Consider the following 52,602-nt stretch of genomic DNA (forward strand, 5'->3'; position numbering starts at 1 on the left):
ATGAAAAAAAGTAGTGAACTTTCACTAATAAAAAATAGGGACTATAAAAAATCCAACGAACTTATAAATGCCAAGGGAAAGGGTACTATACTAAGTCAAAAACTCTTTGCACTTGGAATGCTTCATGTTACCGTTGATGAAACCCATAGTGTTGTTGCTACGATAGCAGGCAAGGAACTAAGAGCAGCTTTTAAATCTGATTCTGGCAGTCTATATACACATATAGAAGAAGCTTGTGATAAAAGCATGTCCAGCACTGGGGCTACAATCTTTGATTGGCAAATCCTAGAAAAAGATCCGGATAAAGACTCACTTGTTGCAAGACAGGTAGTAACCGATGCAGAGTTTAAAGACGGAACGCTAAAGCTTAGATATAACAACAAACTTACAGATAAAATCATAGACTTAAAAACCAACTATACAATACTGAGCCTTTCCGAAACGATGTCTATTAAATCGGTTCATACATTAAAGCTTCATGAGATCTTAAAGAGTGCTTATGACCTTGAGTGCGCACGCACCAAAGACAATGGGGAACATCTATTTTACTTTCATAATATGGACTTAAAGCTAAGGCTTGGAATTGTAACGGCAAGGGGTGACAGGGTAGTTGCAAAAGAATTAGCCAAGGAATATCCGGATTATGAGATGATCACAGAAAGGTTAAATAAAAGCGGCGATAACAAGTATGTTGAATACAAGGACTTTAATAAGTCTGTAATCAAGAAGGCTGTTGATGAGCTAAACAAAAAGACAAACCTTAGGGTAAAATACGAAGGACATAAGGTGGGCAGGCTTAAAGTTGGAATAAACTTTTGGGTTTCAAAAGCAGATAATAAGCCTACTGGTAAAGAATCGGTAAAACCAGTCTTATCCGATAAGGACAAGGATGCTATCCTAGATGATTTATATGAAGTAATGCATTGTGATTTTAAATTGGCAGAGATTCGTGAAATATGCAAACATGCGGACTTTGATAAAACTAAGATTCTTAACGCATATGAATATATGCATAGCTACAACAGCAGCATTGATATCCCTATTGCTTTTATGAAGTCTGCAATATCAAATGAATATAGCGTAGAATCGCTTAAGAAAATAACAAAAGTACCTAAAAATGCATTTAACAGGTTTGAACAAAATACAAATGAAAATTTCGAGCTTCTTGAAAAACAGCTATTGGATAATTAGTACCTTATTAACGGAGGACTTATGAATAAGATTTATAACTGTTCGGAATGCGATTACTGCTATTCCAACGAGACTATGGGATGCAATTATCTGTGTGTGAATATGGAGTCGGAATATTTTGGAGAACTTGTTGATGGGCTTGGAATTGCAGAAGAAAATAAGGAATGCGTGGTAGTAAGAGGTAAGAATTTTGATGAGCTCATCCTGGAAGACCAGTTTTCTTAAAACTCCGGGCATTTTAGCAATTAGTAGTGAATGAGAGAGTATAATGTTTATGATCCGGTATACTTCTGAACTGGTTATTAATTTTATATCCTGCGCAATAGAAGCAGAAGAGTGCCGATTTATTATTTTGTAATGGAGTATTTTATGGCAGATACTTTTATTTTAGGAACAACAGGAAACGGAATTGGAACATTGAGCAAATTTCTGTTAAAGGGTATATTAAATGACCAGAAAACTCGTTATAAAGATGATGTGTCAATAGTTTTTGACTGTTCGGGTGTGTATGAAGATATTATTCCAGATGGCGCAACCATATTTTCCATACAGAAGGGAAAACCTGGGCTTACATGCAGCAAAGCAAGAGAAGATGGCACTTTCTTGCCGGGCGATGTTTTTTATATAAAGACGGGGTTTGAACCTAATATAAAAATTGATGAGGTACTCTCTGATATGGAGCAGGTCATCTCTAATTTTTGGGCTGATAAGTTTTCAACGGGCCATGACGGGTTTATCAGTTTAATCGTTAATGCTCCGCAGTTTTATAAAACACTTGGCAGAATAATAGCACTTCATAACTTAAGAAATAATATCTGGACATTTCAATCATCAGAGCAGCTTGAATCCATATGGAAACAGCGAGACCTTCCATGTTGTTATGACAATATTGTTGCGACGTCTATTTGTGATATGCAGACCGCTACTTTCATTGCAGAGCTTACAGGAAGAACAACTGAAAATATTTTATCTTGCTGCACAGCTGGTGAGAGAGTGCTGCTTGTAGAAAATGGACATCTGCATCTTTACAACAAAGAGGACTGTTTCTCTTATATTTTATGAGATGTGTGTCAAAGTGTTTCTGCCATTGCAAGATCACTATCTATACCATCCATAATAAATTCAAGGTATGTCCTAGCCAGGACTTCATCAAGTTCTTCCGCATCTATTAGTTCTTCATCCGTTACAATTCCGGTGTGGAGCTTCCCTTTATATCTTACATGATATTTGAGTCCGATATCTACTTCGTCATATGCGTTCGGTTCAAGGATCCATTTAAGCAAAATATTTGTTCGCTGCCTTTTGTACGTGTAGTCAAACTGCATATCAGGAAGATTTTCTACAGACAAAAGCATCTTTTTAAATGCAAGAGCATCTTCTTCATCAGTTCCCATGAGAACGTCCTGATAGGTATTTTCAATCCTTTTCTTCATTTCCTTTGACAGTTTGAACATAGACCGCCTCCTTTAATCGCTTTCTTCAGTATCTCTGTAACTTGATAAAAGAATATTTCTTCCTTCTTTTTTCTGTTTATCTGAGACTTCGGCATAAATAGTAGTTGTCGCTATTGATTTATGTCCCATGGCCTTGCTGGTTCGATAAATATCTCCGGTAGCGCTGTACAGATCTGTTGCAAATGTTGCGCGCAGTCTATGCGGAGTAAGACCATTGGGGTGGGAGGGTAATCCTGCTTGCTGGTACTTTTTTATTAGTTTTTCAACAGCACGTACGCCTATTCTTTGTTTTTTTCTTGAAATAAAAAGAGCGGTTTCATCGTCAGTAAGTTCCATCTCTTCACGTTCGGCCAGATATTCCCTAAGAATCAGATCTGTTTCATCATCTAAATATACGCGTTCAATATTACCGCCTTTTCTTACAACTCTGAGGCTGTGTTCTCGCAGATTTACATCACTTATATCAAGGCCGACAAGCTCTGAAACTCGAATCCCTGTAAATAAAAAGACCCTGGCGATTGTATAATCCCTAAGCCATTGGCGTTCATGATATGGAAGCTGCCTTTTGGTAAGACCGGTGCCATTCATAACAGCCGATAAGAACTGGCTCTTTTCGCCTTCGTATAATCTGTTTACCTCTTTTCTTTTGACCGCTGGCCTTCTTACTGCAGATACAGGATTATCTGCAAGCTTCCTTCTTTTAACATAAAAGGTAAATAAGGAAGATAGGGTGGAGAGGAAACGGTTTATAGTCCTGGGCTTTCTAAATACATCCTTATCCGGATGTTTATACCATTTCATGCATTCGTCCATGTCCTCACAGGAAAGCTGCATCATATCAACCAATGTATATTCGGGTATTGGTTTGTCTTTATATTTCTCAATACGAGAAGAAAGGAAAGTAAAAAAGTCCACAAAATCGTATGTATACTGTAAAAGCGTTGATACGCTAAGATAATCACGGCTTGATTCAATATAATCTTGGACAAATTTAGGTAGTCTTATTATTTGTGACTCAAGCTGTTCTAAAAATACAGCTTCTTGTTCATCCTTAAATGAAAAGTTCCCCATACAAACTCCTTTCTTCATTACGTATATTGTAGCACCAGAAGGGTATCCTTTGGGTGCAAAAAGTAGTTTGTTTTTTATATTATAATAAAGTAGTTCGCTAAATACAACATTTAGCGAACTACTTTCACTATATAGAAAACCCACAAAGGCATTTTTATCAAGGCATAGTCTTTTGCTGTAACTGTTTTACTTTTTTCTAAAATAAAAGCGCCCTCTTTTATCAGAGAACGCTCAAATTTTATATATGACATCAAATAAAGCTTAATCGGACACTTTGATCACGTTTAAAGAAAACACCTTATTTACAAATGCACATTCATATATATTCATTTTGTGCTTTGGATTTGCAACAAGCTCTACGATAATTCCCTGGTAATCAGGAATATTTTCAAGTAAGAAATCCTTCTTATATGTAGTAAATACTGCTTTAGCCCCAGTATGGAGCTTTCTTTGCATGAATTCCATATCTTCTTTTGCTTCAATTTCATCTATGCAAGAATACTGCAGTTCTGATTCCGAGCACATTTTCATCATGAGCATCAAAAGCGTTGATTTACCTGAAGATAGATCTCCGGTTATTACAATATTCTTGCCTTCATTTACAGCATTTTTTAATACACGTAAATACTTGCCATTCCAGACCGGCTTTTTGCCTATTTCGTCTATAGAAAGAGTTCTTAGAGCTTTTTTCTCTTCGGTTCTCTTCTTTTCTCCTGTGACAGTCTTTTTTATTGAGCCATCTGGGGCAGCTTGTTCCCTAAGATATCTTTTTATGCTTCCAGCTCCATTCTGATAATGGACTTCTGTTAACTGGCAACCCTTTTTAAGAATTTTTCCTAAGAGTTCCTGTACTAGAACTTTATTAGCACCAATACCACTAAGACCTTTTTTAAGTCCTAGCGCCATGGCAGAAACCAGATAAACCTGTGATGGTTTGTTTATGCATCCGATACATTCGGTAACACCAAGGATAGCAACCTGGTTGGCTGTATATGTTCCAGCATCTCCCGTCACCACCTTCAGGTGCCCATGGAATTCGATTCCACATTTATAATGACTGTTACCAGAGGGACTGGCTCCGGATCCAGTTGTCCATATAATGATCCCATCTTTCAGATCTTCTTTAAGCTTATTTATTGTGACTGTATTTCCATTGTAAACTCTTGTTTGAAAGTTAATATCTTCTGCCTGAATTTCCGACATAGCAAACCTCCTGTATTTGGTCTTTTCCAGCTGTTAGCGCATACATACCATCTTAAATATTTTTAATAAGAAACTTGGAGCAGCGGGAGCATTATAAAATTTTGGCTCAATTACGCTATATTCTCTGCTGTTATCTAGGGGAATATTGATCCCGCATTTTATATTTGAATCGTATTTATCCAGCCATTTTGACAGTATCTCGGAGTTCTTGCAATATCCCCATGAATCAGGATTATGTTGGATACTAACAATAAGAGCGAGCGCGTCTGCAGGCTCTCCATCTATAAGGATATCCTCATCCTCGCTGCTTATAATATAATCAAGCTGCTTACAGGTGCCAAGATATGTGCATTTTAATACAGCTTCTTCAAAAGACCAGGCCATGTTCTTCTCTATAAGAAGCTGCGAAATATCCTCATGGGATAATTCAAGGTTATCGTGTAAAAGAAGCATAGCATCTCTTACGCTTGATTCAGTGATGCAGGCGTTCATCTTGTTACCTCCGGCTGAAGAGTGTCCCTCTGTAATTGCATTTTTGGCTGCATGTGCTTTGCGATAATAATATTGGATATGATCATGGTTTCAGCACACAATATGAAAAGCCATCGGTACTGATATAATCCGATGAAAAGTGTTGTCATAACTGCATCTACCCCTGTCGCAGAATAGTGTGCAAACTGTACTCCGCCAATACCGGTATAGAAAGAAACCAGAAAAAGCACTGCAAAAGGGAGCATAGTAAATACTCTCACTCCCTTAAGCATTTTTATTGCATTGTCTGGATTTTTAATATAATGAACGAACCTCATAATCATCTTCCTCGTCTCTATCATAAGACACTTCGTCATATGGCTTATTTCCCTGTTCAACCTTTACTTCGCACGTATGCTCCTCTGTTTTCTCCTCGTAAGTGTGGCGGTCGATATCTGTGGTCACCCCTTTTTCGAGTGCCTCTGTGGTTTCTCCTTCAAGAGCATATCTGTCAAGAACATCCGGGACATCCTTTAACTGGAATGTCTCCCTGGTTTCAGAATCCATTATCATAAGCTCACCACCCAGCTCAGTAACTTCATATGGGCCGATATTGACAGCCTTTCGCTCGCTCTCGCGGACTGCATTGAGAAGCTTTTGCATCATCCATTCTTCATTGTAGTCATAAGCGACATCTGCGATATCTTCATAATGTGCTTTCTCAAAAAGGCTTTCTCTAAACTCATCCTTATCAAGTGGTTCGAGCCTGCCATCTTTTTTGATAAGCCACTGAAGTGGATTTTCTCCATCAGGATCTCTTGTGAGTTCAACACTGCCAATCTGAAGCTGAGTTAAAACCGGATGAGCCATAAAATCATGAACTCCATTGATTTTTTCTTCTATCTTCTCAGGTGTGGCTGTATGGAATACAAACTGTTTTGTGTAGTCCTGCTCTGAAATCTCTTTGAGTTCCTTGAGTACTGGATTATCAATAAGACTCTTTTCATCAATGTTTACCATGCTTGTCCTGTCGCCTTTTTCATCAACGGTCTTTGCAACAAGACCATCTTTGTTGCAGGAAATGTGAGCTATGGTCTTGTTATCTGCTGAGGCAAGAAACATATCTTTTCCAGCTTCTAATGCCAAAATAGTCTTTTCTATCTCACTAAGTTCTCTTTGTGGAGATGCCTTTACTTCCTCTTTTTTAACAGGAGCTTCTTTTTCTTCCTTCTTAAGCTCCTCTAAATCAAACCCATGCGCCTGGTCAGGATTAAGCTTATCGAAGGTTCTCTTTGGACTGAAGAATTGTTTTATAGCTTCCTTGATCTGTTTTATCATTTCAAAGAAACCAGCAAGAGGCCCTCTTCTTCTAATCTCTTCTTTTAAGAGCTTATTTTCTTCCTTGATCTCAGCATTATATTTCTTGAATTGTTCGTTTGTCTTTTTTGTTGCCATCTGGGCACCTCCTTTAAGCAGATTATGTTGAATTTGGGCCAAAATAAAACGACATCAACAGATGCCGCCTCAACATATTCTTAATCGGATATCGGAGTGCACAGTACTCCGTATGGGTCCGCTTTGTCATAAAGAATTGTTGTCTGAAAATTATCTGCATTAAGGTCTGCTAAAATCTGAACATTGTCACTTGTAAGTTCAGTGAGCTGTCTTTTACTCTTTGCAATATAGAAACTGAAATTTTCATCTACAGGATTAACTACAGCTTCCTCAATTGCCTGACATGTCACCGTTGTATTGTTGTATTGATTTAGAGCTCTCCAATTCTTGGTTGTTATATTTCTTATTGTGACTCTGCTGGCCAAGCCAAAGCAGCATGTAAATGCCAGAAGTATCGCTATGCTCCTATATATGGAACTTATATATGATTCTTTTTTCATCTTCCGCCCTTTTCTTTAATTCAATGTTTTAACTATCTGTTTGCGATACACATATTATGGAGTAAATAAAAAATTTATAATTATTTATTACTTACATAATAATTTCATGAAATTAATGACTGTATACTTGGAGGATAAAAATGAATAGATTTAATAGAAAAAGGACTAAAAATACCGGCATTAAAACTCCGGTTATATATGTAGATAATAAGGCTCTGCTGCCTGACGCTGCCATAGACTCAATGGTAGAAAAAGTAAAGCATGACATGGAGATTATTTATTTGAAAAAAGCTGCTGTATTCGGGATTCTGGGAGCTTTTGTAAGATTTGTAGCATATGTACTTGCATTTGTCGCATGTGCTCTTTATGCAGAAAATTCTCCTGTTGTGATCCTGGGGCTAATGGTGCTTTTGTTAACCTCTGCCTTTGAAATGTCCAAAGCAAGTAACATCAATGCATTTAAAAAATTTCTGCACCATCTTTTAAAGCACGAGATATATTTATCAGCTCCTCTTTGCTCATCGCTTCTTGGCGTATTAGGGTTTATATATTTTCTTATATCTATGCCTGAAGTTTATGTAAACTATCTCGACCTTTCTGTTTTTATGAACTGGATCAGAGCATTATATCCAATTCTTTTGATGATTCCTGTTTATATTAGCAACAAGATGGTCAATACCGAGTGGGAATCCATTACAAATGCAAAGCTTGTTAAAAAGCTTATAGCTGATGATTTTGAGATTACGGATGATAAAGAATACGTATCTAAGCTGTAAATACAAATAGCCGGTTTTGCCGGCTATTTTTTTGCAATGAAATAAGCGGCAGCATTTCTGCTAACCGCCTATTTCTCACATGAAGTTACTTTCGTTATAACAATATTATATAACAGGTTATAATATTTAGTCATCTAGTCTCTTTTACTTTATCAGTTTGTTATATGCACTTGATAATGGCCCTTCGTCATATTCATGGAAAAATTGAGCGAATGGACTGTTCTTATCAGCGCCCCCAACATCTTCTAAATATTGGTTTATTGCACGCTTTAGTGCCTCTTTCTCCATGCTGGTCAAATAGACAATAGAGCCTCTAAAGCTTTTATTTTCATTGTTTACTTTTCTGCTCAATCTATGTTCTCCTATACATTCTTATGCTAAACATAAATACACATTCAAGCGGCCATCTTAAGCTCTTTTGCGTCAAAGTTCACCTTTTCTTTAGCATATTCTGACATTTTCTTCATGTCATAGCTGCAGTTTTCTTTAACCTTCTGCATCTTCTGGACGAGTTTTGCAATATCTTCGTCATTCCAGCCTTCCATACGGTGAAGTGTAAGCCCTATTGCAGCCGTAAACATAGCTCCTAGCCACTGTTTCTGGTTTTGCCGCATCTGAAGCCACTGAGGTGCGGTATACTCCCATTTTTCTTTCTCTATATTAAGATATCCAAAGTCCTTATATGATACACCCTCTCTGTTTGTAAGCTCGATATCGCACTCGTTATCAAACATACTGATCAGGGACAGGTTATGATCCTTGGAGCATTCTTTTAATAATTCTTCTTCCTTATCGAAAAGCTCTTTAATCTTCTCTTTGGTCCATCCAAAGGATTCTATAAGAACTATGGCTCCCGAAAGATTAATAAGAGCCATTTGTTTTACTCCTTCTGCATTGAGCTCATTCTCAGCCTTCATGATCATCTGTGCCATGTGCTTTGAACACCTTATTTTTGTTTGTGATATGTTTGGTCTTTGCATCATTTTACTCCTCATTTCCATCATATACTTCTATTTCTGGTTCTATGGTATATACCGGCTCGTTTTCTTCAGAAAGAAACTCTTTTAATGAATAGGCATTATCTATTTCAATTTTTTCGAGAGCAGGCTGATCCATTGCCCACTTTGGGATATCCCAGTCTGTATCTACAATATGTAAGCTGCCATCTTCATTTTCTCTAAAAAACAGTGCAAATGTGACCGTGCTTCTTGCCCACTCGTCTGGCTCATATTTGGTGCGCACGGCAGCAGAAATGCGTCCCATAAGAACATTTTCAATATCGTCATTCCTACATGCTCCAAACTTTACATCCATCCCCCAGTCTCCTGAACTGTCGTATTTGCTTTCATTTGCAAAACACTCAAAGTCAAAAAATGAATAGCGGCATTCATCAAGCAAATTATGCATAAGATTTCTTACATATTCTCTGGGAGAAATGCTGATGTCTTTCCCTCTTTCCTGGATAAATAGTTCAACAAGGTTCTTTTTTAAGTTGTAAACATCATTGATCTGTATGCCATCGAATGTTAAAATTCTTGGCTCTGCTTCATCATTTAATCTTTCGCAGGCGGGGGTTCTGCCTGCTGCGATAAGAAGCTCTTTTAATGTCACATTTTTATCTGCAGTTTTCTCGCTTATGTTCTCAAGCATTTTATTTGATGGAATGATGTCTGAACCATTTTTCAGGATTCTGTTAAGATATTCCTTGCTCATATCTATATCAGCGGCAAACTGCACCTGTGTCCTTATTCCCATCGCTCGCTTGATAAGCGATTTAAGTTCGCTGTAGTGGCTTTCCTTTAGTTTTTCCACATAAGCTTCATGATCAAACCACTTTTCTTCCCCATTTTCTTCATATTTGCATTTTTGTAATCCCATTTTCTGCTCCTCCGTAAATTGACTTATAATTGATGTTTTTCAATTTTATATCAACACTATATCAATCGCAAGCTTTGACGTCAATATTTTTTCAATCAAATATCAATTTTATCATTAGAATCAGTTAATGCGCAGTGGTATTATCTTTCCAAAATGCAAACTAAAAGAGCCATTTTGTGATTATACAAAACGACTCTCCTAATATTAAAGACGCGTACTACTCGACAAGCGCATTTAAGAAGAACATGCTGACTATGATATTTGACGGCGGGTGGATGGTGACAATGAGACTCCATTTAGGAGCTGCCCAAAGAGCGGACAAACCTGTACTTCTCAAGTATGATGTATCACTCAAGGGGATTCCGTATCATATGGATAGCGAGATTATTCCCCTATAAGATGAACAACAAAAAAGCGCTCACTGTGTGAACGCTTTTGTACTGAATACAGTTTTGTCATTAATCTGGAAGGCTATCAAGGAACTCTTGTGCTGTCATAAGCTTGAGATCATTTGCTTCAAAATCACTCTTGTTATTGGTGATAATAACATCAACAGCATTGTCTTTGGCAACAACATATTGTAGAGCATCCTCTGTGTCATGCCACTTTAGTTTAAAAGCATTATGCACATGTTCTTCTGATACGTTTAATATGTGCATAATTGAAAGAAAACTCTCAACACTATCCCTTGCCTGTTCTTCGACATCTTTTCGTGGACGACGCTTATCTTCGGGTTGTTCTTTGTTCTTGATTACCAGTGCTTTTGTCACTAAGTATAATACGTCTGTTACAGACGAACTTGTGAGGCATTCATATTGACTATTGTCTTCCGCAAGCTTAAAGAGCTCCTTGGCAGCTTCGCCACCAGCTCTTCCCTCGAAGTAGTCAAGAATCACGTTTGTATCAACCAAGAGCTTCATCTGTTATGTAGCCTTTCTGCACGGATGTCATCCAAAGACATATCTAAGTTAGAAGCAATGCCATATAACTCATCCACAATGCTTTTCCTTGCTTCAGTGATAGTCACATCAACCTTTTTCCCTTTCAGAGAAAAAGGAATACTTATAATTGGTGACAAGAGATCGGCATCCACTGTTGTTCTTAAAACTTCCATAGTGATTCCTCCGTTCATCTGGCTATTCCTCCTTTCTTAATAATATTTATATCAAAATAGGGAAGGAATAACCTCGCCCTACTTGATAACTGATTAGTTACTTTCAGGCGATCAACCTGTATCCATTTGTTTCTCCGTTACTATCTCACATGAAAAGTATACATTATAAGTATGACTAAAACGTACCAAGATAAAAACGGAACGGTTCTTTTCTTTTAAACCTGCCAATCTGACACCTAAAAGATGAAACCCGTATTCTTCGCCCAGGTTAGAATCGTCATTCGACTATCTACTGTCGCTACACGCATAAACGAAGTTGCTTACGGTAATCCCGGATCGCTAAAATACAAAATCAAAAAAAGATATGAGTATTATAGCAGATTAAGCGGACTTGGCAAGTTTATCTTATTTGAAGTTAGTGTTACGAAAAGCCCTAGTCAGATACACTGTTGTCTATCTTACTACGGCTTTGTTTTTACAAGTTTTTGTTTTACATTTTTCCAATTATAGAGTAGCACAAGTTGGCCTCGTTTTCAATGGGTTTTAGCGGTTTATGGGTAGGTACTACAGATTGAGTACAACCACCCATCATATTGACAACAAATATAGAAGCATTGTTATTTATACAGATATTATAAATGGAATTTAGGAATTTCCAAATTATACAAAAAACGTTCACTACTTATAGTTCTTCAATTCCAGTGCAAAACTTGTCTTGTTGCAATGGATTTGAAGAATGTCTTCGACTGCTCATTTTCGAGCTGCCGGATCAGATTCGTGATTTTCTCATAAATCAGCGCATTCCGCACGGTTTCTCACTTGCAGCGCAACAGGCTTGTTGCACTGGACTCGAAAATTTAGCTCGCCGTATTTTTGGTAACCTTTAAGCCATTTGGTATATTCGTCCACGGCTTCCTTAAAGAGCACCTTCAAACGCCCTTTGGTGTGTATATCAAGTGCCTTGATCATATCTTTTATAACGGTATCTTTCATCTCTTCGTCGGCTGAAGTATTATCGCTCCCAAAAGATAAGAGAATGACCTTTTCATTTTCCGGATGAAGAGCTATCGCAGTGCGTATATACTCCCGATGTTCTTTGATGCTTTGTATTCTTTCAGGAGTATCGCTTATTGGAATCTTTTGCATATCCCCAATAATAAGATATGTCTTATCTCCTTCTTCAACGATACCATGAAATGCTACAGGAGAAATGCCATAGTTTCTCTTATTATTATTTGCTATATGCATGCAGACGTCACTAAGGGTCCAGTTCTTCCATTCGTCCATTAAGGCTGCTGCCGCAGTTTCATCTAAAATGTCCTGAATATTATTCCCCTTGATATAATCGAAGGTTTCCTGATATGTCATATTCGAATCCTCTTATGCCATCTTTTTGTTCTTCAGTTTAAGAGTCTTGAGCTGCAGATTTCTAATAAGGCTGGCAAAGTCTTTCTGTTCAACCTTGGTTCCGATTCCAATAAGAACATCAGACTCATCACGTTTTACGATTCTTGCGATCTTGCCAGGAAGTGCTTCCACATGTCCGTCAGGAGACATAATGTTAACCTTAACAGGCTGGCCTGCCTCAAGCTTTACATCAGTTTCCTTACAGATAAATGCTACTCCGGCATAAGATACATTTTCGCATGAACCAATCAGTCTTATACCAGTATCTCCAATATCAACGGTCATAGGACAATTACATCCAAACCTGTAAGCTTTTCTCTTGTTCTCTACTCTTGCTTTCTGACTCGACATGAACGTAATGTTTTCGCGGATATAATCATGATCCATATCATCGATATCAAAATAATAGTCCCTGTTATCAACGCCTCGATATTTGATTTCCACCTCAAAGCCTGAAAAATTGACTTTCCTGCCGTCTAAATATACCAAAGGAGTAACGATGCCACCATCAATCCTTTTTGTGACCTGGGATGCAAAATCCACTATGAAGTTTTTGTTTTTATATACCCGTATTCTGATATGACCTTCAGCGGGAATATCATCAATATATGTTATAAGATTCATACTTATTCCTTTGCTGCTGTGGTGACGAATAACATATTATGCTGCACGTAGTGATCCGTGATCACATACTCCTTTTTAAGAGCGTTGACAATCTCCATAATCTTCTCAAATTTATTATGGTATATTTCTGGTGCTTTTCCATTTGTGTATGCAATATGAAGACCTGCACGAGCAAGAACTTCTGTATCCACCCAGAATTTTACGGGCTGATAAAATTCCTGCTTTTCATTCCAGATATGTGAATCGTAAAGCTGATCTATAAACGAGCACTTTTCGACGTTGTTTTCAGGATACTGAAGGCGCATACTGACTTCTGCTTCGAGCCTCTCCACCTGTACAGGAAATCCTGTGCTGTATATGAGATTTGCTGTTGAAATATCTATCTCCTGACTATGCATTGCCATGTCCATTGTAAACATATATTGACTCTCCTTTTAAATTCTTTGAAATTATTATTCCACCTTTTATTTACTTATAAATTTCTGCACAATATATAAAAATAGCCGGCTTGTGGTTACAACTGCCGGTTATTTATTTTTCATTATTCTGGGGTGTTGAGATCCAGCATGAGCTTTTGGTTGCATGTTCTGCAAAGCAATATACTGCGTTCGCTTACACCACTCATTCCCCATATGCTTATTCTTACATCAGCTGGTTCCTTTCTGCATTGTCCGCAGACCATATTCTGATAATTTGTCTTTCTAACAGCTATATTCATCGCTTAATACCTCTATTTCTTAAGTCACGCTACCTCTCTTACCCTGATTCGGATCAGAAGGCTTTTGTTCTGAATATCTACTTCAGTGTGCGTAACTTCCATTCCGCGCGCATGTATTGAGCTGAGAGCTTCGCTAAGCTGTCCGATTCGATAAGTAAGTTTTTCAGTTACATTATGCTCATCGATTAAATAGATCATTTTATTTTTCACCTCCTTATTTGACCTGTCTTTAAATATGCCTGCAATAATATGGATAAATATAATAAAAATAATGCCCCGGCACCAGATAGGGCATCGCCGTTTCCATGCAGAAAATTTTCCGGAGCATATCATTGATTCATAATATATCTATCAGGCGCATTTGCGCTTTTGAGTCACGAGGAGAGAATCGATGAAGGATTTTTTAAGCAGATTAAATGACACTATCCGTTCAAGCCGTAAAGCTAAAATACTTGCAACAATTGGTCTTGTTGCTACTGCCATTTTAATATCAGGCATAGTAAATATTATCATCTCGCATCAGCCTGTACCCAAAACAATTACATATCTTGAATTTGTTGAACTTATGAAAGATGGTAAGGTTGAATCTGTGTCATATGTTAAGGAAAGTGAATATATGACGATCCAGCTTTACAATGATGTCACAAAAGATATGACGCTTGATGAACTTGAAAAATATACTTACCCTATCTCAGACACAAGAAAGTGTCTATATCCTGGCCATAACGACTTTCGCAAAGAGCTTCTTGAAAACAACATTAGGATCATCATAGAAGCTGACCAGGCAGATAAGATTTCAATGCTTGCTCTGCAGATATCTTCGGTAGTGCTTCCTCTTTTAATGTTCGTAATGATAATTGGGACCTTTAAAAAGATCATGCCCGGACAAAGTGGTAACTACACCATTATAGAAGACACCAACATCGGCTTTAAGGACATCATCGGTCATGAGGAGGTAATAGAGAGCTTAAAGCTCATTACGAAGCTACTAAAAGACCCTTCAATAGGTAAAAAGATAGGTTCAAAAGTGCCAAAGGGGCTTCTTCTTATAGGACCTCCTGGCACTGGAAAAACCATGCTTGCAAAAGCTGTGGCACATGAAGCCGGAGTGACTTTCATATACCAGAACTCAGCCAAAGTGGTAAATAATGCCTTTGTAGGGACCGGACCAGCCAGAATAGAAAAACTGTTTGAAACTGCAAGGAATCATGCTCCTTGCATCATCTTTATTGACGAGATAGATGCAATTGGACACTCAAGAGGATCCGCAAGGGGTCACTCCGAAGATGATAAAGTAATGGGTTCGCTCCTTCAGGAGATGAACGGTTTTGAAGACAGGGATGATATTTTCATCATAGCAGCAACAAACAGGGTTGATTCTCTTGATGAAGCTCTTGTGCGAAGCGGAAGGTTCGACAGACAGGTGTATGTAAATCCTCCTTCCGACTGGACCGAACGAAGAGATATGTTTAAATATTATCTAAAAGGCTACTCTCTTGCTGATGACGTCGATATTGATGCATTAAGTAAGCAGACTCCTCATTTTACAGGGGCAGATATAGACGTTGTATGTAACGAAGCAGGTCTTATTGCCATAAGGCGCGACAGGACATCTGTGTCCATGGAATGCCTCGAGGAAGCAATCGACCAGAAGATATTCAAAGGAAGCCGTAAAAAGAAAGATAAATACATGGCGGATATTAAACAGATTGCATACCATGAAGCTGGTCACGCGGTGATGAGCCATCTTCTATCTGAGCCAATCGCAAGAATATCCATCCAGCCGAACACTTCTGGTGTAGGCGGAGCTGTATTTACTGAGGATAAAGATTCTTTCCTTCAAACAAAAGAAGAGCTCCGGGCACAGGTGATAATAGCATACGCCGGCAGAGCTGCGGAAGAATTAAAGTTTGGTCAGGTAACAACAGGGGCAAGTAATGACATCACCAAAGCTACCTATATCATGACGCAATATATAGAAAAATATGGATTTGATGAGCATATAGGTCTTCTTGATCTTAGCGTTCTAAAAGATGGACAGGTCATAAAAAATGACAGCTCTTTTGAGAGACTTTCCGAAATGTCCAAAGAACTTTATAAAGAGAGTTTAAAGAAGTTAAAGGCATCTTTCGACAAGGTGGAAGTCCTCGCAAATGCCCTTCTCGAAAAAGAGACAATGACCGGAAAAGAGGTAGAAGAATTACTGCTAAACTATTGACGGAGGTGTCTGATGCAAACCAAGGCGTTAAAGAGATATCGCAGACTTGACTGTCTGCACCGGGGTTCCATAATTTTCATCGGAATCCTTCTTACGATGGTCATTATATCGGCGATGAACCTGTGGACTAAATATATCCTTGGCATAAGACTTGCATATGCATACTACTGGCTACTATTTATCGGGGTATCCGGTATTATTGGCACCCTGATATACTATGACCTCAACCAGGATCTTGCGAATACTAAGCTCTTTAGACGGCAATATAAGCAGATGTGTACAGATATTGTGAAAGAATTTGAGTTTAATTTATCTACCTGTGCGCACTTCCCCAGCACAGATAATTTTGCCGAATTTGTTTACTACATGGAAGACTTTGAAAAAGGGCTTCGCCTTGACGCAGTAAACCCGACTACCGGGATAAGAGGGATAGATGAATTCAGGCAGCGTGTTAAGAATCAGGGGTGGTTCTTTTTAAAAAACACTACTATTCTTAAGATAGTTACACTTTATATCAATAATGATGTCAAACCTTATCTGGATCTTCCTAAGATACCGGGAGTGATAAGTTTAGGGGCTACATATAATAGCGAAAAATACAAAAAGCTTAAAGCGTGGATTGAAAGGGATTCTGAAACGAGAACTGCTTTTGACCTGGTAATCAGGATCCTTAATTGCAAGAAGGTGCTTTCCGAAGTCTTTAAACGCGAAGTGCGAAGATATTTTATGGATATTGATAACAGGGACATGCCGACCAGACGCGAAAAAGCCAACAGGATGCGATTTGACTTTGCCCCTGAGCTTTATATTAGGCAACAGGATGAACAGCTATTTCTTGAACAGATGATAAAGGAATATAAGGAAAGAGAAGCTTTAAAAGAACATAAACAGGACATGTGAAATAAGAGCTATAACTAATAACAGCCCTTCGCAACCTTGCAAAGAGCTGTTATTTTATCATCCGGCTTTATCTTTAATGTCAGTTAGAAAGGAGGCTGGATGATAATCTAAAAAAATGAAAAAACAACTACAGTTAATATTATGTATCAGTTCTGAATAATGTTCTTTTGCCATCAGATACATTTTCTGCATGAAAAGCGCTGCTTCTTATAACCTTCTTTATTTCACATCTTCCGCCCAGAGAAATGTCATGAATCCGCATGATATTGATATCCTGTGTCTTTGATCAAATATATAATCGCACAGCTGCGTTCCGCCCGCTGCTTTATATGGATCCGCCTGAGCAGTTCTTTTGCACTCTTCTATCCAGAATGCTATATCGCGGGGGCGTGTCACGACATCCATTGTCTTGCCATCTTTTGCTTCAATGAACATATAGTTGCAGTCTATATCATTAACCTTTATGTCTCCGTCTACTACGATACATTTAACACCAGGTTCGTACGGATGAGCATTTATAGGGTAACCAGTCTCTTTGGCTATCTTTTCAAAATCATCTTTTCTGAATTTACTTCCATTTATCTTGATCTCATCCTGCAAAAACAGGTCTATGCTGCTGCCCTTTTCGCTTTTGCCGGCTGCCCATTTCATGGCTCTTACCATATCACCTATGTTTTCTATGCATTCATTTAAGACATCCTGATTACCCTTCATGGTTATGATAAGGTCTTCTCCCAGCTTACCCATGAACTCTTTTTCTTTCAAACTTGGATTCTTTGGAGGATTTATCCGTCTTAGCATCTCTGCAGATATCATTGTGATGAGCGCGTCCGGATGTCCAGGCAGTGTGGCAAAAGCATTGAAAGCATAGTCGTTTTTATCTAGCAGCGCCGACAGTACACTTTCCTCTGGGATATTCTTTATCCCGAACGTTGTGGTGTTTTCTTCTGAGACAATAGTCCTTGGTCTTATAGCCTCTTTGTCAAATACCTGCACTATGGGATAGCTTATAGACTTACAGTTAAGAAATGCCATAAGTGCCTTTCCTGTGTTTTTATATGAACCTATATCTACGTTTAAAACCTGTGGTACATTCTCCATTGTATTATTCCCGCCTTTCGTCGCACTCTTCAGACATTGTATCAGCTGCATGGCTTGTTGTATATCACAAAAATATAAAATAAAAAGACTGCTACTCCATAATGAAGTAACAGTCTTTTTAGCATCAAATGCTTCCTTCTTCGTATTGCTTTTTACGCATAAAATACTTGTCTATAAGGTCCCAATTATTAAGGCTTCTGTCGAGTTCTTTCCTGTCATGGAGCTGGATATACAATCCGTCATTTTCCGCATCAACTCTCATAAACATAACTTCCTTGTCGAGATTGTTGCGAATCTTGTCCCACTGTATATTTCCAAGTCTCTGATATTTCTTCGGACTATTCTTTTTGTAATGGTCATCTATGTTATTTATCATAACAAGAGTATCAGGAAGCAAAGGCCTAAGTACTTCATATAGTGTCATATCTTTTTTTACCTCCTTAAACGGCAGCAGGCTGTCTGTTATACTTCTGATATTCATTCATACTGAAATAACAGATAGTGACACTTACCTCAGGAGCCGTAGCGAAGATGTTATAGATCATCTTTCTTACTATATTCCAGTCTCCTCCGGCAAGCCCGCATCCAAGTAGTCCCGGGATAGCTACGCTCATCTTATTTTTGACTGCGTAGTTCTTAACTCTGTTTATGCAGTGCATAAGTGCATCATAATCAGTATCGTTCTTGTCATGCGTCGGGACAGTCTCTCCGAAGCAGTTAGCAACAAGCCTCCCATCTACTGTCTTAAGAAGCTGAGTCTGGCCAAGAAGTTCCTTAAATCCCTTCGTCTTACATGCCTGAACGTATTTACTGTACTCTGCAGGTGTAAGAAGCTGCGTACGAATCTGCCTTGCTATACCGGCGCCCATGGCACCGACACAGTTTGTCTGATGCACCAGGATATCCGCCTTTTCATCAAGCAGGTTTCCCTGTTTCTCTATTATCATGTTCTTCTCCTTCCATAACTGACATATGTTTCGTTCATTTCTATTATGGAAAGACGTGATAATAATAAAAACAAAGGACCTTACATCATGTAAGGTCCTTGGATAATTTTCTTTCGGAAATCCTAGCTGGTTTGTGGTTATTTATCAAACCCCACGATGGCTCCGCCGCATAAAGCATGCCAGCCCTCCATGCAGCCTCATGGCTCAAGTAAGTCTCAAGTACTTACTTATCTACCTTGATTATCTCAATTATTTTCCTCTTTGTCTACCACTACGTGTTTTGCAGGATAGTATTCAGGTTTCTTTCTTCTGTGTTTGTAGACCATCTTCTTCCAAAGTTTATAGAACAGGATGGCTTCACCAAAGAGAATAAACAGGCCAAGCGCAATGATGAGGAATACCTGGATTGCCTCACCTGCTGCCATCCAGAAGTCATTCCATACCTGCCTTACTCCAAATCTGAACTTCATGATTGAAAGGCGTGGAATGTTGTAATCAATATTGACATAAAGGGAAGCATACTTAAGCCTTCTATCAAGTTCTTCCTTGGTGATCACATCGCCGTTAAGGTAGTCGTCATCATCGTAAGAATCAACTATCTTGTAGTTTTTGTAGTTTGTGATCTTCTGATTATAAGTAGTAACCACGAAGTTATTGTCCTGACAGAAGCTTTCGAGGTTGTCTGTTATAAGGCTGATCTTATCTTTAGGGATCTGAACTGTAAATGAAAGGGAACCGGATGCTGAATAGTTCTTTTCTGTATCAGATATGTACTTATCGTCATATGCAACAACATAGGCATTATACCTGTTATCTACATCCTCGATGTATCCGCCGTTTTCATCAACAAGTTTCTGAACATCTTCATAGTAAGAGAGCATCTCTTTCTTTGTCTTTTTGGTCTCTCCATTTGCACGGAATGTATATGAGTAGTCTGCGAAATCTCCTGTGATGATGGTCTCTGAATAGTCGCCGCCAGTTCCTGAAGACGAACTCTTACTTACCATGAGTGAATCCATGTTAACTGATTCTGTTGCCATATAGGCCCCGGGCCCACCATTTTCAGGACTTACGTAGGATGATCCACATCCCGATACAATAGCTGCGATAACAATAGGGATGAATAAAAACTTCTTTTTCATTATTGCCTCCTTAATACTATGTATATTATGGATGTTTGGAAAATAGATAAAACAAAATCTGCCACGAGGAAATCCCCGGGCAGATCATATCAAATCAGTTGCATGGTTAAATATAACAGTAGTATCAATAAAAAAGCAGAAGCTGCGTAAAAATACTTCTTGTTTTCTTGGAAGAACTTATTTTTCTGCTCTTTTGCAGTAAGCTCTCTTACCTGGAATGAATTTCCGCATGTGCACTCAAGCTGTTTTCCAGCACACACATAGGGGAGTTTGTATTTCTCTTTGCATAAAGGGCACTCTACTTCAAACCCCTCTTTAACTACAGGAAGAGCATCTCTCAAAGCCTGCTTTTCTTCTGGTGTAGTAAGGACGATATTCCCATTTTCATCTTTTCTCATATTTCGTACCCCCAGTTTATGCTTATAATTATAAAAATACCCCTGTCTTTTGACAAGGGTATTTGAACTATTTCTCAAACCAAAGCTTTTTAAATCTTTTTTCGAGTTCATATTGAATTGTTTTAGTAAGGACGCTTATATCTGCATCTCCCGGATTACCCGCTTTCACATATGCGGCTATATATGTTTTTACCAAGGCTTTTATCTGGTTTTCAGTACGCTTTTTATAATTCGTGCATCTGTTATTCCATGTAAAAACATTTTCGCATCCAAGATGTAGTGTCCAGTGGTCCTTTCCGCTAGTAAGATAATAATGAGTTGAAACGCGGTATCCATTATAATCCTTATATTCATTTTGATAGTACCAGGGGGCACCATACTGAACCTGCTTTAGATTATCTACGTGATAGAACCGATAATTTCCGTTTGAGAGGTATACCTGATATTCTCCAGGATCCCATGAAGTAGTCTTCTCGATCTTGGTGTATTTAACGCCCCTTTCCTTAAGAAAATTGATAAGAATTTTTTCTCTGTTTCTTTCCATATTCAGCACTCCTCGCTCATCATAACTTTGGGCGTCATCATGGGACATCCATCAGGTTCCGGAATATCATACTCAAGATAATCCTTTATGGCATCTATTCTCTGGCAGAATCCACAGCAGTTACATGCGCAGTTTGTTTCGGTACAAGGCATCTTATTTCCTCCTTATACATCATAACAGATACGGTGGAATACCACTGTTCTGTCTTCGCATTTAAAGAACCTGAGCCATGTTGTAAAAGGGGCCCCTGTGCAGTCACGTCCGTCACAGTATGGATCTCTGAAATGAATACGAAGTTCTTCATCATACTCATTCTGTTCATCTTCTGTGATCCTGTGGTCAATAACTGCTTTCCAGGTACATCCGTCATAGCTGTTTGTGTAATCATCATTTGGGCGGAAAAGCTCAAACTTAAGACCAGCGTTATCATATGGATAAGGCGATGGAGCTTCATATGCTGGCTCTACCATCTTCTTTGCTTTTGCAAGACGCTCAGCGATTATTTCGTCAGTTATCTTGCTATTGCCTTCCTTTTTTGCTTCAAGGCCTACAAAGTAGGGCATAAATGCTATAGCATTTTCAAGGCTCCTTCTGCCCTGCCAGCGGTTTAGACAAAGAGCTGCCATTTTAGATTCAAGAGAGTTCTTGTTTCTCTTTTCTTTAGCATAATATCTATAGCTTTCACCTGTAAAATCATATACGCTTCTCATAACTTTATTTTTCTCCTTCCTTGAATTGACATGAAATGTTATGAGTTTGTTATGGATTTTTGAAATCAAAATAAATACAGGTATTTTATGCATAAAAAAAGGAGCTGCGTTAACAGCTCCCCTGTCAGATGTTCGCAGCATCTGATGTATGAAGTATTTTGAACCCTAAGCGATTACTTCATCTTGATTATATAGGGTGTCAACACCCTTGTCATTCGCCTTGTAGTTGAATAGATTGGGTTCAATCCTTTACTGTGATTTCCAGAACACCTTCTTCTGTAGGGTATATGTGATCAACCTCGTCCTTCAAATATCCCTCTAAGAATTGTTCTTGTGACTCATAGAAAGGGAGTTTGTTTGTACTTCTAACTCTGAATCCGTCAACAGTACCAACAACAAGTCCTTTAGTATCATGTATAAGTGGAATAAGGTCTCTTACCTTAACAGGGGCCACATAAGAACCGTCTTTAAGTACGCAGGATAAAATCTTATATTGAGCATGTCTATAACACTCTTTAAAGGCGTGTATTGCCCCGGTAACATCTTCCTCGCTAAATACATCGCATCCCACTTTATTAGTATCTTCGTTTAAAAAAGTTACAACCCAGTCTTTTACCATAAATTCTCCTTATAAATTACAGATTACAGGCTTGCCATGAAAACTAAGCCCTAAGTCATTTCCATATTTATTGATTTCAGCGATTTCCGCATCTGTGAGCTTTAATAGTTCCTTTGACTCTGAAATGGCATTGCATTCATCGCCAGTATAATCGGCTAGTTCCTCTATACTTCTCATATAGGCCCATATAGCACGGCAGAGCAGTTCTTTTTGTCTTATAGCCTTCATGGCAGCTCCTTTATCTAACAACAATCTCAATAGTATCGCCTTCATCAAGAGGGCCAAGCTGCTTGCTCTGGAGCAGCCTTATAAGTGCATTATCAATACTTTCGCCAGGGCGGACCTCATCCTCACTGAGTTCTCCGCCGATATTGTTCTTTAATATGATGTATGTAGTCATATTATAAAATATCCTTTCTCTACACTAAACTTTTTGGTTCTTCGACCTCTGTAATGCCATAATCAGCAATTTCTATTGTTTCCGATGGAGTGACAACTCCATGCTCGTTTATAGCCCATCCACCATAAACAGTGCTGTCGCAGGCATTGGTCCATACAAGAGAAGCTATACCTCTTCTCTTGATATGGTGTCCGTCATAGTCGCTATTCACACAGTCAGTTGAGCCATCCTTGTAGAGAATATCAAAGGAATCATCTGACGGATCAAAGCCTTTAACAGTACACACATTTTCGAGGTATTCGTCCATGTAGTCGAAGATTTCCTTGGCTGTGCTGCTGATACTGACCTGAGATATGCAATCAGCATCATGTATTTTGAAATATCTAAACTTATATTTGCTCATGCCTGCTCTTTGCTCAGTTTATCCAATAAAGAATTGTATTCGTCATAGTCCCCAACAAAAGCATCAGGCCCATACAGAAGAAGGATATTATATGCCTGTTTGCTGCCTCTTTCCTTGGCAAGTGTCCTAACTTCATCGGCTGTGATAGAAGGAGCCTTCTGAATTTCTTTGCCGTCCCACGTATAAGACTTAAGCTCATCGTAAATCTCAGCATCCTGGTCAAACATTAGCCACTCACAACCTGCATTCTGAGCAAATATCATGCAGTTTTTTAAATCCTTTGGAATATCCGTACATTCCCCGATATTGTTTGGAATATGTATAAAACACCCGAAGTCATTATCCTTCAAATGAAGGATTACGCTTGATGATGTATGAGCAGCCATGCGTGGGATTACTGCCTTTGTATCAAGTGAAAGATGGCATGTGTTCATGCCCATCATCTTATAAAGTTCTAATTCTTTTGCCATTTGTTTGTACTCCTATCGCTTTACTTCAAAATACAGGCATCATCAATTACATCATCCATATCAATAGAAACATCAATAGGATTTCCTTTGTGATCCTCACCGGAGAACTCTACTGTATTTTCTCTCATGCCAGATACGGCAACAATCTTTGCATTATAAATCTCGTTATCCGTATTCTCATCCATTTTCCATTTGATATAAGGAACTGTTTCCCCAAATCCATAGGTTTTGTTATTAACTAGCACCGTTTGGCATCTTGCGACATATGATGATTTAACGATGGTATCATTTGCCAATATTTTCATTTCTCTATCCTTTCTCCCCGGTAGAAGCCTACCGGGGATTTCTGTCAAAATATCTGGGTTTATTGACATTAGAGCCAGTAAAGCTCTCTTTTATCCTTTTCGCTTTTCCATCCGACCTCATGTGAATAATGGTTGGGTGCAGCCATGTGCATCTTAAGCCCATTTACATCACGCATTATTCTTTCTGTGACTTTTTCACCTGTTGGCTCACCATGTATAAATCCGCAAGTACTGAGTTTAGTGCCTTTATGTCTTACGGTAATAGAAAATTCATATCCCTTGTCGGCGTGTGGCGAGTCCTTATACCAAAGATAGCTGACATCGTAATCAGCAATATCATCACAAATTGAATTAAGAAAACTGTCCTCAAACTTGCAGCCATACTGATACTTCTTAACATCTACCAAATCCTTAACGGAAACCCTTTTAAACTCCATTACTCAACCTCCCATTTTTCCACTTCGTATTCTGTAGGATCACACATGTATTTTTTCTGATCCTTTTTATCCTTAAGCTCCATCTTGTCCCTGAACTCATCTGCATTTTCCTCGTCAGAAAAGATTTTGACAATTCCTTTTGATGCACCGTCACAGTCACAGGGCAGTGATGTCACGACGTATACATAGTTTTTGACTTTAGCCATTTTTATCCTCACATATTCCTACAATTCTCGGCTGCTGTGTAGTTCTTCTTCATCAATTATTTCCTTTCTCCCCGATAGAAGCCTACCGGGGACTGAAACTGTGTTTTAATTATCTTAAATCTTATTATGATGCCAATTCGCGCACCTGTTCGGCACGTCCCCAGTATACGAGATTACTTGTGAGCATTTCTCTTGGAGTCATTTTACAGCCCTGTCTATAAGGGGAATCGTGGAGTTCGTTGTAATGATAAATGCTGCGAAGTTCATATTCAGCGCAATAATAGGGTTTACCCGGGTTTATATTTTCTACAACGTAATAAGGCGCGTTTTTATCAAAATCATCTGCCATTTTAGCCTTGATCTCTCTGCCGTCAATGTCTCGTATTATCGCTGTATCAACACCGCACATATTGAATACCCTGTGCCAGTGTACATTTGTAATGGAATTGTGCAACATAACGCAGATTGAATCGGATAACCCTTCAACTATGGGGAAAATCTCTTCCTGGATTCTTTCCTTTTCAAAAACGCAGCTAACAGCATCTTCAAGCTTAGTGGGAATTGGCTTCTCTGGCGTAAGATTTTTTGACGAGTTACGATCCATTTCTCTTGATTTACCATAAGAAAATCCGCTTTCAGAATCCTTGGAGTAATGAATATCAATACTTCCGATTATAAGGCCGTCTGTGTTTGTTACAGAAACCGAACTCTCATTAGACAATCCAAACGGGCCGTAGGTATCAACCTTGCACCCAGCATATTCAGGCATCTTGCGGATTGTTCTTGCCAACAGGTCAGCAACCTCATGTGTATAGTTGCAGTTTTTTATAAGTCTCTTAGCTCCCATATATTAAAACCTCCGTTCAAATCATTTTCTCTTGTTCAACTGTCATTATTGTACTATATGTACATATAGTTGTCAAGCATATATGTACATATATTTTAAAAGTAATTACAACACACTATCAAACCGCATAAATAGTAGGTTTCACGTTCGAGCTATCATATATACATATGACATTTCTCTGTCTTTGCACATTATAATATGTGTACATAAGTCTTGTCATTAACCTCTGGTTGAGTATTAGAATTCCAATATAAACCCAGATTGACACATAGATCTATCCCTGATATACTATATGTACATAATTATACTTATATAAGAATTATCTATATGTACATTTATAATACAAGAACAGGAGGCGCATATATGCATGAGCTATGATAAAGATAAGGAATATATCGCTAAATATCTGAAAGACAAGCAGATACGAGTGCCCTTGAACTGGCTGAAAGAGGATTTTGAGAACAGAGTAAGACCAGCCATTCAGAAAACGGGAAAGCCCATATCTACTTTTATTAAAGATGCGGTAAATGAGAAGCTGATCCGGGAAGGACTATGCCTGCCAGAAGACATACCATCAAAGGCATCCGGCACAGTGAGAGCAGCTATACAGAAATATATTAAGAATGATAAAAAGAAAGTTCTGTACATCATCGACAATGAGATTATGCATGGGTATGTTAAATCAAGTGAAGGAATGCAGTCATGTGAGGAAACATGGGAAGATGCTATAAATAAGTATGGTGATAGGATGTGCGAGAGTGTTTCTGATGAAGACCATGTCGTCGAAATCAGGTGCAAAAAAATACAGGCGTATAAATGAGCTATAAGCTACAAATTGTGTCACCAGCGGTGGCACATTTACCGAAGGATGGAACACAATGAATGAAATTGATAACAGTTTTGAGCAAGTGCGACAGATCATAGAAAACTCACGCAATAATGCTCTCAAGAAAGTAAATGAGGAGCTGATACTTATGTATCAGGGCATTGGGAAATTCCTCTCAGAACAGGCAGAAAAAGCATCATACGGGGATAATTATATTGACTCCCTGTCTGCATATATCCAAGAGCGATTCCCTGGAATAAAAGGCTTTACCCGAAGGGGCTTATACAGAATGAAGCAGTTTTACGAAACATATGCGGGTAATGAAAAAGTGTCACCACTGGTGACACAATTAAGCTGGACTAATCATCTGCTTATCATGTCGGGCTGCAAAACCGATGAAGAGCGTGAATTCTATATGCTGTTAGCCATAAAAGAAGGCTATAGCAAACGTGAATTAGAACGTCAAATAGATAGCGCATACTACGAGCGATATATGCTATCAAAGGAAAAACTCTTGCCGGAGCCGATAAAGGGCTTAAAGGAAAATCCGTTCCTTGACACATATGTAATAGACTTCCTTGACCTGCCATCGGGATATAAGGAATCTGACTTGAAGAATGGCCTGATCCAAAACATGAAAGACTTTATTCTTGAGGTAGGAAAAGACTTCACTTACATCGACAGCGAGTATATCGTTCAGGTCGGCGGGGAAGATTACAAAATAGACCTGTTGTTCTTCCATAGAGGATTGCAGTGCCTTGTGGCCTTTGAATTAAAGATTGGTAAATTTAAGCCTGAGTATATATCTAAGATGGACTTTTACCTTGAAGCGCTTGACCGTCAGAAGAAGAAAGAACATGAAAATCCGAGTGTAGGTATCATCCTCTGTGCAGCCAAGAATGATGAGGTTGTAGAATATGCCATGAGCAGAACACTGTCTCCTATGATGGTCTCAGAGTATCAGTTACAGCTGCCTGATAAGGATGTATTGCAAAAGAAACTACAGGAGTTGGTCAATACTCCATTGATAGAGGACGAGGAATAATCCCTGGCAATAATGCACGAAAAAGGAGCTGTCATAAGTTGCAGCTCCTTTCCGTATGGTATTAAAGTCATAAATAATCATGCCACCATGCGCAGCGGCCATATGAAAAGCCCCGCTAAAGGCTTGTTCATAACAATGTTGCAGGCTTTAAGCCTCTCATTTTGAGTGCTTCATTAGCTGTTGGATGCGTCCATTTAAACCCATCAGAGTTTTTATCAAATACTTCAATGACCGCCTGTATGCTATCAGAAGTGGTTTCGTTCATTGGATAGCCTATAAAGTAGGCGAGCTCCTTGCAATCAGGCATCCTGATGTAATCACCAAACATCATCTGATGATCGTCGGCACCCCACTTAATCTCTAAATCTTCTAATCTGTTATCCTTTATGAACTGGATAATGTCTTGTCCTGTCATGTATTGCAGCCCCTTTCATTACTTGATAAGGCTATGGTATCACATGTCAACAACCATTTCATTCGCCGCTTGGTTTAATCAGCACTTATCCCATTCAAACAATTCGTCGATGGACTTCTGATAGTCACTGTTAACCTTTCCATAAGACTCAGAATTTGCATATTCTGGGTATCGCAGCTACGGCCTTTTTAAATTCTTCCGCCCAGTATCCCTCCATCACATTTGTTTCGTCAAATACCAGATATCTTGGAAGGATGGCATATTCTTCGGCTCTTATATTTTCGCCCTTTTGAAGCCTTGTGATGACGGACTGAGCGGCATTACAGTCGGGGCATAGATTTTTATTTGGAGTATATCCTGTAAGGCAGCAGGACTTTGACAAACTGTGCTTCAAGATCAGCTGCCCACATTTTTTGCATTGCGGAACTGTTTTTGTAACATACTTAATCATGTCATTCTCCTATTCCTAACGGTTCGCCCATGGAATCAAATGGGATACCGCATTCTAAAAGAATTAGATATGCATCATCTCTATCATTTTCTTCAGGAGTCATTCTTTCTATCGCCTGCTGCCTATTTCGCTTCGCTAATTCAGCATTCTTCCAGATCCCCCACTCTTCTTTCCAGGCTTCCTGAATAGGCCCTGGCATCTTTTCGTAATCCGCTTTATCTTTCCCGTATTTCGACAGATATGATGCAAATGACCAATCACCCTTACTCATTTTGCCTCCTGTATGCCTTTGATTAAGAGATTATTCCAAGTTTTTTCTTCAATTCTTCTATTTCATCTAGTACCTTTTGTTCTACAATCCCAACAGATAATTTAGCAAGTCTATCTACCAGTTCATTTCCTGCGATCCCGCTATGTCCCTTAGTGTGCACAAATGTTATCTCAAGGCCAGCATCTATATATTTTCTGACATACTCTTTATATTTTCTTGTCCATTCATTATTGCATTTCCAGACTCCCGTAACCCAGTTTTCTATTCCAGCATAATCATAGTAGAGCTTTAGGCCATCTATTTTTAAGCTGGCAGCAGTTGCAATAGCCTTGCACGCTCCGAGTATTTCACCCGCCACATTTCTCATAGATGCTTCAGGACCACTCCCGCTGCCCTGTATAAGGTAATACTTCCCTTTAAAAAACAGATATCCTCCACACCCATAGACTTTTGTCTCTGGATTGTAAGAGCCATCAACAAACGCATACGGAACATCTGTTTTTGAATCTTGCTTGGAACTGGCATTTGTGTTTGAAACGAGCCCTATAAATCTTTCTGCTTCTTCCTTCGTTTTAAACGACTTATATTTAGCTCCGGGATATCCTTCCACCTGCTCTTTGCATGTTTCCCAATCTTCATATATGCCCGGAGTCTTTCCTGTTTTTACTGCATAGTATTTCATTTCCAGATCCACTCTTCTATGAAATCAAATCCATTCATATGAAGCTTTATATTGATGCGGCTTATTATATTAGATATTGCCGTAAGCTGTTCTAATGTCACATCCCCAATATCCAGCCTGAATTCCTTTATGGGTTCGCTCGGTCTTAAATTAAGCCTTGTATCTAAAATAAGTGTAAGCTCCTCTTCAAGTTCCTTCAAGAACGGTCCTAGTTCATTTGCGGTGACATATCTATTTCCCTTAAAGATTACCTCTGCGCTGTGAAGTCCGTTCATCAGAATTCTCCCGATCTAGCCTCTTTAGTGTAATAATAAAACCTGCAGTTATTCCATCCTTTAATAGTTGCAGTTACATTTCCGTCAGTTAATCTTTCCGTATATCCCCTTTTTTCAAAGAACTGCTTCCAGAACATCCTTGCAGGATAATTTCCTTCCAGGATATACATAGTGAAATCTTTCTCATCCCCGATATCTGACTCAAGACATATCTCCATGGCTTTAGTTGCTATTTTGTTTTTCCTAAGCTCTGGTTTGATATATAACTCCCCAACATAGGCATCATGTCTTGAAAAACTTGATGGCCATATACTTAAGAATATAAAACCGGCAAATTTAAGTCCTTTTCCTGTTCTCTTCCAGATCATAAGATATCTTTGCGAAAGATTTTCTTCGGGAAGTGTAAGAGGTCCTCCTATCTCAACCTGATTATCAATGCGATTAAGCTCGTCTACATAGTCAGCCCAGCACTCCGCAAGCATCCGGTATAGTGTTCCGCCGCCCTTTTCGCTATTGTCCATCCATTCAAGTTCAATGTCATCCTTAACATATCGTTCCTGCATTGGGTACCTCTTTTCACAAAGACATAATTTTCATACGTATAACGCTTTCAGGCATAGAACTTCTTTTCTATAAGTTCATTTCTCTTCTTTTCTGCAAGCTCTTTTGTTTCGTAAAGATCATCTATGCCAATAGTTTCATATATAAGTTCAGGCGTTTCTATTACCGCCTGTCTTGTAATAACGTTATAATCAATGACGCGTATCTTAATTACCTGATCTTCCTTGTCAATTAAGTATGCGTCACTTCCTGTATATATATACCCGCTCATAAACCATTCGCCCCCTTTGCTTTTATTTTACACGTCAAAGAGCTTATTTTCAAACGAATAGGCATGTTTTAAGCACAACAAAAGCGGGCTTAAATGCCCGCTTATTGCCAAAATACTCTGTATGTTTATATAAAATATGAATCAAGCTGCCGGCGCTGTCTCTGACTTCTTTTCGATAGTCTCTACAGCTGCATCATTCTGAGTCATTGTCTTAAGTGCTGACATTACTACAAATGTAACTACTCCGGCAATGGCTGGAACAGCGCTTGCATCAACGAAGCTGACTGCAATGCTAAAAAGTCCAATGCCGCCACCAGCAAGGCTCATTTTTATATTCTTTGTGTAGTTCTTAAACTGCTGCATAATGGGATTCCTCCTGAATCTAAACAAAAACATCATTGTCACTGTTTATATTATGGAGCAATCTAAATTAAATATTTATCAAACTTTTATAATTTTATATTCGATTCTTTATATTTCTGCACGGCATAAGATTGTAAACCTAATACATAGGTAATTTATCATTTATTGCTTCTTTGCAGCGGACTTTTTCTTCACCGTCTTTTTGCGGGCAGCAGGCTTTCTTGCTGTTGTTTTCTTTACGGCAGTTTTCCTCACTGTCTTCTTTGATGCAGTCTTTTTAGCTACAGCCTTTTTCTTTGTAGTGGCTTTCTTCTTGGCAGCAGGTTTTTTCTTAGTCTTTTGTTTTTTCTCTATCTCTTTTTGCTTTTTAAGCTGTGCTTCCGGTATATCCCAAGTATAGTTCTGATCATAGAACTTCTGGACAGTTGGGTCTATCTTTACATGCTCTTTTCTGATCTCTTCCAGAAGGAAAAGGCCTTCAGGTGTACTTATTCTCGACAAAGCCACATAGAGCTGACCAGCTGCAAATACATTAGGTGCCACAATCATCTTGCTAAATGTCTTTCCCTGGCTTTTATGGATGGTTATAGCCTGAGCTACTTTAAGTGGGATCTGCGTTATGGAGCCTATCTCATCTTTTTTCATAATGGCAGTTATCCTGTCTACTGTGTACTTATATACAGACCACTTATTTGGTTTAACCGTTACCCTTCTACCGTCCTCAGTCTTTACAACTACGCTGTCAGACCTGCACTCAAGGACTGTAGCAAACATACCATTCGTGTATCTTCCTGTTGCAAACTTATCGAATTCCTGATTAAACTCCCCTTCAGCATCACGCAGGGAATCATTTGCAGTAAACATTACCTTGGCCCCGGGCTTTAAAAGGACTATATCGTCACATGGAAGTTCTTTTCCCGTAATGCCCTGCTTCTTTGCCTGATATGCAGCCATCGGAGCATCTATGCTGTCAAGATATTCCTGGTTATTTTCATCAGCCTCCTTATTTGCGCTGCAAAGATACACTGCGCTTGGATCATCCTTATGGAGCAAATTTTTCCCATTAAAGAACTTATCATTGAAATAGCTAATGACGGAGTCATCCCCTTTTCTTAGCCTCTGAAGATTATCTATAAATTCCTTGTCAGTCTGGCGCTTCACCTCGGTGAGCTCAACTACCTTTAGTTTAAGCTCCATCCATTCTTTAGTAGTAAAAGCAAAGCCTGACTTATCAAAGCCATACTTTGTAAAATACCTCTCCTCATCCTTCTTTACGATTGGAGGAAGCTGTGAGAAATCTCCAGATAATATCACTCTGATCTTTCTGTTATATAGTTTTTCTGCCTTATGAAGCGCTCTCATGGCAAATGAGAATGCGTCATTCCTGAGCATTGATATCTCGTCTATGATGACGGTATCTGCCTGTGAAAATACCTGAAGTTTTGATGGAGTGAGTTTCTCCGGATCCTGTCCGTATGCTGGGACGGGTATTGAGAATAGTCTATGTGCGGTAGAACCCCCGATATTTACAGCTGCAGTACCAGTAGATGCACACAGAAGCGTTGTATCAGAGTGCTTTTTCATATAATCATTGATTGCGTAGGTCTTACCAGTCCCACCAGAGCCGGTGATAAAGATATTGCCTTTACATTCTAGTGGATTTTTATACATTACCGCTCCTTACTTAATTATCTGCGCATTAAGATCCTGTTTTCTGCCCTCTTTCTGTAAAAATTCAATAACTTTCGGGTCCTGGATCATCTTGATGGACTCGATCGCACATCGATAGATCATGGCCATGTTTCTCTGGTTAGGATCATTGATATCACACTTTTTCTCTAAAAGCTCAAAGTGCTGAACGGCTCTTTCTGCTGTGGATTTGGAGATTGCCATACCGCGGCAGTAGAGTGTTCCAGTTTCTGCGTCAAATCTTGACTCCTCATATTTAGTTTTCGCAAAAGCCCCAGCACCCATTGATGCTGCGAGCTGATTGATAAGGTCTTCTCTTCCTGCCATTTTGTTACATCTCCTTTTGCTTTTAAAGTCATCAAAATGATACCGTCAGAGATATCTGGCGGCCATTTATATTGCTAAATAGATCATGCTGTTTAGCAGTCTCTCTTTTCTGCTTTAAAGAATTCTGCCAAGTTTGTTCCTGGATTGCGAGTTCTGGCAACAGCCTTAGCAAAGAAATCCATTGATGCCTCTTCGCCAATCTCGTCGCGTATATAGGCATCAGCCAATTTTCCAATACGCATGATCTGGTGAATCTTATCGTAAGAGCCGTCAATCACATCCATGATGACTTTGGCATCTTCTTCGCTCACACTATACTTTTCCAGGATCTTTCTGCACTTATCGGCATCAAGTGCATGCATTTCCTTTGCTGATAAAGCTTCTGGACAGATACTCATTTGTTATTCCTCCTTGCGCATAAATAGCTACTATAATAATGGATAAGTTCTAATCCAATATCCAGTTCTACTTTTATTTTATTAAGTTCTCTTTTTGGTTATTTTTCTGCACAGACGAGTTTGTGATAACGAAGCCTGTTTAGACGATATATCTAAAATAGTTTTATTTAGAGGGAAAGATTGAACCTTTTAGCAATACCTTAGAAGTAATTGCAATAGGAAAATATAGAACAATAGTCTTAGTGTAAAGATTTAGTATGATTTAAGGGAGCGTCTCATGGGGGAATACTGACAATTCAAGTGGCACATAGAACTTATGAAAGCCCAAACGTAGAAATAACTGTTTTTGACACCCCTCTCGATAATGACACGCCTGCAAAAGTATCTGGTGGCGGAGCGGCAGTTTTCTCTGCGGGTGCTGCAGATGGCAAATGGGCGATGAATATAAATTACACAACAACACAAGTGATTAACGGAACAGAAATGACAATCAATGTCAGAACAGGCAATACATATTACGTTTACTACACATTAACCATAGGTGACAAAAGCGCAAATGGCACTCTACATTGCGGCAATTCTAATTTGTCTTACGTGTATACTTCATCTTTAACTTTCATGTATCTAGGCACTTAAATCAAGAACAGCTATGAATGTAATATAGCCATTATAATAAGCCACCTAGACATTATGTTATCTAAGTGGCTTATCTTATTTGTTATGAAATGTAATAAACTGATACGTAAGCCCACAGGTTGTTACTGTATTGGTTTACTACTCCATAGCTTAAAAAGGCTTGGTTAACCGTAAGCTGCCCAGTAGATGCATTATATGACCACGACATAGATGCTTTGGAATCAAATCGATACGCAAATCCAAGGTCTATGGAACTTACTTCGATACCTTCAATTACAACAAGAAAATTGTCTTTAGTTAGAGAAGTGTAGTTTGGAAGAGATTTACAGTCAACTGTAAAAGCACTTTTCGTGGATTTTCCAGAAACGAGTTTTGTTGTTCCACTAGAACTGACACCATTTTTTACTACTGTATCAGTGTCGTAAAAGCCCGCAGGAAGCGTAATCTGGCTTCCTGCTCCCAGGACAATATCGGACAAAGTTGTTGTACCTGATGTTACTGCATCTACTTTAGACGTAGATTTATAAGCGCCATATACTTTTGCTGGGTTTTTCTTCATGGTTCCCGTGATCTTACTGCCATTAACATAAGCGGTGTAACCAGTAAGAATCTGGGCAGCAGAAGCGGTGGCATCACTTGTAAACGTACCCTTTGTGTTAAAGATTGTTGTGCCTGCCTTTATGTTACCTGCAACGAGATTAGCATCGCCTTTAATTACTTGATTCCCTGAAAGATACTTTCCTGCTACGATTGTCTGATCCGTAGTCTTTGGGGTGATAGTCTGTGCCCCAAGAGATTCAATACTTCCGGTTACTCTCTGTCCTTTAACATATGCGGTATATCCCTTTAGCATCTGACTGGCAGCAGCAGTGGCATCAGATGTATATGTTCCATTCACATTAAAGATGCTCTTTCCTGAGGCGATATTTGCCCCAGTGAGGTTTTGATCGCCTTTAATAGTTTGAGCGCCAGATAAATATGAACCAGCGGCAATTGTCTGGTCTGCGGTACCGGGTGTATATGTAGCAGCTCCTGTTGATTTCATAGTACCGGTGATGCCGCTACCGCTTGCGTTAGTAAATGTCTTGCCGGCAAGTACGTCTTCTGCTGTGGCTGTGCCGATCTTCGCAGCTGAGACGGCACTGTCTATGTCAGCCTGCGATTTAAAATCCACAAATGTGTTGGTGCTGTCGTAGTATCCATACTTGCCATTAACCATTCCGAAACTGAATGGTACATTTACGTTGGCACCTACATTTGCTCCGCTTCCGATTGTAACGTTGTCTCCAACGTTCTTAACCTTGTTCTCAAGAACACCTACTCTGGAGCTTAAATCTGTAACAGTTTCCTTAAGGGCAGAAAGTGCAGCTGTCATTGATGCGATATTGTCTTCTGTTGTAGTAGCTGTAGTTCCGCCAAGAGCTGTGATCATGTTTTCGAGCATGCTGTCTAATGTCTCGAGATCTGCTTTTTTACTATCGATATCACCGACTGTTGTCTGAAGATCTGATACGCTCTGCTGGATAACTGTGACAACAGAGGTATCTGCCTTTGTTGTGATATCTGTCTGAAGTTCTCCAATTACTGTATTTGCAGCGACAAGTTCAGCTTCTGCTTGTGTAAGTTTTTCTTTTGTCTGTGTAAGCTCATCTTCAAGAGCATCTACATCTTCCTGAGATGCTTTTGTAGCATCAGAAGTCTTAAGCTCGTTAATTTCCTCCTGGAGCTGAGCTTCTGATGCGGTATTTGCCTGTTTTGCAAGAGTAATCTGCTGCTGAAGGGAAGATACTTTTGACTGAAGCTGTGAAATCTCGCCTTCCTTCTCAATGACAGCCGCTTTAAGCTGATTAAGTTCTGTGCTGTTATCAGCAGATTCTCCGGAAGCATCCTCAAGCTGTGCTTCCAGTGCAGCTATCTGTCCCTGGATACTTCCTTTGAGCGTATCAAGAGAAGCGGTCATTGAAGCAATCTCAGAGCGAAGTGCAGCAATGACTTCTGCGTCGGCTGATGCGGCTTCACCATTCTCTTTGATAAGGTTATTTATGGTCTCGCTCTGCTTGTTATATCTCTCAAGAAGGTCATTATACTTGGTCTGAAGGTCGGATACTGTTGATGAAGAAGCGTAATCTGTAGTAGCAGATGTTGTATCTTTCTGAAGAGATGCGCCTTCGCTCTTAATAGTTGCAACAGTATTCTTAAGTTCAGCAACATCCTTTTCAACTGCAGTAATTCTGTCTTCAAGAGCTTTTATGTTGTTCTGAGCCGCCTGTGAAAGCGCTGTAGTCCCATCCGCCTTAGTATTCTTTGAATCAAGATCTGCCTCAATAATGGCCGCAACGGACTTAGACAAAGTTTTTGTCTGTTCATCTGTAAGATTGTAAGACTTGACCATCTTGGTAAGCTTTGTCTCAAGTTCCTTAATCTCGGCATCTGATACAATTCCTTCATAAGAACCATTTATAAGATTTGCGGTAACAATCTCAGCTGCTCGCTCAGCGATTTCCTTAGGAGCTGAATCAGCTACGATTATCCCGCTCTGGGACACTGTATCCTGAGCAAGATAGTCCTCAATATACTGTCTTGTGATTGTCTGGATCTCTTCCTGGGTATCCTGTACACGGTCCTTTGCCATAGCAGTTTCAGCTGATTTTTCACTCAGGTTATGATAGGCCATGGAACCTGCGGCCCCACCAACACTGCCAAGTGCAAGTGCTGCTGCGAGCATTATGGCAAACATGCTCTTTGATATATCTTTCTTTTTCACAAGAAAACCTCCCTTTAATAAATTTTTCTTAATTATTTATGCCTGCCCTTTAAAGGACACGAAAAATATTATGGTTCAATTAAAAGTTTCTAAACAATGCATTAAATATATTTTCAAATTTGCAGCTGGCAGAAAAACATGATTGCAGGTTTTTGCAGATTTGTGCCTTGCGTATTTTTCTGCACATTTTTGCAACAAAAAAGAGGAAGCTACGCTTCCTCTTTGCAGTTTTTAGTTTAAGATAATCATGCTTTATTCTTTAATATAATAAAACTAACCATTTTATTCTCCTTTATATCTACTTGTATGTCTTATTATGTCCATTGCATGGCATACTGCAGAAAAATCGCCTCTTAACATATCATGTATATCGTGATATTCCTTATCGCTTCCACACATGGCGATCTGGATGAGCCTTTCTTCAATATCTTCAGCTATCCTTCTGCAGGAGCTGTCAAAGCTCTCAAGCTCCGGACAGGAAAGGCCAAATCTGCAATGTGAATGGATGCCCCAGGTAAATGAATTTATGTGAGACTTTCTTATGTCGCATTTTTCTGCATCGCTGTCTTCGCACATCTCTTTAAGCCTCTGGAGTTTCATAAGCTTCATCTGGTCACCTTTATTGTGGCAGATAAAGCATGGCGAACCATACATCTTATTCATATCTTCTTATTTATACTCCCTGATCTTTCTTACATTTGATTTTGCAAAGTGCCAGATTTCCTGGTCCTTCGGTTCATTAGCAATCGTTTTTATGCCATAGCAAGAAGGCGAGAGGAATCCCTGACAAAAGAACAGTTCTCCTATTATATGGACCTCTTCCTTCATTTTCGGGATATAAACTGTAGCTTCAACAGTCTTCCCCAGGAGCTTATCCAGCTTAAGATCTCTTTTTCTTAAGGTACTTCTATCTTCCATTTTATTATCCTTTTATTCTCCTTCTTTTGCGCTTATCCGCAATATGAATAATTCTCAACTTCGATGTACTCTTTGGACATTTCTTCAAGCTTTAAGAATAAAAGAAACAGCTGATGATAAGAGTTGTCATCCACATCCACATCTCCTGGAGCCAGACCGTCTTCGTCAAATTCAGCAATCCGTCTATAGTCTGAAAGCTCAGAATCCATGATTTCATTATATCCTGCATTAATAAATGTCATACATGATACGCTTTCGTCAAGCCATGATTTCTCAATGAGCTCTGCCAGCTTTTTTACCTTGTCGGTAAAGACCTGTGGCGCCAATATAAAGCTTCTATTGCATCCTGGATCTCCTTCATCATCACTCAAGTTGATAATTATAATATTTTTCTTTTCCATATTTATCCTTTCTTTAACTGACATTTATATTGTAACGAGTATATTATGTTCTTTGGCAAATAAAATAAGTGCCGTTGCCAGATATTCGGGATCTACATTATATTGACACCATTGTGGTAAATGATAGGAAAGATATGTATCTTGATAGGAATAATTCCACGCCTTATAATAAACTATGGTCGTTGAACTACCACCACCGACTTCGTCGAGAGGAGTTTTCTCGCCAGATAATTTATAAATATACTATACAGAGGCATTTTTATGAGTAAAAAAATAAATTATTCTTATATAATACCACCTATATCGCTTATGGGGGTTATATTATCCATTTCTTTAATGGGCATCGCGCTTATATTTGGTGAACCTTCAGGCAATACGTATTTTTATTTAAGTGTGGCCCTGCTCTTTTTCGTTTTTTTGCTTAATTTCATTAACCTGCTTGCCCAGTCAATAAGGCAAAAGGCATTCCCTGACAAGGCATTTAACTGTTTGAAAAAGGCTTATCAAAACAATTTTGAAGAAGAGTTTATGAATATGATCCGTAGCGGCAGTTATAATGAGGAAAAACTCTCGGCAATCGGCATTACCAGGAATGATTATGATGCATTTTGTCAAAATATCAACGAGATGGAATCCTGTTATCGAAGCTTTCTAAAGGCTATCGATTCATTTAAAAAAGAACATCCGGACAATTTTGACAAACTTAGAGAGATATTGGATGACTGATATTCTTGTTGGCAATTATTAACCTGTCCTGGCGAGGCATTTGAACTACCACCACCGACTTACGAGACACATGTCATTTAACACTGATCCTGAAACAGCGCAGATGGAAATGCTCAAATCCAAAATGCCGATATGACATTGTAGAGGCTTTCCGCTTTTTAGCATTAAAAAAGCAGCCCTTACGTTAAGGACTGCTTTTATTTTTACATTATTTAATTATTCTGCTTCAAGCTCAGTGATCTTTTCTTCGAGTTCTTCTTTTTCACATTCAAGGTTTGAAGCCCAGGCTGTTTCGCCGTCTTCATATTCCTTTTCAAGCTCTTTATCGATCTCTTCTATTCGCTTATAAATATCGTGCGAGAAAACCCCTTCCGATGAAGTCGGTTGTGGGATGAATCGCCTTTACGCAAACACATGTTTGTGCTAAAATATATAGCATATCGGAACCTTGAAAACTGTATATATGGAGTTGTGCCATGAATCTAATAAGCTAAGAACCTATGGCACGTAAAATATACAAGGTGTTAGTTCCCACGCGCCAAAAGCGCATATATAACACTTAAAGTATGCCGAAGGGATTTCCCGACGGAGTAGTGGCGCCGTGGACGTGCCTTACTATATCACTTTGGTATTGTAGAAACCATTTTCGATAATATCGGTGGTGGTAGTTCATACATCTCATCTACTGTCATCTGCCTTATTTTTCTCCTTTACTCAAGCCTATCGAGAACTCTTCCGCTTGCAAACTCAAAAACGAATTCGCCAGCATCACCGCGTGCGCCAAGTAGGAACTTACCAAAATCGTACTCGCTATCTCCGTCTTCGCGAAGAGCGCTTTCGTTAATTACTTATATATTAGAGCAATTCAAGGCATGTACGTCCAGTTTTACTATTATCTTCAACCGGGGTAACGAAATTGAAGCTGACATAAAATTCCAAATCATCATAGTAATAGGGAATACCATCTGCATTATCAACATGGGGAACACGGGGACTATTGGGGTATGATTCATTAACAGGACGAATTGTTACTATTTCCATATCTAAAATATTATCTATTCCATTTTCTTTGGCTGTGTGTAATATTTCGCGTAGTGTTAACCCTTTTGTTCTCATACATTCTCCTTTTTGGTTGTTATATTCCTAATATCTTTCCAACATGCAAATCGGACACGGATGTGCCCCATGTGTTAAAAGCAGCAGAAACACCAGCATCTGTTGCAGACTGCAGATATCGGCATATTCAGTTGTATTAGTTCGTGATCTTGAGTTTTATATCCGTATCAGGAAACATTGGCAACGCTATCAATACGAATAATGAAAGAAACACATCTACAACCTGTGCGAATTTCATAGTTTCCCTGCATGCTTGTATAGTATACTTTGATATTCGCTATGTCAATTAAATGTATATAAAATTGCAAACAAAAAGAGCCCTCTTATAATACATATTGTCTTTAATGCTCTTTAATATATGCAGAGCCTATCCGCACTAAACCGCCGGTTGAACACATCTGGGCAAAAAAAATAAGATGCAGTAATCTGCATCTTATTTACGTATTTTTTAAGCCGGAATCTTCTTTTTATTTTTCTCAACTACTATAGAAGTAGCGCTTTCAACGCTGATCCCCGTAATACTGTTAAGCTTTTCTTCGCTTCCATTGCAAAAGCACTCCCAGGCCCTTTTTACAACAGCCATGGTCTGTTCTTTTTCTTTATAGTATCTTGGCGCCTGCAAGGTAGTAAAACCTTTTCCGCCGTACTCTTTGCTGTCAAATGTGATAACAATATTTACAGGTTCCTTGCAAGGCTCTTCCTGTTTCATCTTCATAAGCGCTTGATCAAAATTCATAATGTCATCCTCCCCTTACTGGTTGTTATATAATATCTGATTTGAACCGTAAATTCAACAAGACCAGTAAACTTTATTCTATTTTTTATAAATAACGTGCGAGAAAACCCCTTCCGATGGAATCGGTTGTGGGATGGATCGCCTTTACACGAACTGTTGTTCGTGATAGAATAAGTCAATCGGAACCTTGAAAACTGTATATATGAGGTTGTGCCACGAATCTAACAAACCAAGAACCTGTGGTGCGTAAAATATACAAGGTGTTAGTTCCCACGCGCCATAAGCGCATCAAATAACATTTTCAAGTATGCCGAAGGGCTTGTCCCGACGGAGTAGCGGCACTGTGAGCGTGCCTTACTATACAACTTTGGTATTGTAGAAACCATTTCCGATGTCATCGGTCATGGTAGTTCATTTTTGACCGTAGTCTTTCTTTATTTTTTCGTAGCTGGTTGTTCTTCCTATAAGCTTTGCATATGGACTAAGTTTTATCTTTGAAGTTTTCATGTCTCTTGCCCTGCAGTATTCCTCCTGGGAAGCTTTTATAAGCTCAGCCATCTTAATGATGTCCTCAGCTGGGATCACAATGGAATGTCCGCTTTCCCACTCAGTGAACTTATCAGAAGGCACAACCCTTTCGCCATTCCACTGCTTTGGATCCTTTATCTTATCCCAGATATGTTTTCTTGTATATGGGGTAAAATGAAGATAGGAGCAGCTGAACCTGTCAAGCTCTATGGACGCGTAAGTTTCATTTACATATGTTATGTGCTTCCCATTTTCATCAACAGCATCATATAGGGTTCCAGCGTTGTTATACACAGGGCTTAAAAGATAAAACCCGTTGTTTGTAGGAGTATTACCGGTACTATAAGCCTTACGTCTAAACCAGGCCCTTAACTTCTTCTCCGTCTCATTCATTAGAACTTCACATGTTCCTTTCCTATGATCTTTACTACATCTGCAGAAAACACTGCGATCTCATCCCTGTACATTACGCTGTCATAACCTTCTTTGATGAACTTATTATAGTCACTTGCTTTAAGCCAGTAGCAATAATTGCCGTTTTCAGCCTTGCGTCTGGCTGCCTTTGCAGGGCTTAAAATAAAATCAACAGGTTCGCCATTGTATGGAAGGATATATGGGTTTGAAACATTGAGCTCCACCTCATATACATCGCCCTCACCTCGCTCTTTTGTAGCGTAATATTCTGCATTCTTCTTGTCTATGGAGAAATAGATGAGTCCGGAGCCAAGGGCTCCGGATTTGCTCTTTCTAAATTTCTTTATGTCTCCATAGTAGTCTGTTCCATGGTATGCTGTGTACATATTAGCCCTCCGCTGCCTTTGACGCCCATCTGATAAGTTCGGTAAACTCATCTTCCATAACATCTTCTCCGGCACTTCTTAAGATCTCTTTTATGCGCTCATCTACCTCAGCATCTGAAAATGTTTTATCATTAAGATAAGACACCCTGAGGTTATAAAGATCAGTATATGACAAAGAGAGTTCATGCTTTACAACGACAGCTCCTATGCGAGATGCCCATCTAATCTTGATAACATCGCCAAGGCATAACTTTTTGACATTACTCTCATTTTCCAGAGACCTTATCATTTCTTCCTGGCCATCTGCATAATAACTTTCATTATCTGTTATCACAGTGTCATATGTCTTTACAATAAGTCCGCCATCCAGCCCGTCTACACAAGGGGTAAAATCAAAGATGATTTCTTTTGCCTCTTTTTTGTTTAACAAGACATGCCATCTTGCAAGGAAGTCTTCAAGACATACTGTTCCGATCTCTTGGAACATGATTCCATAAAGAGTGACCGAATCTTCCTTAAGTTCATGGACGGTATCAATGATCTCTAAAAGAGATTTGTTTTCCTGCGCTATAAGCTCATCTACTGCTTTTCTGGCATACATGTAAGTCTCTGTAAAATAGTCGTAGACAAAGCCTTTTACGTTTTCAGGATCATCTTCATAAACGTCATTCTCAAGTTCTTCTGGTTCACAGATACATTTTACCACTTCGCAGAGCTCATCGGTAATATAAGACATTCTTGGATGCTCCTCGATATATGCAAGAGCTGCTTTATAATGATCATCCTCTGTATGCTCTGAAGGCTTGAATCCTGATTCTATAAGCCGCAGATCCACTTTCTTGTTAAAGCGAAATGCCAGGCTTACAGGCATATCCTTAATGTCCATGATCAGTTTATCCAGACCAGCGCCTTCTTTATCTATAAGCTTATATCTGTATGGAATGCCATCGATTACCGCCTCTTCTCTTACAAGTTCGTATCCAAAGAACAATGCAAATTCGCTTGCTTTCATGTTATTTTCCTCTCCTATCTGACATAAATATTTTTAACATTAAAAGCATGGATAATTTTGCGCAAAATAAATACAGCCTGAAATTCCAGGCTGTATCAGTTATCGTTCAATATCATCGATCTTTTTGTTTTTGGCAATGGTTCTTATCTGCAGCTGCATATTGGCGATCGCATCGGCAAAATAAGGTTCAATTTCATGAATAGTACGGCGCGTCATCGGGCCATTAAGACTCGCTTCTTTAATCTTAGGCTCGCTATTTTCTTGGAAATACGCCAATGTTTTTGTTGCTTTGTCCTTTGAAATATATTCCATTATTATCGTATCATTACGGTCCTTATCCTGCTTATATCTAATTGATATTCCCGCGAAGAGATTTTGGTTCTTAAATACCAGTTCTTCCATTTTCGATTCAAAAACAACGCCTTTCAGGCGGGTTACTTCATCTTTTGTATATGCTACTCCGGTATACTCAGCATGTTCTGTCGTTATGTCGACATATGCGGTCTTCAAATAGAACCCATAGTAGTTTTCATTAGTATTATCGCGTTGTAAAACCACGGTAAGATCAGGCGATTCTATTTCTCTAAAGTTTTTATCAAAGCCTCTTCCAATAGGCTCATCATCTCCCACATTTATTGTAATCGCAATAGTCCAATACTGATCTTCATTTTTAAAATCCAGCTTTGAAGATTGCACCCACGCGGCAATTTTAGGAGCCACATAAAATAGTCCGCTTGTAAGAGCATCTTCCATTGTTTCCTTATCGTAAAAACTGGATACAAATGCAATTGTTTTATCATGTACCAGTCTATTTGCGAGCTGGTAATCTTCTTGCGCATTATGTATCTCTTCAGTGTGCCCTTTGCGGATATTAACAGCTGATGTTAGATCATTGTAAAGTGCATCTCTGAACTGGTCTATATATTGTTTTTGAGTAAGTTCATCTACTGCTCTGCCCATAGGTCTATCTCCTTATTTCTTACTCCTGTTATGGTTCGCGGCAGATAAAATAAAAGAACCTTAGTTAATAAGGTTCTCATATTCGCTATCTGGCATATTTCCAAGTTCATCAACAAATTGTAAAAGCCAGTCACTGTTTAGTTTTGAAACCACGCACACGTAGTGTTTCATAAAGGGTTTGCCCTGAAAAATACATCCATGTGCCCAATCATCTGGGATATCTTTTTCTTTTACAATTTTATATTCAATTTTATTTTTTAAAAGCCAAGGCTCAAGTTTTTTAGCCATCATTCCAAAAACATTGGTTCTTGTTTCGTGAGCCTCATATTTAATTGTTGCGTTCATTCTTACTCCTATTTACAACTCATATTCTTTACTTTATAGGATGATTATACCAGATGATATTGTCATTTGATTTTCTGCACAGAATATCATTCTTTTATCCTGTCGGCGGACGCAAACCCCTCATATCTGTCTTTATGAATAATAGAGCCCTTTACCTTTATATCTTTCTGCCCGGTCTTTGGGTTGTATCTCATGGTACCACGCCTTATATGGGGCGATTTTTCAGTAGATGGATATTCTGAGCGCTCTTTGCCAAACATTGCAAATTTATTGATGCGTTCAAGCTCTTTGTCAGAGTACCTTATATCATAAAGCCTTATCATTCCGGCCGGAACATAGGCTTCATGGCTTATGCCATTGTTCTTCCTGGCAGTTACTTTCTCAGCATCTATTTCTTTGCCTTCTGATATTTTCTCTATATATTCCTGGAAACAATATAGTACGGCAGCAGCTATGTTAAGACTTTTATGTTTGCAGTTGTGTTTTCCATCACAATAGACGCACTGGCCGTTTTGCCCGCCATCACAGTCATGATCCCCTCTTGGGTGGCAGGTTGCACGACTTGCCAACAACATAGTATTTCCAGCAAGCTTTTCGTCATGTGATGAATTAAATGCGATTACAGCCTGCTCCTTTTCGTCAAATAGCTTTAAATAAAATTCAGAAATTCCATTTTGAGGATCTAGCATTTGAAGGTATGTTTTCTCACCTGTCCGGGAAAGAAAGAAACACATTTTCCTTTCAGCGCTTTCACCGTTTATGGTAATAACATAACATACATCCTGCAGTGCATTTTTAATAGTCCTATAATCAAGCTTTGCTTCGCCGTTTCTATATGATTTATAAAGTTCCGATTCAACAAGCAGCATTTTGGGATAAATATTTCCATCCTCCCAGGGGAACCCCTGACAGGTACGTAGTGATAAAGAAAACCTGATGCAAGTCACCATCGCCAATAAAAACGCATACAAATCGTCTAAATGGCCTTCGCCCTCTTGTAATAACGGTTTTATTTTTTCTCCTAGTCTTTCTTTCCACTTTTCTGCAATATATCTATCCTTAAACATTGCGTATAGCATGATATATACATATTCAAGCAAGGAATAAGGCTTTCCTTTTTTATTTTTTATACTGTCAGCCCACTTAAAATGAATATCTGTCCACGAATTGTCATCTTTATTTCTTCTTGCGCTGTTTAACAGCTTCATGTCTTTTTCTGGCATTTCTAAATCAAGTTCGGTTGTATCTCCGGCGTAGAAAACGTTGTTTCCTATATTGCCAGTATGGTAAGATGCATAAGGGTTTGATACTGTGCCCCAGTTGTCATCTACGCCCTCACAGAAGTTATAATATTTAAACTGCGGAAGGTTTTCTCTGTCGATATATTTTGGCATATTCATCATTCCCCTTCATAACTTAAATATTCGCCCGAGAGATAATAATCGAGTCTTTCCTTGGTTGTGGCTTTCATTGAAAAACCGATATCTCCCCAGAATGAAAACTCAATTCTGTCACAGCTATATTTCGAAGCTACTCTAAGACACTCTTTTACTGATTCAGGGCAGTTATATTTTTCAATTGCCCTTACTTCTTTCCCATCGACAATCTCGATACTGTGGTCCACTTCTGCAATATATGTGGTATCATCCATTTCGTCTCTGGGCTTTAGCTCCCTGACATACAGGGCCTTCCCCATTTCCTTAGTAGCAGCACTGCAGTTTATGACATACTGGATCCCTTCTTCGTCCATGACTTCAAACGGAATGGTAAGCGTGCCGATCTTTTTAACTGCCCTTATATCATCAAGGAGACTCTCCTTAAGATAAGTATAGGCATATTTTGACATCTTTTTCCTTCCTGCTTCCCAGGCTTCCAAAGAGCTAAGACTTACTTCGTATTTTTCAGCAAAGGCTTTTTGTGAAAGCCCTGTCTTTTCTCGAAGTGCCTTGACCATTTCGGGGATAAGCTGTCTTTGCATTTCATCTTCTCTTGGATCTTTGTTGTCAAAAACGTAACTTTCAAGGATACTGCCTTCCTGCAATCCTGATGATCTGTTAAATGCTTTTATAAGCAGTTTCGCAACCTCCTTATTCTCTTCAGCAAGTTCAGTCAGTGAGTTTCCACTGAGCATCTCTCCTGTATCGAGCATGAGTTCTTTACCTCCTGCCACCTGCCTTATTGCAAGGACAACCTTCATTGCTGTCATTGGATCATCAAACTTATCGCCAGTTGTGTCTCTTAAGAACTTACTTTCTTCTGCTGTAAGCATATTAAATATCTCGCTCATCAATATACCTCCATACCTTACTCAGTAAGGTTTGTAAATACATTTACATTACTTAGTAAGGTATCAGGATAAAATTAAGACCTATACGTTAAATCTCATAGGTTAATATTTTTATATTTATTTTCATTATCTTCTTTATATTATTTATACAAATAATTGCGCGCAGCAAAAAGCGCATGAGAACGTGCTTTTATTACACAACAGTACAAATGCCGCTATAAGTACATTCATGGAGATGCAGCACGCACAAGCGATAATTCTGAACATACCTTCCTTCCTTTTTGAAAACCAACATTAAATCCTAACTCTAGTATGGCTATTGCTAAAAGATAAACTGCAAAAAAATAAGAGCAGCAAGTGCTCTTATTAAGTATTTTATTCAGTTGTACAGATTAGCATATGATTTCAATGCCAGGCTTTCCATTTTCGGTTGCGAACTTCTTTTCCCAGATGCAGCAAATGGTCTTTTCTCTAAGCCATTTTGCGATCTCACCGGTTCCGCCTAAAAGGCCAAATTCGAGCTCGTTAGATCTGCAGTTATAAGTTGGCTTTTCAAGATGGACCTGATGGACACCATAATCATATCCATCAATGGCAAACTCCAAGATCGTATCGCTTTCGCTGATGTCACTAAGATCTGATGTAACAAATCTGTTGTAGCACATGGTCATTACATAAACCCAGGCTACATGATGCGTCTCATTAAGCTTTCTCAGATCCTCGATATTCTTTACGCCATACATTATGCTTTTGCAGCTTGCTGCCGCTTTTCCGATAGTACTTGCTTTTACAAACATCTTACGCACTCTCCTTACTTAACGAATCCCTAATGTCATCATCGATCTTATCTGCAAGAGCATTTAACTGCTCTCCAAGTTTTAAGATCTCTTCTTCGTGATTTTTAAGATAAGGATGTTTTTCTATCCAGCCTTCACGTCTAACTTTAGAGTTATAATCATTACAGATATCCCTAAAGGGGTTATATCTGCGTCCGGTGCGTCCGCATGTTGCTATAATGCGCACTCTTGTGATGTCATACTCCTTTGCCAGCTCGTCAAAAGTCTTCTTTTTCTGGTGCTTAAGATAGATTTCTTTAGCTTGTCTGTCCGTTAACCCGATATATTCCAGCATTTCCTTATATGTATTACAAACCTTTTCCGCTTTTCTCATTTTACACCTCCACATAACAGCCACATTTGGTATCCATTGTGATATCATCATATCCAAGTTCTTCAAAGGCATCATCGTAAAACGTTGCCATTGAATGGATCGCTACTATTGGCTGCATATCCTCTGTATATTCCTTGCGGGTTGTTAAAAGCTGGTCATACTTATCGGGATCCTTCCAGATCTTTTCTTCGAGAAACTTTTCAAGGGAGACAATTGTTCCACCTCTTTGAACGCATCTTGAAGTTCCTCTTCCGGCATCAAAGCCTTCGTCATAGTAATAGCCATCAAACTTGATATACTTAAGACCATCCGTCTTATCCTTGTATATCTGGAAGAACTCCTTTTCCCATACTGGCTTTATAAAGCAGAATGAGTGTCTCTTCCCTTCATCGTCGAGTGTTTTATCCCAGACGTCGCCTCCAAGCTTCTTGGAATGGAAGGCGAACGAAAAACCATCCGCCTTTGCCTTAAAAGCACTTACATATTCCGCCTCAACTGATATAAGGCCTCTTTCTGTATCTTTTTGCATATTATTCTCCTTAATTTAAAGTTCCTGCTGCCAGATTTCCGTTATGATGGCATCGTCATTTGAAGTATCCCATATATGACGCATAATCCTCATGTCAGATATAGGCTCGGTGTGGCCCTCAACACAAAGATTACCGCGCTTTGCAACTTTAAAAAGTGTTTCAGCCACTTCCCAGACGTCATCGAAATCATCGCCTTCGCAAATGTCAGAAATGGAATCTGCCTGAAGACAGTACCATGGCTTATCAGCCCCCGATTCAACAATCTCCTTTTCTCTTTCTGTCATAGAAAAATCTGGCTTTTTAAGCTCAGCCTGCATATCGCTCATAGTCGACATCCTCCTCTTTTTCTTCAATCTTTACAACCTTCATAAGCTGTCTAAGTCCAAGAGGAATCCTGGACATGATAAAATCTGCAGCTGTGATATCCTCAGAACCATTACTAATGTATGGTCTTTCGAGATTATCCTCAGAAGGACTCTCGAGAGTTGCTCCAAAATATTCCCCGGAGTAATCTGCGTCATAGCTTCCACTAAATACAAGCGTGTCTCTATCTATCTTTGAAAGTTCGATATCAGGATTACTGATCTCATCCATCTCTTCCAAGGCTTCTCTCATCTTTGTCTCGATGAGAGAATAAAACTTATTGGCATCTATCTCTATAGAAAATCCCTGCCTGAGCTTTCCCTTAATTTTTTTTCCCATTGTGTTCTCCTTTCTTTACCTGACATAAACATTGGTATAAAATAAGAATGGATTTTCTAAAATAAAATAAGTAAGGAGCAAACCCATGGCAAATCCATTTGATAAGTTTTACACCTGGGTATTTACTAAAAATATCAAAGTCGAAATGTACCTTCTTATTATCATCGTTCCTGTGACTTTACTTGGATTCTGGTTTGAGCAGGCAAGGTCTGTGTCAGAAGTTCTGTGTGTTATTGCATGGATATATCTGATAGGTAAGTGGATATACAAGATAAAGACATGAAAAACTGAGTAAATTAAAAGAGCAGGTGAGAAATCTCACTTGCTCTTAGTTTTCTTTTCTAAGATTTTATTTACCAGGCCGCCTGCAAGAATAATCAAGCAGGCTCCGCAGCATAAAGACATCGCAGCAATATCTCTTCCAAACAGGAATGTGGCAGTATCAAATGTTCCATCAAAGATAGGCCATATAAAATACAGCGTGGCAAGAGTTAATGTAATAGCTATACATGCAGCGCGTTTCATCCGGGTGGCATCATACTTCTTTTTATTCATTTTCTCTTATTCTCCTTTTTAATAATATTCATACCTGGTCTTAAGGTAATGGGAGCAAGCCCACCATCCATAATTTTTTAATACATAGTCTGCAGCCTTCCCAAAATCAGGAAATACTAATTTTTTATCATCCTTTGTAAGTTTGAATCTCTTTTTATTACCATCAATCCATGCATCATCAACAATATTAAAGATAGTACCTCTTTTAGACACATATCCCCGCATATCAAACGGATCACTCTTAAGAACCCCATCTTCATCCAGGTCCAGACATAGATACACTGCTTCTTTTCTGATATCTCCTTTTTCTTCAAGCCTTTTGGTGCGCGCATCAAATTCTTTGAGTCCTTCGATCATTTTGTCATGGCTGTCAAAAGCAAAGGGAGCCTTCCGGTATTTCTTTCCCTTCAGCCTCACATTTTCATTGTTATATGGAGCATTGTCAGAATGCTGGTAGTGTAATCCATATTTATCATAATAGCCAATTACATATATGCATGTCAACTCAGTTCCATCTTCCCCTTCATACCACCATAGTTCAGGGATATACTTCATCGTCTTTTTATTTCTTTTCATAGGCTATCCTCTTATACGTTATCTGCCATTACCTACTGGCAACACACCAGAGCGTCTTGCACTGTCATAAGAACCGACATATATCATCTTTCTTGGATTCTCGCTAAATCTTACCTCGTTAGATTCTGTAAAATACAGTGCTTCTAATAGAAACCTTCCATTTACACAGATACTTTTATCGCCGGCTTTAAGTTCATAATATGGATCAATATGTTCTTTTGTCACAATACTAGCCACATCATTTACATCTACCTTCAGCCGGCAGACCGCATCATCAAATGCTTTCTTTGAAAGGCAGTTTTCAAAAACTTCCAGTGAGCTTTCAATAGGAGCAAACTCTTCGTATTTATTAAGAAAGTCAGGCGTTTCATTATATATGTAGAGCCTCTTAAGGTCAGTAAAGCAGATGGAATCGCTGCATCTTATATATTTATGTAGCCCCGCTTCCCAGGCAGAGCTTTCCCTAAAGAGCTTCATTATGTAATGCTCAGGATTCATACCAGGGCTTGGAACGGATGGCTGTTCATAATATCTCCCCGCGTATGCATCTATAGTCTCAAAATCGAGAACCTGCTCTACTGCTTCTTCAGGACTTTCTGAATCCACGATAAATTCCTGTTCTGGTACAGTAACCACGTATTTCATGCGAATCCCTCCTATTCTTTTAGGATATCTTTTTCTTTGTTTTAACAGTTTTCTGCACAAAAATAGCGCTGCCAAAGGCAACGCTACTATTACTTAATACCATCTTCTTACGACATAGCCGTCATCAGTTTTAGTGATCTGAGTGTCCCAGTGCATCTCTTCCTCATCATCAGTCATCTGTCTGATATGTTCAGAGCCTGGGGCGTCAAGATCAGGATCCCTGTCTTCTTCCCATTCATTCCACCTATACATGATATACTCGATGAATTCTTCCTCGGTATAAAAGCTGTCATGCTCAAGAAGCACTTTTGCAAACTCCCTGTCGCTATCCCATCGGCCATCAATATCGCAAAATGTTCCCTCGCGTACTGATTCATGGAGTGATTCAAGATTTTCATCACAGGCCTGTAGGATGTTTAAAAGAGCAATAAAGTCTTCCTTTGAATCTACCAGGTCGTACTTCTCCCAGTTTCTTATAAGAAAATCTTTTACTTCGATTGGCTTTATCTGATTCTGCTTTATATACATAATTTTCTCCTTATTTACTTACTGAGGATGAGGAGTCTTTCAACTTCCTTCAAGATGTCCTCATCGGTTTTTAAAACCTTCTTTGGCTCAGATGCCTTCACTCCAAATATCTTCATGATATCATGATTTGTAATGTTTCCAAGCCGCTTTTCGTCCTTCTTATTCTCAGGTTCAAATCCTCCGATATTCCAGTATGCCAGTTCTCCATACTCTCTGCATGCTTCGATATCCTCGGGAAGAGTTCCTTCTCTGTCGGCTACGAACTTAAAGCTTCCATGTTTGGAGCCTTCTCCGATCTGCATATTGTAATAATGAAGACTACTTCCATCCTCTGACATAACAAGGCTGTCATGAGGGTAGATTCCGTAAGGTCTTACCATGTTGGTTTCCATATCCTTGATCCACATATTATTCTCCTTAGTTTACGACTTTGATCGACGCACACTGTAGTGCTGCCGCGTTCATATTTTTTCTTTTATTGACATGTTCTTTTACAAAAGCTGTTTTCCCGGTTTTAGTTTTTCTTATATGACTTCTTACCACCCATGAAGCACAAGTATACTTTCTAATACTCTGCTCAGTGTGTGCTTTTGGAGCTTTATCAGAGACAAAGCTGATGCCATTTAAAGTACGAATTCGTCTATTGTCCGAACTCTGGTATACTGATTTAATATTTTCACCCGACTTTTTCTTGACTGAAGTCTTGTTATTATTAAGAGCCAGGAGAACATTGACAATATGCGTCATACTCAACGCAGCTGAAGATGCTTTATCATAATCATCAGCGTATTTGCCGCCTAAAGTGTATATCTCCTTTGCTTTTTCCATTCTATTCCGATATAGGCGCAGGTATTGCTCCTGAAGCATTGGATCTGCGTGCTGCAAAAACTCGCTTTCAGTGATTGCCTGTATGTCATTCATGAAGTCGGTTTTCCAGACAATATCGCCTCCAACACCGCCATTTCCATCTTCATATGTAGCACTAATCAGACTCTCCCATGTGCCGCGGGCATACCAGTTTCCTTCATTGAAACCATATCTGCAGAACCGGATCCTGAAAGTCTTATCTTCGAGGTTAATCTCTTTAATATCCCAGGTTATATACCAGCCATGCTTAGCTCTCAAGGTACCGTGCTCGAATGGAGGAATGTAAGATAGCCATTGATCGTATTCTACCAAGGCGTTTTTAAAAAGTTCTTGTCTGAGATTATCAAAATCCAGTTCGGTAACGTCAATGTAATTCCGCCTTTTTACATCCGCTCTGCTTTCAACGATATTTTTATCGATGAGACACTTAGTAAGAAGACCGGCAAACTTATAGCCTGTAATAACCGACTCTTCTGTGGTAAAAGCATCAAAGTCGATAAAATCATTTTTGAAATCGTTGTTCATATTCTTTTCCTTTCCTTAAGAGACTTAATATCTCTAAACCTGGAATCATCATCCTCTGGATCCTCATTGTCCCACATACCAAATGCCTGGTCTGTTTTAAGGAACTTTTCGTATTCCTCTCCTGCAAGCTTTACGAATTTAGCTCTGATCATATCTGCAGCACTGTCTTTTGCAGCAATCTCTGCTGTAGACTTTATATCACACTGGCACTGCTCGATTGTAGTTTTTATGATCATATATCTGTCCATCTTA

At 39.0% G+C, this 52,602-nt stretch carries 81 protein-coding genes (1 of these 81 only partly in view); 11 read left to right on the forward strand and 70 right to left on the reverse strand.

Annotated features, from left to right (window positions below; translation table 11 throughout):
- From BPR_RS16330 to BPR_RS16340, 3 genes are all read left to right on the forward strand, one after another.
- Entirely contained in the window at nucleotides 1-1,191 is a 1,191-nt protein-coding gene (locus BPR_RS16330; RefSeq protein WP_013282592.1) for a replication initiation protein, read from the forward strand.
- Nucleotides 1,192-1,212: 21 nt separating this feature from the next.
- Nucleotides 1,213-1,416 (forward strand): hypothetical protein, encoded by a 204-nt coding sequence (locus BPR_RS16335; protein ID WP_013282593.1) that lies wholly within the window; start codon nucleotides 1,213-1,215, stop codon nucleotides 1,414-1,416.
- A gap of 144 nt (nucleotides 1,417-1,560) precedes the next feature.
- Nucleotides 1,561-2,253, forward strand: a complete 693-nt coding sequence (locus BPR_RS16340; protein WP_013282594.1) for a hypothetical protein — start codon at nucleotides 1,561-1,563, stop codon at nucleotides 2,251-2,253.
- A gap of 8 nt (nucleotides 2,254-2,261) precedes the next feature.
- On the opposite strand, the gene BPR_RS16345 is transcribed toward BPR_RS16340, so the two are convergent.
- From BPR_RS16345 to BPR_RS16375, 7 genes are all read right to left on the reverse strand, one after another.
- Nucleotides 2,262-2,645 (reverse strand): hypothetical protein, encoded by a 384-nt coding sequence (locus tag BPR_RS16345; protein ID WP_013282595.1) that lies wholly within the window; start codon nucleotides 2,643-2,645, stop codon nucleotides 2,262-2,264.
- A gap of 12 nt (nucleotides 2,646-2,657) precedes the next feature.
- Nucleotides 2,658-3,860, reverse strand: coding sequence for a tyrosine-type recombinase/integrase (locus BPR_RS16350; protein ID WP_207636505.1), 1,203 nt, complete (start codon nucleotides 3,858-3,860; stop codon nucleotides 2,658-2,660).
- A gap of 117 nt (nucleotides 3,861-3,977) precedes the next feature.
- A complete protein-coding gene (locus BPR_RS16355) occupies nucleotides 3,978-4,919 on the reverse strand; it encodes a P-loop NTPase family protein (RefSeq protein WP_013282597.1) in 942 nt (313 codons plus the stop codon).
- A gap of 33 nt (nucleotides 4,920-4,952) precedes the next feature.
- A complete protein-coding gene (locus tag BPR_RS16360) occupies nucleotides 4,953-5,411 on the reverse strand; it encodes a hypothetical protein (protein WP_013282598.1) in 459 nt (152 codons plus the stop codon).
- Nucleotides 5,408-5,728, reverse strand: coding sequence for a hypothetical protein (locus tag BPR_RS16365; protein WP_042258461.1), 321 nt, complete (start codon nucleotides 5,726-5,728; stop codon nucleotides 5,408-5,410). Before BPR_RS16365 ends, BPR_RS16360 begins: the two co-directional genes overlap by 4 nt.
- A complete protein-coding gene (locus BPR_RS16370; RefSeq protein WP_013282600.1) occupies nucleotides 5,706-6,845 on the reverse strand; it encodes a hypothetical protein in 1,140 nt (379 codons plus the stop codon). The genes BPR_RS16365 and BPR_RS16370 overlap by 23 nt, the downstream gene beginning before the upstream one ends.
- 80 nt (nucleotides 6,846-6,925) lie before the next feature.
- Nucleotides 6,926-7,285, reverse strand: coding sequence for a hypothetical protein (locus BPR_RS16375; RefSeq protein ID WP_013282601.1), 360 nt, complete (start codon nucleotides 7,283-7,285; stop codon nucleotides 6,926-6,928).
- 140 nt (nucleotides 7,286-7,425) lie between these two features.
- On the opposite strand from BPR_RS16375, the gene BPR_RS16380 reads away from it, so the two are divergent.
- Complete coding sequence (locus tag BPR_RS16380) at nucleotides 7,426-8,061, forward strand: hypothetical protein (protein ID WP_013282602.1); 636 nt, start codon at nucleotides 7,426-7,428, stop codon at nucleotides 8,059-8,061.
- Nucleotides 8,062-8,205: 144 nt separating this feature from the next.
- On the opposite strand, the gene BPR_RS16385 is transcribed toward BPR_RS16380, so the two are convergent.
- From BPR_RS16385 to BPR_RS20815, 9 genes are all read right to left on the reverse strand, one after another.
- On the reverse strand, nucleotides 8,206-8,412 hold the full coding sequence (locus BPR_RS16385) for a hypothetical protein (RefSeq protein ID WP_042258464.1): 207 nt from the start codon (nucleotides 8,410-8,412) through the stop codon (nucleotides 8,206-8,208).
- Nucleotides 8,413-8,456: 44 nt separating this feature from the next.
- Nucleotides 8,457-8,993: a hypothetical protein gene (locus tag BPR_RS16390; protein ID WP_143754376.1), complete on the reverse strand. Its 537-nt coding sequence runs from the start codon at nucleotides 8,991-8,993 to the stop codon at nucleotides 8,457-8,459.
- A gap of 52 nt (nucleotides 8,994-9,045) precedes the next feature.
- Nucleotides 9,046-9,939 carry a hypothetical protein gene (locus BPR_RS16395; RefSeq protein ID WP_013282604.1) on the reverse strand — a complete coding sequence of 298 codons (894 nt, stop codon included), beginning with the start codon at nucleotides 9,937-9,939 and terminating at the stop codon, nucleotides 9,046-9,048.
- 458 nt (nucleotides 9,940-10,397) lie between these two features.
- Nucleotides 10,398-10,859 (reverse strand): type II toxin-antitoxin system VapC family toxin, encoded by a 462-nt coding sequence (locus BPR_RS16405; RefSeq protein ID WP_013282605.1) that lies wholly within the window; start codon nucleotides 10,857-10,859, stop codon nucleotides 10,398-10,400.
- Nucleotides 10,856-11,071, reverse strand: coding sequence for a hypothetical protein (locus BPR_RS16410; protein WP_013282606.1), 216 nt, complete (start codon nucleotides 11,069-11,071; stop codon nucleotides 10,856-10,858). The genes BPR_RS16405 and BPR_RS16410 overlap by 4 nt, the downstream gene beginning before the upstream one ends.
- Nucleotides 11,072-11,839: 768 nt before the next feature.
- The gene (locus BPR_RS16415; RefSeq protein WP_013282607.1) at nucleotides 11,840-12,421 is read right to left on the reverse strand and encodes a hypothetical protein; all 582 of its coding nucleotides are present in this window, start codon (nucleotides 12,419-12,421) and stop codon (nucleotides 11,840-11,842) included.
- Nucleotides 12,422-12,433: 12 nt separating this feature from the next.
- Nucleotides 12,434-13,084: a PilZ domain-containing protein gene (locus BPR_RS16420; protein WP_013282608.1), complete on the reverse strand. Its 651-nt coding sequence runs from the start codon at nucleotides 13,082-13,084 to the stop codon at nucleotides 12,434-12,436.
- A gap of 2 nt (nucleotides 13,085-13,086) precedes the next feature.
- Nucleotides 13,087-13,503: a hypothetical protein gene (locus tag BPR_RS16425; RefSeq protein ID WP_013282609.1), complete on the reverse strand. Its 417-nt coding sequence runs from the start codon at nucleotides 13,501-13,503 to the stop codon at nucleotides 13,087-13,089.
- 323 nt (nucleotides 13,504-13,826) lie between these two features.
- Nucleotides 13,827-14,000, reverse strand: coding sequence for a hypothetical protein (locus BPR_RS20815; RefSeq protein WP_154649891.1), 174 nt, complete (start codon nucleotides 13,998-14,000; stop codon nucleotides 13,827-13,829).
- A 193-nt stretch (nucleotides 14,001-14,193) separates the two neighbouring features.
- Here BPR_RS20815 and BPR_RS16430 point away from each other — a divergent pair, with 193 nt between their 5' ends.
- Both BPR_RS16430 and BPR_RS16435 read left to right on the forward strand, forming a co-directional pair.
- Nucleotides 14,194-16,020: an AAA family ATPase gene (locus BPR_RS16430; RefSeq protein WP_013282610.1), complete on the forward strand. Its 1,827-nt coding sequence runs from the start codon at nucleotides 14,194-14,196 to the stop codon at nucleotides 16,018-16,020.
- 12 nt (nucleotides 16,021-16,032) lie between these two features.
- Nucleotides 16,033-16,920: a hypothetical protein gene (locus tag BPR_RS16435; protein WP_013282611.1), complete on the forward strand. Its 888-nt coding sequence runs from the start codon at nucleotides 16,033-16,035 to the stop codon at nucleotides 16,918-16,920.
- A 219-nt stretch (nucleotides 16,921-17,139) separates the two neighbouring features.
- Here the strand turns inward: BPR_RS16435 and BPR_RS16440 are convergent, their stop codons facing one another.
- The 17 genes from BPR_RS16440 to BPR_RS16510 form a co-directional block, all read right to left on the reverse strand.
- Nucleotides 17,140-18,021 carry a hypothetical protein gene (locus tag BPR_RS16440; protein ID WP_042258472.1) on the reverse strand — a complete coding sequence of 294 codons (882 nt, stop codon included), beginning with the start codon at nucleotides 18,019-18,021 and terminating at the stop codon, nucleotides 17,140-17,142.
- 124 nt (nucleotides 18,022-18,145) lie between these two features.
- Entirely contained in the window at nucleotides 18,146-18,445 is a 300-nt protein-coding gene (locus BPR_RS16445) for a hypothetical protein (RefSeq protein ID WP_013282613.1), read from the reverse strand.
- Between the two features lie 16 nt (nucleotides 18,446-18,461).
- On the reverse strand, nucleotides 18,462-18,968 hold the full coding sequence (locus BPR_RS16450) for a macro domain-containing protein (RefSeq protein ID WP_013282614.1): 507 nt from the start codon (nucleotides 18,966-18,968) through the stop codon (nucleotides 18,462-18,464).
- A gap of 245 nt (nucleotides 18,969-19,213) precedes the next feature.
- Complete coding sequence (locus tag BPR_RS16455; protein WP_013282615.1) at nucleotides 19,214-20,110, reverse strand: hypothetical protein; 897 nt, start codon at nucleotides 20,108-20,110, stop codon at nucleotides 19,214-19,216.
- 89 nt (nucleotides 20,111-20,199) lie between these two features.
- A complete protein-coding gene (locus tag BPR_RS16460) occupies nucleotides 20,200-20,508 on the reverse strand; it encodes a hypothetical protein (RefSeq protein ID WP_013282616.1) in 309 nt (102 codons plus the stop codon).
- Nucleotides 20,509-20,575: 67 nt separating this feature from the next.
- Nucleotides 20,576-21,052: a hypothetical protein gene (locus BPR_RS16465; protein ID WP_013282617.1), complete on the reverse strand. Its 477-nt coding sequence runs from the start codon at nucleotides 21,050-21,052 to the stop codon at nucleotides 20,576-20,578.
- A 2-nt stretch (nucleotides 21,053-21,054) separates the two neighbouring features.
- Entirely contained in the window at nucleotides 21,055-21,204 is a 150-nt protein-coding gene (locus BPR_RS20820) for a hypothetical protein (protein WP_013282618.1), read from the reverse strand.
- Between the two features lie 12 nt (nucleotides 21,205-21,216).
- The gene (locus tag BPR_RS16470; protein ID WP_013282619.1) at nucleotides 21,217-21,762 is read right to left on the reverse strand and encodes a hypothetical protein; all 546 of its coding nucleotides are present in this window, start codon (nucleotides 21,760-21,762) and stop codon (nucleotides 21,217-21,219) included.
- Nucleotides 21,763-22,003: 241 nt separating this feature from the next.
- Nucleotides 22,004-22,381, reverse strand: a complete 378-nt coding sequence (locus tag BPR_RS16475) for a hypothetical protein (RefSeq protein WP_013282620.1) — start codon at nucleotides 22,379-22,381, stop codon at nucleotides 22,004-22,006.
- Between the two features lie 9 nt (nucleotides 22,382-22,390).
- The gene (locus BPR_RS16480) at nucleotides 22,391-22,609 is read right to left on the reverse strand and encodes a hypothetical protein (RefSeq protein ID WP_013282621.1); all 219 of its coding nucleotides are present in this window, start codon (nucleotides 22,607-22,609) and stop codon (nucleotides 22,391-22,393) included.
- A 10-nt stretch (nucleotides 22,610-22,619) separates the two neighbouring features.
- On the reverse strand, nucleotides 22,620-22,781 hold the full coding sequence (locus BPR_RS20825) for a hypothetical protein (protein ID WP_013282622.1): 162 nt from the start codon (nucleotides 22,779-22,781) through the stop codon (nucleotides 22,620-22,622).
- A 19-nt stretch (nucleotides 22,782-22,800) separates the two neighbouring features.
- Nucleotides 22,801-23,184: a hypothetical protein gene (locus tag BPR_RS16485; protein ID WP_013282623.1), complete on the reverse strand. Its 384-nt coding sequence runs from the start codon at nucleotides 23,182-23,184 to the stop codon at nucleotides 22,801-22,803.
- Entirely contained in the window at nucleotides 23,181-23,654 is a 474-nt protein-coding gene (locus BPR_RS16490) for a DUF5983 family protein (protein ID WP_013282624.1), read from the reverse strand. The genes BPR_RS16485 and BPR_RS16490 overlap by 4 nt, the downstream gene beginning before the upstream one ends.
- A 20-nt stretch (nucleotides 23,655-23,674) precedes the next feature.
- Nucleotides 23,675-23,959 (reverse strand): hypothetical protein, encoded by a 285-nt coding sequence (locus BPR_RS16495; RefSeq protein WP_013282625.1) that lies wholly within the window; start codon nucleotides 23,957-23,959, stop codon nucleotides 23,675-23,677.
- Nucleotides 23,960-24,027: 68 nt separating this feature from the next.
- Nucleotides 24,028-24,396: a hypothetical protein gene (locus tag BPR_RS16500; protein WP_013282626.1), complete on the reverse strand. Its 369-nt coding sequence runs from the start codon at nucleotides 24,394-24,396 to the stop codon at nucleotides 24,028-24,030.
- Complete coding sequence (locus BPR_RS16505) at nucleotides 24,396-24,602, reverse strand: hypothetical protein (RefSeq protein WP_013282627.1); 207 nt, start codon at nucleotides 24,600-24,602, stop codon at nucleotides 24,396-24,398. The genes BPR_RS16500 and BPR_RS16505 overlap by 1 nt, the downstream gene beginning before the upstream one ends.
- A 124-nt stretch (nucleotides 24,603-24,726) precedes the next feature.
- Nucleotides 24,727-25,449 carry a hypothetical protein gene (locus BPR_RS16510; protein WP_013282628.1) on the reverse strand — a complete coding sequence of 241 codons (723 nt, stop codon included), beginning with the start codon at nucleotides 25,447-25,449 and terminating at the stop codon, nucleotides 24,727-24,729.
- Between the two features lie 367 nt (nucleotides 25,450-25,816).
- Between BPR_RS16510 and BPR_RS16515 the strand changes: the two genes are divergently transcribed.
- Both BPR_RS16515 and BPR_RS16520 read left to right on the forward strand, forming a co-directional pair.
- A complete protein-coding gene (locus BPR_RS16515) occupies nucleotides 25,817-26,269 on the forward strand; it encodes a hypothetical protein (RefSeq protein WP_013282629.1) in 453 nt (150 codons plus the stop codon).
- 58 nt (nucleotides 26,270-26,327) lie between these two features.
- Entirely contained in the window at nucleotides 26,328-27,320 is a 993-nt protein-coding gene (locus tag BPR_RS16520) for a PDDEXK nuclease domain-containing protein (protein WP_013282630.1), read from the forward strand.
- A 127-nt stretch (nucleotides 27,321-27,447) separates the two neighbouring features.
- On the opposite strand, the gene BPR_RS16525 is transcribed toward BPR_RS16520, so the two are convergent.
- The 11 genes from BPR_RS16525 to BPR_RS16575 all read right to left on the reverse strand — a co-directional run bounded on the left by BPR_RS16525 (nucleotide 27,448) and on the right by BPR_RS16575 (nucleotide 33,023).
- Complete coding sequence (locus BPR_RS16525; RefSeq protein WP_013282631.1) at nucleotides 27,448-27,735, reverse strand: hypothetical protein; 288 nt, start codon at nucleotides 27,733-27,735, stop codon at nucleotides 27,448-27,450.
- Nucleotides 27,736-27,883: 148 nt separating this feature from the next.
- The gene (locus BPR_RS16530) at nucleotides 27,884-28,186 is read right to left on the reverse strand and encodes a hypothetical protein (RefSeq protein WP_013282632.1); all 303 of its coding nucleotides are present in this window, start codon (nucleotides 28,184-28,186) and stop codon (nucleotides 27,884-27,886) included.
- 1 nt (nucleotide 28,187) lies between these two features.
- Nucleotides 28,188-28,457, reverse strand: coding sequence for a hypothetical protein (locus BPR_RS16535; RefSeq protein WP_013282633.1), 270 nt, complete (start codon nucleotides 28,455-28,457; stop codon nucleotides 28,188-28,190).
- 22 nt (nucleotides 28,458-28,479) lie between these two features.
- The gene (locus BPR_RS16540; RefSeq protein WP_013282634.1) at nucleotides 28,480-29,139 is read right to left on the reverse strand and encodes a ribonuclease H1 domain-containing protein; all 660 of its coding nucleotides are present in this window, start codon (nucleotides 29,137-29,139) and stop codon (nucleotides 28,480-28,482) included.
- Entirely contained in the window at nucleotides 29,136-29,414 is a 279-nt protein-coding gene (locus BPR_RS16545; RefSeq protein ID WP_013282635.1) for a hypothetical protein, read from the reverse strand. The genes BPR_RS16540 and BPR_RS16545 overlap by 4 nt, the downstream gene beginning before the upstream one ends.
- Nucleotides 29,414-29,977, reverse strand: a complete 564-nt coding sequence (locus tag BPR_RS16550; RefSeq protein WP_013282636.1) for a GNAT family N-acetyltransferase — start codon at nucleotides 29,975-29,977, stop codon at nucleotides 29,414-29,416. Before BPR_RS16550 ends, BPR_RS16545 begins: the two co-directional genes overlap by 1 nt.
- 47 nt (nucleotides 29,978-30,024) lie before the next feature.
- Nucleotides 30,025-30,246, reverse strand: coding sequence for a hypothetical protein (locus tag BPR_RS16555; protein WP_013282637.1), 222 nt, complete (start codon nucleotides 30,244-30,246; stop codon nucleotides 30,025-30,027).
- A 141-nt stretch (nucleotides 30,247-30,387) separates the two neighbouring features.
- Nucleotides 30,388-30,609: a hypothetical protein gene (locus tag BPR_RS16560; RefSeq protein ID WP_013282638.1), complete on the reverse strand. Its 222-nt coding sequence runs from the start codon at nucleotides 30,607-30,609 to the stop codon at nucleotides 30,388-30,390.
- A gap of 162 nt (nucleotides 30,610-30,771) precedes the next feature.
- Complete coding sequence (locus tag BPR_RS16565; protein WP_013282639.1) at nucleotides 30,772-32,280, reverse strand: ATP-dependent DNA helicase; 1,509 nt, start codon at nucleotides 32,278-32,280, stop codon at nucleotides 30,772-30,774.
- Between the two features lie 9 nt (nucleotides 32,281-32,289).
- On the reverse strand, nucleotides 32,290-32,625 hold the full coding sequence (locus BPR_RS16570; protein ID WP_013282640.1) for a hypothetical protein: 336 nt from the start codon (nucleotides 32,623-32,625) through the stop codon (nucleotides 32,290-32,292).
- Between the two features lie 92 nt (nucleotides 32,626-32,717).
- On the reverse strand, nucleotides 32,718-33,023 hold the full coding sequence (locus BPR_RS16575; protein ID WP_013282641.1) for a hypothetical protein: 306 nt from the start codon (nucleotides 33,021-33,023) through the stop codon (nucleotides 32,718-32,720).
- Between the two features lie 300 nt (nucleotides 33,024-33,323).
- Between BPR_RS16575 and BPR_RS16580 the strand changes: the two genes are divergently transcribed.
- A complete protein-coding gene (locus BPR_RS16580; protein WP_013282642.1) occupies nucleotides 33,324-33,659 on the forward strand; it encodes a hypothetical protein in 336 nt (111 codons plus the stop codon).
- Nucleotides 33,660-33,741: 82 nt separating this feature from the next.
- Here the strand turns inward: BPR_RS16580 and BPR_RS20135 are convergent, their stop codons facing one another.
- The 4 genes from BPR_RS20135 to BPR_RS16600 all read right to left on the reverse strand — a co-directional run bounded on the left by BPR_RS20135 (nucleotide 33,742) and on the right by BPR_RS16600 (nucleotide 37,742).
- Nucleotides 33,742-36,423: a coiled-coil domain-containing protein gene (locus tag BPR_RS20135; protein ID WP_013282643.1), complete on the reverse strand. Its 2,682-nt coding sequence runs from the start codon at nucleotides 36,421-36,423 to the stop codon at nucleotides 33,742-33,744.
- 282 nt (nucleotides 36,424-36,705) lie between these two features.
- Entirely contained in the window at nucleotides 36,706-37,086 is a 381-nt protein-coding gene (locus BPR_RS16590) for a hypothetical protein (protein WP_042258481.1), read from the reverse strand.
- 6 nt (nucleotides 37,087-37,092) lie between these two features.
- Complete coding sequence (locus BPR_RS16595; protein ID WP_013282645.1) at nucleotides 37,093-37,341, reverse strand: hypothetical protein; 249 nt, start codon at nucleotides 37,339-37,341, stop codon at nucleotides 37,093-37,095.
- Between the two features lie 32 nt (nucleotides 37,342-37,373).
- The gene (locus BPR_RS16600) at nucleotides 37,374-37,742 is read right to left on the reverse strand and encodes a hypothetical protein (protein WP_013282646.1); all 369 of its coding nucleotides are present in this window, start codon (nucleotides 37,740-37,742) and stop codon (nucleotides 37,374-37,376) included.
- 261 nt (nucleotides 37,743-38,003) lie between these two features.
- On the opposite strand from BPR_RS16600, the gene BPR_RS16605 reads away from it, so the two are divergent.
- A complete protein-coding gene (locus BPR_RS16605; RefSeq protein ID WP_013282647.1) occupies nucleotides 38,004-38,468 on the forward strand; it encodes a hypothetical protein in 465 nt (154 codons plus the stop codon).
- 855 nt (nucleotides 38,469-39,323) lie between these two features.
- Here BPR_RS16605 and BPR_RS16610 read toward each other — a convergent pair.
- From BPR_RS16610 to BPR_RS16675, 14 genes are all read right to left on the reverse strand, one after another.
- Nucleotides 39,324-39,584: a hypothetical protein gene (locus BPR_RS16610; protein ID WP_013282648.1), complete on the reverse strand. Its 261-nt coding sequence runs from the start codon at nucleotides 39,582-39,584 to the stop codon at nucleotides 39,324-39,326.
- A gap of 448 nt (nucleotides 39,585-40,032) precedes the next feature.
- A complete protein-coding gene (locus tag BPR_RS16615; protein ID WP_013282649.1) occupies nucleotides 40,033-40,320 on the reverse strand; it encodes a hypothetical protein in 288 nt (95 codons plus the stop codon).
- A 411-nt stretch (nucleotides 40,321-40,731) separates the two neighbouring features.
- A complete protein-coding gene (locus tag BPR_RS16620; protein WP_013282650.1) occupies nucleotides 40,732-41,241 on the reverse strand; it encodes a hypothetical protein in 510 nt (169 codons plus the stop codon).
- Nucleotides 41,241-41,648: an ADP-ribosyltransferase-containing protein gene (locus tag BPR_RS16625; RefSeq protein WP_013282651.1), complete on the reverse strand. Its 408-nt coding sequence runs from the start codon at nucleotides 41,646-41,648 to the stop codon at nucleotides 41,241-41,243. Before BPR_RS16625 ends, BPR_RS16620 begins: the two co-directional genes overlap by 1 nt.
- Nucleotide 41,649: 1 nt before the next feature.
- On the reverse strand, nucleotides 41,650-42,660 hold the full coding sequence (locus tag BPR_RS16630; protein WP_013282652.1) for a hypothetical protein: 1,011 nt from the start codon (nucleotides 42,658-42,660) through the stop codon (nucleotides 41,650-41,652).
- A 99-nt stretch (nucleotides 42,661-42,759) separates the two neighbouring features.
- Nucleotides 42,760-43,620 (reverse strand): RNase A-like domain-containing protein, encoded by an 861-nt coding sequence (locus BPR_RS16635; RefSeq protein WP_013282653.1) that lies wholly within the window; start codon nucleotides 43,618-43,620, stop codon nucleotides 42,760-42,762.
- A gap of 60 nt (nucleotides 43,621-43,680) precedes the next feature.
- Nucleotides 43,681-43,965 carry a hypothetical protein gene (locus BPR_RS16640; protein WP_013282654.1) on the reverse strand — a complete coding sequence of 95 codons (285 nt, stop codon included), beginning with the start codon at nucleotides 43,963-43,965 and terminating at the stop codon, nucleotides 43,681-43,683.
- 86 nt (nucleotides 43,966-44,051) lie between these two features.
- Nucleotides 44,052-45,359 (reverse strand): hypothetical protein, encoded by a 1,308-nt coding sequence (locus tag BPR_RS16645; RefSeq protein WP_013282655.1) that lies wholly within the window; start codon nucleotides 45,357-45,359, stop codon nucleotides 44,052-44,054.
- A gap of 5 nt (nucleotides 45,360-45,364) precedes the next feature.
- Nucleotides 45,365-46,252, reverse strand: a complete 888-nt coding sequence (locus BPR_RS16650; protein WP_013282656.1) for a helix-turn-helix domain-containing protein — start codon at nucleotides 46,250-46,252, stop codon at nucleotides 45,365-45,367.
- A gap of 392 nt (nucleotides 46,253-46,644) precedes the next feature.
- Nucleotides 46,645-47,049: a hypothetical protein gene (locus BPR_RS16655; RefSeq protein WP_013282658.1), complete on the reverse strand. Its 405-nt coding sequence runs from the start codon at nucleotides 47,047-47,049 to the stop codon at nucleotides 46,645-46,647.
- Between the two features lies 1 nt (nucleotide 47,050).
- The gene (locus tag BPR_RS16660; RefSeq protein ID WP_013282659.1) at nucleotides 47,051-47,422 is read right to left on the reverse strand and encodes a hypothetical protein; all 372 of its coding nucleotides are present in this window, start codon (nucleotides 47,420-47,422) and stop codon (nucleotides 47,051-47,053) included.
- 1 nt (nucleotide 47,423) lies between these two features.
- Nucleotides 47,424-47,951: a hypothetical protein gene (locus BPR_RS16665; RefSeq protein ID WP_013282660.1), complete on the reverse strand. Its 528-nt coding sequence runs from the start codon at nucleotides 47,949-47,951 to the stop codon at nucleotides 47,424-47,426.
- A gap of 15 nt (nucleotides 47,952-47,966) precedes the next feature.
- Entirely contained in the window at nucleotides 47,967-48,278 is a 312-nt protein-coding gene (locus BPR_RS16670; RefSeq protein WP_013282661.1) for a hypothetical protein, read from the reverse strand.
- On the reverse strand, nucleotides 48,259-48,654 hold the full coding sequence (locus BPR_RS16675) for a hypothetical protein (RefSeq protein ID WP_013282662.1): 396 nt from the start codon (nucleotides 48,652-48,654) through the stop codon (nucleotides 48,259-48,261). The genes BPR_RS16670 and BPR_RS16675 overlap by 20 nt, the downstream gene beginning before the upstream one ends.
- An 85-nt stretch (nucleotides 48,655-48,739) precedes the next feature.
- Here BPR_RS16675 and BPR_RS16680 point away from each other — a divergent pair, with 85 nt between their 5' ends.
- Nucleotides 48,740-48,937 (forward strand): hypothetical protein, encoded by a 198-nt coding sequence (locus BPR_RS16680; protein ID WP_013282663.1) that lies wholly within the window; start codon nucleotides 48,740-48,742, stop codon nucleotides 48,935-48,937.
- 35 nt (nucleotides 48,938-48,972) lie between these two features.
- Here BPR_RS16680 and BPR_RS16685 read toward each other — a convergent pair whose 3' ends face one another.
- The 8 genes from BPR_RS16685 to BPR_RS20830 form a co-directional block, all read right to left on the reverse strand.
- Nucleotides 48,973-49,209, reverse strand: coding sequence for a hypothetical protein (locus tag BPR_RS16685; protein ID WP_013282664.1), 237 nt, complete (start codon nucleotides 49,207-49,209; stop codon nucleotides 48,973-48,975).
- Between the two features lie 18 nt (nucleotides 49,210-49,227).
- Nucleotides 49,228-49,785, reverse strand: a complete 558-nt coding sequence (locus BPR_RS16690; protein WP_013282665.1) for a hypothetical protein — start codon at nucleotides 49,783-49,785, stop codon at nucleotides 49,228-49,230.
- Between the two features lie 18 nt (nucleotides 49,786-49,803).
- A complete protein-coding gene (locus tag BPR_RS16695; RefSeq protein WP_013282666.1) occupies nucleotides 49,804-50,430 on the reverse strand; it encodes a hypothetical protein in 627 nt (208 codons plus the stop codon).
- A gap of 93 nt (nucleotides 50,431-50,523) precedes the next feature.
- Nucleotides 50,524-50,958: a hypothetical protein gene (locus BPR_RS16700; protein ID WP_013282667.1), complete on the reverse strand. Its 435-nt coding sequence runs from the start codon at nucleotides 50,956-50,958 to the stop codon at nucleotides 50,524-50,526.
- Between the two features lie 14 nt (nucleotides 50,959-50,972).
- On the reverse strand, nucleotides 50,973-51,365 hold the full coding sequence (locus tag BPR_RS16705) for a hypothetical protein (protein ID WP_013282668.1): 393 nt from the start codon (nucleotides 51,363-51,365) through the stop codon (nucleotides 50,973-50,975).
- A 10-nt stretch (nucleotides 51,366-51,375) separates the two neighbouring features.
- Nucleotides 51,376-52,350, reverse strand: a complete 975-nt coding sequence (locus BPR_RS16710) for a hypothetical protein (protein WP_013282669.1) — start codon at nucleotides 52,348-52,350, stop codon at nucleotides 51,376-51,378.
- Nucleotides 52,347-52,598: a hypothetical protein gene (locus tag BPR_RS16715; RefSeq protein WP_013282670.1), complete on the reverse strand. Its 252-nt coding sequence runs from the start codon at nucleotides 52,596-52,598 to the stop codon at nucleotides 52,347-52,349. Before BPR_RS16715 ends, BPR_RS16710 begins: the two co-directional genes overlap by 4 nt.
- 1 nt (nucleotide 52,599) lies before the next feature.
- Nucleotides 52,600-52,602 carry the 3' end of a hypothetical protein gene (locus BPR_RS20830; protein ID WP_154649892.1) on the reverse strand. 144 nt of this gene lie beyond the right edge of the window, so the window shows 3 of its 147 coding nt (coding positions 145-147); its start codon lies beyond the right edge, outside the window; the stop codon is at nucleotides 52,600-52,602.

Origin of the sequence: Butyrivibrio proteoclasticus B316, assembly GCF_000145035.1 — a bacterium.
Classification (GTDB): Bacteria; Bacillota; Clostridia; order Lachnospirales; family Lachnospiraceae; genus Butyrivibrio; species Butyrivibrio proteoclasticus.

Bases quoted from the DNA above. Each gene is read 5' to 3' on its own strand.
- BPR_RS16330 (WP_013282592.1), top strand. From the start codon at position 1: ATGAAAAAAAGTAGTGAACTTTCACTAATAAAAAATAGGGACTATAAA.
- BPR_RS16335 (WP_013282593.1), top strand. From the start codon at position 1,213: ATGAATAAGATTTATAACTGTTCGGAATGCGATTACTGCTATTCCAAC.
- BPR_RS16340 (WP_013282594.1), top strand. From the start codon at position 1,561: ATGGCAGATACTTTTATTTTAGGAACAACAGGAAACGGAATTGGAACA.
- BPR_RS16345 (WP_013282595.1), bottom strand. From the start codon at position 2,645: ATGTTCAAACTGTCAAAGGAAATGAAGAAAAGGATTGAAAATACCTAT.
- BPR_RS16355 (WP_013282597.1), bottom strand. From the start codon at position 4,919: ATGTCGGAAATTCAGGCAGAAGATATTAACTTTCAAACAAGAGTTTAC.
- BPR_RS16360 (WP_013282598.1), bottom strand. From the start codon at position 5,411: ATGAACGCCTGCATCACTGAATCAAGCGTAAGAGATGCTATGCTTCTT.
- BPR_RS16365 (WP_042258461.1), bottom strand. From the start codon at position 5,728: ATGAGGTTCGTTCATTATATTAAAAATCCAGACAATGCAATAAAAATG.
- BPR_RS16370 (WP_013282600.1), bottom strand. From the start codon at position 6,845: ATGGCAACAAAAAAGACAAACGAACAATTCAAGAAATATAATGCTGAG.
- BPR_RS16375 (WP_013282601.1), bottom strand. From the start codon at position 7,285: ATGAAAAAAGAATCATATATAAGTTCCATATATAGGAGCATAGCGATA.
- BPR_RS16380 (WP_013282602.1), top strand. From the start codon at position 7,426: ATGAATAGATTTAATAGAAAAAGGACTAAAAATACCGGCATTAAAACT.
- BPR_RS16390 (WP_143754376.1), bottom strand. From the start codon at position 8,993: ATGGCACAGATGATCATGAAGGCTGAGAATGAGCTCAATGCAGAAGGA.
- BPR_RS16395 (WP_013282604.1), bottom strand. From the start codon at position 9,939: ATGGGATTACAAAAATGCAAATATGAAGAAAATGGGGAAGAAAAGTGG.
- BPR_RS16405 (WP_013282605.1), bottom strand. From the start codon at position 10,859: ATGAAGCTCTTGGTTGATACAAACGTGATTCTTGACTACTTCGAGGGA.
- BPR_RS16410 (WP_013282606.1), bottom strand. From the start codon at position 11,071: ATGAACGGAGGAATCACTATGGAAGTTTTAAGAACAACAGTGGATGCC.
- BPR_RS16415 (WP_013282607.1), bottom strand. From the start codon at position 12,421: ATGACATATCAGGAAACCTTCGATTATATCAAGGGGAATAATATTCAG.
- BPR_RS16420 (WP_013282608.1), bottom strand. From the start codon at position 13,084: ATGAATCTTATAACATATATTGATGATATTCCCGCTGAAGGTCATATC.
- BPR_RS16425 (WP_013282609.1), bottom strand. From the start codon at position 13,503: ATGTTTACAATGGACATGGCAATGCATAGTCAGGAGATAGATATTTCA.
- BPR_RS20815 (WP_154649891.1), bottom strand. From the start codon at position 14,000: ATGATCTATTTAATCGATGAGCATAATGTAACTGAAAAACTTACTTAT.
- BPR_RS16430 (WP_013282610.1), top strand. From the start codon at position 14,194: ATGAAGGATTTTTTAAGCAGATTAAATGACACTATCCGTTCAAGCCGT.
- BPR_RS16435 (WP_013282611.1), top strand. From the start codon at position 16,033: ATGCAAACCAAGGCGTTAAAGAGATATCGCAGACTTGACTGTCTGCAC.
- BPR_RS16440 (WP_042258472.1), bottom strand. From the start codon at position 18,021: ATGGAGAATGTACCACAGGTTTTAAACGTAGATATAGGTTCATATAAA.
- BPR_RS16445 (WP_013282613.1), bottom strand. From the start codon at position 18,445: ATGACACTATATGAAGTACTTAGGCCTTTGCTTCCTGATACTCTTGTT.
- BPR_RS16450 (WP_013282614.1), bottom strand. From the start codon at position 18,968: ATGATAATAGAGAAACAGGGAAACCTGCTTGATGAAAAGGCGGATATC.
- BPR_RS16455 (WP_013282615.1), bottom strand. From the start codon at position 20,110: ATGAAAAAGAAGTTTTTATTCATCCCTATTGTTATCGCAGCTATTGTA.
- BPR_RS16460 (WP_013282616.1), bottom strand. From the start codon at position 20,508: ATGAGAAAAGATGAAAATGGGAATATCGTCCTTACTACACCAGAAGAA.
- BPR_RS16465 (WP_013282617.1), bottom strand. From the start codon at position 21,052: ATGGAAAGAAACAGAGAAAAAATTCTTATCAATTTTCTTAAGGAAAGG.
- BPR_RS20820 (WP_013282618.1), bottom strand. From the start codon at position 21,204: ATGCCTTGTACCGAAACAAACTGCGCATGTAACTGCTGTGGATTCTGC.
- BPR_RS16470 (WP_013282619.1), bottom strand. From the start codon at position 21,762: ATGAGAAGCGTATATGATTTTACAGGTGAAAGCTATAGATATTATGCT.
- BPR_RS16475 (WP_013282620.1), bottom strand. From the start codon at position 22,381: ATGGTAAAAGACTGGGTTGTAACTTTTTTAAACGAAGATACTAATAAA.
- BPR_RS16480 (WP_013282621.1), bottom strand. From the start codon at position 22,609: ATGAAGGCTATAAGACAAAAAGAACTGCTCTGCCGTGCTATATGGGCC.
- BPR_RS20825 (WP_013282622.1), bottom strand. From the start codon at position 22,781: ATGACTACATACATCATATTAAAGAACAATATCGGCGGAGAACTCAGT.
- BPR_RS16485 (WP_013282623.1), bottom strand. From the start codon at position 23,184: ATGAGCAAATATAAGTTTAGATATTTCAAAATACATGATGCTGATTGC.
- BPR_RS16490 (WP_013282624.1), bottom strand. From the start codon at position 23,654: ATGGCAAAAGAATTAGAACTTTATAAGATGATGGGCATGAACACATGC.
- BPR_RS16495 (WP_013282625.1), bottom strand. From the start codon at position 23,959: ATGAAAATATTGGCAAATGATACCATCGTTAAATCATCATATGTCGCA.
- BPR_RS16500 (WP_013282626.1), bottom strand. From the start codon at position 24,396: ATGGAGTTTAAAAGGGTTTCCGTTAAGGATTTGGTAGATGTTAAGAAG.
- BPR_RS16505 (WP_013282627.1), bottom strand. From the start codon at position 24,602: ATGGCTAAAGTCAAAAACTATGTATACGTCGTGACATCACTGCCCTGT.
- BPR_RS16510 (WP_013282628.1), bottom strand. From the start codon at position 25,449: ATGGGAGCTAAGAGACTTATAAAAAACTGCAACTATACACATGAGGTT.
- BPR_RS16515 (WP_013282629.1), top strand. From the start codon at position 25,817: ATGAGCTATGATAAAGATAAGGAATATATCGCTAAATATCTGAAAGAC.
- BPR_RS16520 (WP_013282630.1), top strand. From the start codon at position 26,328: ATGAATGAAATTGATAACAGTTTTGAGCAAGTGCGACAGATCATAGAA.
- BPR_RS16525 (WP_013282631.1), bottom strand. From the start codon at position 27,735: ATGACAGGACAAGACATTATCCAGTTCATAAAGGATAACAGATTAGAA.
- BPR_RS16530 (WP_013282632.1), bottom strand. From the start codon at position 28,186: ATGATTAAGTATGTTACAAAAACAGTTCCGCAATGCAAAAAATGTGGG.
- BPR_RS16535 (WP_013282633.1), bottom strand. From the start codon at position 28,457: ATGAGTAAGGGTGATTGGTCATTTGCATCATATCTGTCGAAATACGGG.
- BPR_RS16540 (WP_013282634.1), bottom strand. From the start codon at position 29,139: ATGAAATACTATGCAGTAAAAACAGGAAAGACTCCGGGCATATATGAA.
- BPR_RS16545 (WP_013282635.1), bottom strand. From the start codon at position 29,414: ATGAACGGACTTCACAGCGCAGAGGTAATCTTTAAGGGAAATAGATAT.
- BPR_RS16550 (WP_013282636.1), bottom strand. From the start codon at position 29,977: ATGCAGGAACGATATGTTAAGGATGACATTGAACTTGAATGGATGGAC.
- BPR_RS16555 (WP_013282637.1), bottom strand. From the start codon at position 30,246: ATGAGCGGGTATATATATACAGGAAGTGACGCATACTTAATTGACAAG.
- BPR_RS16560 (WP_013282638.1), bottom strand. From the start codon at position 30,609: ATGCAGCAGTTTAAGAACTACACAAAGAATATAAAAATGAGCCTTGCT.
- BPR_RS16565 (WP_013282639.1), bottom strand. From the start codon at position 32,280: ATGTATAAAAATCCACTAGAATGTAAAGGCAATATCTTTATCACCGGC.
- BPR_RS16570 (WP_013282640.1), bottom strand. From the start codon at position 32,625: ATGGCAGGAAGAGAAGACCTTATCAATCAGCTCGCAGCATCAATGGGT.
- BPR_RS16575 (WP_013282641.1), bottom strand. From the start codon at position 33,023: ATGAGTATCTGTCCAGAAGCTTTATCAGCAAAGGAAATGCATGCACTT.
- BPR_RS16590 (WP_042258481.1), bottom strand. From the start codon at position 37,086: ATGAATAAGATGTATGGTTCGCCATGCTTTATCTGCCACAATAAAGGT.
- BPR_RS16595 (WP_013282645.1), bottom strand. From the start codon at position 37,341: ATGGAAGATAGAAGTACCTTAAGAAAAAGAGATCTTAAGCTGGATAAG.
- BPR_RS16600 (WP_013282646.1), bottom strand. From the start codon at position 37,742: ATGGAAAAGAAAAATATTATAATTATCAACTTGAGTGATGATGAAGGA.
- BPR_RS16605 (WP_013282647.1), top strand. From the start codon at position 38,004: ATGAGTAAAAAAATAAATTATTCTTATATAATACCACCTATATCGCTT.
- BPR_RS16610 (WP_013282648.1), bottom strand. From the start codon at position 39,584: ATGAGAACAAAAGGGTTAACACTACGCGAAATATTACACACAGCCAAA.
- BPR_RS16615 (WP_013282649.1), bottom strand. From the start codon at position 40,320: ATGAATTTTGATCAAGCGCTTATGAAGATGAAACAGGAAGAGCCTTGC.
- BPR_RS16620 (WP_013282650.1), bottom strand. From the start codon at position 41,241: ATGAATGAGACGGAGAAGAAGTTAAGGGCCTGGTTTAGACGTAAGGCT.
- BPR_RS16625 (WP_013282651.1), bottom strand. From the start codon at position 41,648: ATGTACACAGCATACCATGGAACAGACTACTATGGAGACATAAAGAAA.
- BPR_RS16630 (WP_013282652.1), bottom strand. From the start codon at position 42,660: ATGAAAGCAAGCGAATTTGCATTGTTCTTTGGATACGAACTTGTAAGA.
- BPR_RS16635 (WP_013282653.1), bottom strand. From the start codon at position 43,620: ATGGGCAGAGCAGTAGATGAACTTACTCAAAAACAATATATAGACCAG.
- BPR_RS16640 (WP_013282654.1), bottom strand. From the start codon at position 43,965: ATGAACGCAACAATTAAATATGAGGCTCACGAAACAAGAACCAATGTT.
- BPR_RS16645 (WP_013282655.1), bottom strand. From the start codon at position 45,359: ATGCCAAAATATATCGACAGAGAAAACCTTCCGCAGTTTAAATATTAT.
- BPR_RS16650 (WP_013282656.1), bottom strand. From the start codon at position 46,252: ATGAGCGAGATATTTAATATGCTTACAGCAGAAGAAAGTAAGTTCTTA.
- BPR_RS16655 (WP_013282658.1), bottom strand. From the start codon at position 47,049: ATGTTTGTAAAAGCAAGTACTATCGGAAAAGCGGCAGCAAGCTGCAAA.
- BPR_RS16660 (WP_013282659.1), bottom strand. From the start codon at position 47,422: ATGAGAAAAGCGGAAAAGGTTTGTAATACATATAAGGAAATGCTGGAA.
- BPR_RS16665 (WP_013282660.1), bottom strand. From the start codon at position 47,951: ATGCAAAAAGATACAGAAAGAGGCCTTATATCAGTTGAGGCGGAATAT.
- BPR_RS16670 (WP_013282661.1), bottom strand. From the start codon at position 48,278: ATGAGCGATATGCAGGCTGAGCTTAAAAAGCCAGATTTTTCTATGACA.
- BPR_RS16675 (WP_013282662.1), bottom strand. From the start codon at position 48,654: ATGGGAAAAAAAATTAAGGGAAAGCTCAGGCAGGGATTTTCTATAGAG.
- BPR_RS16680 (WP_013282663.1), top strand. From the start codon at position 48,740: ATGGCAAATCCATTTGATAAGTTTTACACCTGGGTATTTACTAAAAAT.
- BPR_RS16685 (WP_013282664.1), bottom strand. From the start codon at position 49,209: ATGAATAAAAAGAAGTATGATGCCACCCGGATGAAACGCGCTGCATGT.
- BPR_RS16690 (WP_013282665.1), bottom strand. From the start codon at position 49,785: ATGAAAAGAAATAAAAAGACGATGAAGTATATCCCTGAACTATGGTGG.
- BPR_RS16695 (WP_013282666.1), bottom strand. From the start codon at position 50,430: ATGAAATACGTGGTTACTGTACCAGAACAGGAATTTATCGTGGATTCA.
- BPR_RS16700 (WP_013282667.1), bottom strand. From the start codon at position 50,958: ATGTATATAAAGCAGAATCAGATAAAGCCAATCGAAGTAAAAGATTTT.
- BPR_RS16705 (WP_013282668.1), bottom strand. From the start codon at position 51,365: ATGTGGATCAAGGATATGGAAACCAACATGGTAAGACCTTACGGAATC.
- BPR_RS16710 (WP_013282669.1), bottom strand. From the start codon at position 52,350: ATGAACAACGATTTCAAAAATGATTTTATCGACTTTGATGCTTTTACC.
- BPR_RS16715 (WP_013282670.1), bottom strand. From the start codon at position 52,598: ATGGACAGATATATGATCATAAAAACTACAATCGAGCAGTGCCAGTGT.